Below are 42,027 nucleotides of genomic sequence, written 5' to 3' on the forward strand. Positions count from 1 at the left end.
GGCCTGAGCCCGCCGCCCGACGGACGACCAGCCGGTGTCATCGACGCCCCGTGTGATCCAGGCGCCCCAGGCGTCTCGCGTGACCCAGGCGTCCCGTATGCCGCCCCCGTCCCGGAGCCCCCGGGGGCGGGGAGCGTACAGGGCGCCCCTTCCCCTGCCCTGATGCCGCTGACCGCCGACGCGGAGACCTCATGAACGTACTGCTCGACAATTTTCCAGAGTTCCGCGACGGCTTCATAGGAACCGTGTCGATCACCGCCGTCAGCTCGGTTATCGCCCTGGTCCTCGGTGTGATCATCGCCGGATTCCGGGTCTCGCCGGTGCCGCCGCTGCGGTACTTCGGCACCGCCTGGGTGACGCTGATGCGCAACACCCCGCTGACGCTGCTCTTCCTGATCTTCTTCTTCGTCGTGCCCGAGATCCTCTTCCCGGGGATGAGCCCGTTCGTGCTCGGCTCGCTCGCGCTCGGCTTCTACACCTCTTCGTTCGTGTGCGAGGCAGTCCGCTCCGGCATCAACACCGTGCCGCTGGGACAGGCCGAGGCCGCGCGTTCCATCGGCATGACGTTCGCCCAGACGCTCCAGATCGTGGTGCTCCCCCAGGCGACCCGGACCGTGATCCCGCCGCTGAGCAGCATCTTCATCGCGCTGACCAAGAACTCCGCGATCGCCGGCGCCTTCAGCAACACCGAGCTGTTCGGCTGGCAGAAGCTGATGAGCGACAAGGGGTACGACATCATCCCCGTCTTCATCTGGGTGGCCCTCGGCTACCTGGTCGTCACGTTTACCATCAGCGGCCTCTTCCGGCTGCTGGAGCGTCGTATGGAGGTCGCCCGATGAGCGCCAGCGTTCTCTACGACGCCCCGGGCCCCAAGGCCATCGTCCGCAACCGGATCTACGCCGTCGTCGGCAGCCTCGCCATCGCGGCGCTGCTCGCCGTGAGCCTGATGCGGCTGGCCGACAAGGGTCACCTGGCGCCGGAGATGTGGGACATCTTCAACTACGCGGGTATCCGGCAGAACATCGCCGACGCCCTGGTCGCCACGCTCAAGGCCTTCGGGCTGGCCGCGATCGGCTCGCTGGTCCTCGGTGTGCTGCTCGCGGTGGGCAGGCTCTCCGACCACCAGCCGATCCGCTGGGCGGCGACCGCCTTCATCGAGCTGTTCCGCTCGCTCCCGCTCCTGATCACCATCTACGCCATCTGGGTCGGCTTCCTCACCGACTACTCGATGTGGGCGCTGGCGGCGGGCCTGTCCATCTACAACGGCTGTGTGCAGGCCGAGGTGCTGCGGGCCGGGGTCAACTCGGTCCCCAAGGGCCAGAGCGAGGCCGCGTACGCGCTCGGCATGAGCAAGACGCAGGTCATGACGACCGTCCTGATGCCGCAGGCCGTCCGGTCGATGCTGCCGACGATCATCAGCCAGCTCGTGGTGACGCTCAAGGACACCTCGCTCGGCTTCATCATCCTGTATCCGGAGCTGCTCCAGACCGCGCGTCTGATCGCCTCCAACACGCAGGTGAACGGCATCTATCCCTACGTCTCCACGACCATCGTGATCGGCACGATCTACATCGCGATGTGTCTGCTGCTCTCGGCGCTGGCGACCTGGATCGAGAAGCGCGGCCGCCGCGCCAAGACCGGCATCAAGGTGGCGCCCGGCGTCCAGACCGCCGACATCCCCGCGGTGGAGGCCGTTCCCGGCCCGAACGCGGGGGGCGCGGGGGGCGCAGGCCCGACGGCCGACGGTGCCGCTGGGACCGGTGTGACGAAGGACTGACCTCCCCGGGGGCTTGCCGGCCCCTCCCGGCAGGAGCATTCGAGGCAGCGGCGCACGCGTCGCTGCCTCGGTCACTTGACGCAAGCACCACCAGTGGGTTGCATACGTTCTGTGATCACGCACCCGGCTACCTCTGCCACGTCCCGCATGACCGTAAGGGCCGGAGGATACGCGCCGTGGACCCGGTGATCGTCGTCGGCGCCGGGCCCGTCGGCCTGACGCTGTCGCTGGCCCTCGCCGCCCAGGGCGTCCCCTCGATCGTCCTCGACGAGGGCCCCGGCACGGAGGAGCCCCGTCCCGCCCGCACGGTCGTGCTGCGCGAGGACACCGCCGACCTGGTGGGCCGCCTCGGCTGCCGGGAGCTGGACCGGGTCGGACTTCGCTGGGCCGGCTGGCGTTCGATGCGCCGGAAGCAGCTGGTCCGAAACGTGCCGCTGAGCGGGGGCCGGGCGGACGAGGACGGCGAGCCGCTCCCCGGGCTCCTGCCCGCGCCACTGCACCTGCCGCAGCACGAGCTGAGCGCCGCGCTGCGTGCGGCGGTGGACAAGGAACCGCTGGCCCGGCTGGTGCCGATGAGCCGGATCGACACGCTGGAGCAGGACCCCGACGGCATCACGGTGCACACCAGGGAGCCGGGATCGACCTGGTGGCGCGGGAGCTATCTGGTCGGCTGCGACGGCGCCCGGTCGACCGTGCGCAAGCTGCTGGACATCCGGTTCCCCGGTCGTACGTCCGTGGAACGGCATGCCGTCGCCGCGCTCCGGGCCGAACTGCCCTGGCCGGACGAGTCCGTTTCGCACCGGCAGCCTCCCTGGCGGACCGGAGGCGCCGAGATCTCCGCCCGACCGCTGCCGGACGGCGTCTGGCGGCTGGACTGGCTGCTGCCGCCACGCGGCGAACTGGTCACCCCCGAAGCGCTGATCACCCGGGTCAGGGACACCCTGGGCGGCTGGTGCGGCGAGACCCCGGCGTACGAACTGCTGGACACCGGCGTCCACACCCTCCACCACCGGCTCGCCCGGCGCTGGCGCAAGCAGCGCGCCTTCCTGGCGGGGGACGCGGCGCACCTGCTGGGCGCGCTGGGCACGCAGGGGCTGGACGAGGGGATCCGGGACGCCGAGAACCTGGCCTGGAAGCTGGCCCACGCCTGGCACCACGGCCCGGCGGAGCATCTGCTCGACAGCTACCAGGCGGAGCGCCGGGCCGCGGTGGCGGCCCGGCTGCGCGCCGCCGATCAGTCGCTGCCGATACTGCGCGGTGGAGGTGGTCTGCGGACCTTTGTCCCGGGCGCCGCACGCGGTCACGACACCCTGCTCGCCGACGGCCAACTGGGCCGCGGAGCACTGGGTGCGCCCCCTTCGTACTCGCACTCCCCCCTTTCGCCTCCGCACGCCGAGGCGCACACCGCTGTCGGTACGCCCCCCGGTGCGCCGGTCGCCGACGTACCGGTGACCGCGCCGGACGGTACGACGGCGCGGCTGCGGGAGCGGCTCGGACAGGGCCATCCGCTGGTGGTCCTGGTCGCGCCGGGAACCGGTGTCTGGGACCGGCGGCACTGGCAGACCGCGGGGGTCATGCCCCGCCTCACGGACGCCGTGGCGGCGCTCCCCGGCACGACGGAGCTGCTGGTCACCGAGAGCTATCCCGGAGCATCGGCCCATACCGTCCTGCTGGTCAGGCCGGACGGGCATCTGGTGGCGGCCTTCGGCGGCGTACGGCCCGCGGAACTGTTCGCCGCGGCGCAGGCCGCGCTGGGCGGCGCGCCCCGTGGTGCGCGGGAGCGCGCGGAGGCGGACGAGGAGAAGGGCGCGGGCGAGGAGCAGCACCGGGCACGGGTTCACGCCGAGCGGGCCGCCGGCCGCCACTGACCGATGGCCCGTCACGGACGCGTCGACCGTGACGGGCCCGCATCACATTGACCGCCATCGGCACGCGTGGTGTACTCCAGATCATGACCGACACCGATGTGCGCCTGTGGCGGAGGGTCCATATGGACCTCGTCCGTTACGCGGGCTGCGTGTGTCGTCCGTCCTGCTGAATCGCCTCCCTCCGCCGGTCCGTGCCGCTTTCCGCACGGACCGGATCCCCACGCGAACTCTCAGGACGGTCCTCGTGTCTTCCCCTCACTCCGCCGTACCCACGGCAGCCTCAGTACCCTCTCCTTCCGCCCCCGTCCCTTCCGTCCCGGTGTCCTCCCCCGCCGCGCCGACGGTCGCGGAGCTGCTGGACTTCGTCCGCCGCACCGCCCGGGACCAGGCGCTCGTCGCCTCGTTGCCCCTCGACCCGGAGGGCCGCACCTGGATCCGGCTCGACGGCCCCGGAGGCAGCGAGGCGTGGCTGATCGGCTGGCCGCCGGGCACCGGCACCGGCTGGCACGATCACGCCGACTCGATCGGCGCGTTCACCACGGCGGCCGGCGCCCTCAAGGAGCACTCGCTGGCCGTGCGGCTGCCCACCGACGGCTGGAAGACGCTGGAGCTGACGGAGGGGGTGGACCGGTCGAGGGAGTTGGCGACCGGTCAGGGCAGGGCCTTCGGCCAGAACCACGTCCACGAGGTCCTCAACGAGTCCGAGGACGTGCACGCGGTCTCCGTCCACGCCTACTACCCGCCGCTGCCGCGGATCCGCCGGTTCAGCCGCACCGGTGCGGTGCTCCGGCTGGAGCAGACCGAGAGCCCGGAGGACTGGCAGTGACCGAGAACCGGAGCACGAACGGGGCGGAGGCCGCCGTGTCGGAGGCCGTGCCGGAGGCCTCTGCGCCGGTGGGCATCGACGATCTGCTGGAGCGGGTCAGGGCCGGCTACGACCGGGTCGACCCGCGCGAGGCCGCTGCGGCGGCGGAGTCCGGGGCCCTGCTGGTGGACATCCGGTACGCCGCACTCCGCGACCGGGACGGACTGATCCCGGGCGCGCTGGTCGTCGAACGCAACGAGCTGGAATGGCGGCTCGACCCGCAGGGCAGCCACCGCGTGCCCGAAGCGGTCGACCACGACCTCCCGGTCGTCGTCATCTGCAACGAGGGATACGCCTCCAGCCTCGCGGTCGCCTCGCTGCGGCAGCTGGGACTGCACCGGGCCACCGACCTGATCGGCGGCTTCCAGGCGTGGCGCGCGACGGGACTCCCGGTCATCTCTCCGTCCGAGGCCTGAGCCGCGGGCCCCCGGCGCCTGCCAGGGGCCCGACAGTCTCCGTCTCCGTCTCCGTCTCCGGGCAGCCACACACCCGAACGCCACGTTCCACTAGAGCAATCGCCGTGCGTGACCGACATTCGCCTCACACAGAGGACCGAAATGTACGGAGATGACCACACATGGCGATCGCTGTCCTCACCCCCGAACAGCTCGACGGCCAGGCCTCCCGGCTGCACGACAGCCAGACGTGGCAGCAGATCGTCACGGGCTGGGACGACACCGCCCCCGAGCCCGGGCCCACCCCGGCGGACCCGACGTCCGCGCGGCCCGCAGACCCTGCGGAACTCTCACCCGCCCCCGCATCCGCACGGCCCTCCGACTGGCGGAGTCTGCTGTCCGTACCCGTGGACCGGCTGATCGACGACACCCTGCGGACGCTGCCGGCGTCGGCCCCGCACGAGCGTCCGCTCCCCGGGCGGCTGGGTGCGATGCTGCCCGACCGCGTCCACCTCTGGCGGCGGGTCGGTCAGGGTGACCTGCGCCCCTCGACCCATCTCGGCTACGCACGGCAGATCCTGGCCGAGTGGGGCTGGCAGAACACCCCGTACCGGCTGCGGAACGCCCGTGGCGCCCGCTGCGTCTGCGGTGCCCTGATCTCGGCGCACCGCCTCGGCTACGGCTCCCTCGACACCGTGGACCGGGCCGGCGCCTGGCTGATCACGGAGCTGCGCGCGCAAGGGTGGACGGGGCTGATCGGCCCCTGGAACCGCCATCCGGGCCGCACCGCCGCCGACGCGCTGGCCCTCGTCGACGCCACCATCCGCCGCGCGTCCCTGGCCGGACAGTGACCACCGCACGCCGACCCGCGGAGGCCACTGCTTGAGACGGGCTCGTACCGGCTCGTGTCAGAAGCCTCGTGTCGACTCATGCCAGAAGGGCTCGTGTTTACCGGCATCAGGAAGGCTCCTGTCGGCTGATGTCAAAAGGGCTCGTCCAGACCTTCCGTGTCCTCGCCCTCCTCCTCCAGCGCCTGACGCACCACCCGCAGGGCCATGCCCTCTCCGTATCCCTTGCGCGCGAGCATCCCCGCCAGACGACGCAGCCGCTTGTCCCGCTCCAGGCCTCGTGTCGAGCGGAGCTTGCGGGCCACGAGCTCGCGCGCCGTCTCCTCCTCCTGGTCCGAGTCGAGCTGCCCGACCGCCTCGTCGATCACGGCGGAGTCCACGCCCTTCGTCCGCAGCTCACGGACGAGGGCGCGGCGCGCGAGCCCCCGGCCGTGGTGCCGGGACTCCACCCATGCCCCGGCGAACGCCGCATCGTCGATCAGCCCGACGTCCTCGAAGCGCGCGAGCACTTCCTCGGCCGCCTCGTCCGGGATCTCCCGCTTGCGCAGGGCGTCCGCGAGCTGCTTGCGCGTTCGCGGCGTCCCGGTGAGCAGCCGCAGGCAGATGTTGCGCGCCTGCTCGACCGGATCACGCGGCTCCCCCTTCTCGGCCCTCGACGAGGAAGGGGAGCCGCTGCCTCTGGTGCCGGAGCGGGCACGGCGGCCCGCCCCCTCGCCGAATCCGCTCGCGCCGCCCGCTCCCCCGCGTGAGCGGCGCCCGGACCGCATCCCGGCATCGTCCGCCGCCGCCCCCCGCGCGGCGGCGGACGCGTCGGCGGCCCCGTAGCCGGATCCGGGGTCGCCGCCGGGCTCGGCAGGGCTGCCCGGCCACTCCGTACGTCGTGTCACGGCCTAGCTCTTGGCCGCCGCGGTCTTGGCCGGCTTGGCCTTGGCGGCCGCGGTGGTCGCCGGCTTCGCCGCCCCGTCGGCCGCAGGTGTCGCAGGTGCCGCAGCGGCATCCGCGGCAGGCTCGCCGGCAGCGTCGTCCGGACGGACGCCGACACCCAGCTTCTCCAGGATCTTCTTTTCGATCTCGTTGGCGAGGTCGGGGTTGTCCTTGAGGAAGTTGCGGGCGTTCTCCTTGCCCTGGCCGAGCTGATCGCCCTCGTACGTGTACCAGGCGCCGGCCTTGCGGACGAAGCCGTGCTCCACGCCCATGTCGATCAGTCCGCCCTCGCGGCTGATGCCCTGGCCGTAGAGGATGTCGAACTCCGCCTGCTTGAACGGCGGGGCGACCTTGTTCTTGACGACCTTGACGCGGGTGCGGTTGCCGACCGCGTCGGTGCCGTCCTTGAGCGTCTCGATACGGCGGATGTCGAGGCGCACCGAGGCGTAGAACTTCAGCGCCCGGCCACCGGTGGTGGTCTCCGGGGAGCCGAACATCACGCCGATCTTCTCGCGGAGCTGGTTGATGAAGATCGCGGTGGTCTTGGACTGGTTGAGCGCACTGGTGATCTTGCGGAGGGCCTGGCTCATCAGACGGGCCTGGAGACCCACGTGCGAGTCGCCCATCTCACCCTCGATCTCCGCACGGGGCACCAGGGCCGCCACGGAGTCGATGACGATCAGGTCCAGGGCGCCGGAGCGCACCAGCATGTCGACGATCTCCAGCGCCTGCTCGCCGTTGTCCGGCTGGGACAGGATGAGGTTGTCGATGTCGACGCCGAGCTTCTTCGCGTACTCGGGGTCGAGGGCGTGCTCGGCGTCGATGAACGCCACCGAGCCACCGAGCTTCTGCGCGTTCGCCACGGCGTGCAGCGTCAGCGTCGTCTTACCGGAGGACTCCGGTCCGTACACCTCCACCACGCGGCCGCGCGGCAGACCACCGACGCCGAGGGCGACGTCGAGGGCGGTCGATCCCGTGGGGATGACCTCGATGGGCTCGTTCGGCCGCTCGCCGAGGCGCATCACCGCGCCCTTGCCGAACTGTCGTTCAATCTGTGCGAGTGCGGCGTCCAGCGCCTTCTCGCGGTCGGTTCCTGCCATGGGTTCCACCCGATTTGCTTGAGTCGATCGCTTCACGTCACAGACGCTAACCCCTGCCACTGACAATGGGCCTCGACGTCCTCCCGACCTGTGGACAACTCCACGGGCAGGGCCCGGGAAAACCCGGCCGGAATCCCATCAGAATGGATGTTCGATTTTCGTGTCAAGCGCACCACGCGGACGGCCGGCCCTCACGACGCGAGCGTCGTGGCCCGCGCGTCGGCCGATTCCGCCGGGCGCCTCGTCCTGCCCGCACCCCTCAGCCACGCGAGGGAGAAGAGGCCTGCTGCGGCCATGACGACGGCCGCGCCGACGGCCGCGATGTTCATTCCGTGGGTGAAGGCGTCGCGCGCGGCCGCCAGCACGGCATCAGCGGTCTCGCCGGGCAGCTGGGCCGCGACGGCCGTCGCACCGCCCAGCGTTTCGCGCACGGCTTCGGCCTGCGGCACGCCGGAGGGCAGTGCGTCGGCCATGTCCCGGCTGTAGACCGCCGCGCCGACGGACCCGAGGATGGCCATCCCCAACGCTCCGCCGAACTCCTGGCCCGATTCGAGCACCGCTGCGGCCGATCCCGCACGCTCCGGAGGGGCCGCGCCGAGGGCGAGCTCGTTGGCGAGGGTCATCGCCGCGACCAGGCCGCCCGCGTAGAGGGCGGCGCCGGAGAGGGCGAACCAGAGTGCCGAGTCGGTCCGCACCTGGGTCATCCACAGGAATCCGGAGGCCGAGACGAGGAAGCCGCCGCCCATGACGTACGCGCGGTCGACACGCTGTGCGAGCGCGGATGCCGCCGGAGCCGCGACGGCCGCGCCGGCCGCCGGTACCAGGCTCCACAGGGCCGCGTTGAACGGGCTCAGGCCGTAGACGGACTGCAGATACTGCGTGAGGAAGACAGCCATCCCCACGGTGGCGAACATCGCGAGGAGGTTGGCGAACACCGGGCCGCCGAAGGTGCGCCGGCCGAGCAGGCCGAGGTCGATCATCGGGTGCGCGAGGCGCTTCTGGCGGCGCACGAAGACGAAGCCGACCACGAGCCCCACCCCGATCGTGAGGGCCGGCAGCGGCTCGTACCCGTGCCGGGCCCATTCCTTGATGCCGTAGACGACCAGGAGCACAGCACCGAGTGACAGCACCGAGCTCAGCAGGTCGAAGCGCTCACGCTTCGCGGACTTGAACTCCGGCACCAGGAAGGGCACCAGCACGAGCAGCAGCACCATCGCGGGCAGGTTGATCAGGAAGACCGAGCCCCACCAGAAGTGCTCGAGCAGCAGGCCGCTGACCACGGGCCCCAGCGAAATGCCCGTCGTCATGACGGCGGTCCACAGGGTCACCGCCTTGCCGCGCTGCTTCGCGTCGTGGAAGAGGTTGCGGATCAGGGCGAGGGTCGAGGGCATCAGGGCGGCGCCACCGAGACCCAGCAACGCGCGGGCCATGATGAGCAGTTCAGCCGTGTGCGCGTATGCGGCGACGACCGAGGCCGCACCGAACAGCACCGCTCCCGCGAGCACCGACGCGCGCCGGCCGATCCGGTCGCCGAGCGCACCCATCGTGATGAGCAGCCCGGCGAGGACGAAGCCGTACATGTCGAGGATCCACAGCTGCTGTGTGGCGCTGGGTTCCAGGTCCTGGCTGACGTAGGGAATCGCGAAGTACAGGACCGAGATGTCCATCGAGACCAGGAGCAGGGGCAGCATCAGGACGCCCAGGGCGGTCCATTCCTTGCGCCCCGCGACGGGGCCGGGTGTGTTCTCCATGCACGGCAGCGAACCGGGAGCATGGCGTACACGGCAAACAGATACCTAGTGCACCTGGCTATGACACCTCCTTCACCAGCCTCAACGGCCTGTGAGTGCACTAGTACAGTGCACTCATGGCCATGGAACCGCCCTACCTCCGGATCGTCGGCGACATCCGTCGGCGCATCGCTTCCGGCGAGCTCGCCCCCGGCGCCCGGGTCCCCTCCACCCGGCGCATCACCCAGGAGTGGGGCGTCGCCATGGCGACCGCGACGAAGGCGCTCGCCACCCTGCAGCAGGAAGGCCTGGTGCGGGCCGTGCCCGGTGTCGGCACCGTGGTCGCCGTGTCAGGACGGGAACGGGACGCGGCTCCCCAGCACGGGCTCACCCGGGACCGCATCATCCGCGCGGCGATCGCCCTCGTCGACTCCGAGGGGCTCGCCGCGCTCTCCATGCGCCGAGTCGCCACCGACTTCGGCGTCTCCACCATGGCGCTCTACCGCCACGTCCCGAGCAAGGGCGAGCTGCTCCGGCTGATGTCGGAGGCGGTGTTCGCCGGAGAACCGCGAGGGGCGCGGCCGCCGGGCTGGCGCGCGCAGCTGGAACGGGAGGCACGGTGGCTGTGGGGCCTGTACCGGCGCCACCCCTGGCTGGCACGAGCCATGGCCGCCCTCACCCGGCCGATGGCCTCGCCCCACGCGATGCGGTACGCCGAGCGGGTCCTCAGCGCCCTGAAGGGCCTGGGGCTGACACCGACCCAGATCATCCACGTCCACCTCGCTCTGCTCGGATACGCCCAGGGCGTCGCGGCGGCCGTCGAGCTGGAGTCGCAAGCGCGGCAGGACACCGGCATGACACCCGAGGAGTGGATGGCCTCCAACGAACCGCGCCTGGAGACGATCCAGACCGCCGGCTCCTATCCGGTCCTGTCCACTCTCTTCGACCAGGAGGAGTTCGACCTCGAACTCGACACCCTCTTCGAATTCGGGCTCGCACGCATGCTGGAGGGAGTCGCGTCACTCATCGAGCGATCCAAGGGCCAGGACTCCTGACAGCAGCACCGGCGTGCTGTTCCGTTCCTGCTCCGACCTCCCTCCCCCACCCGGACACGCATGCACACCCGCACGGATAACCACATAACTGCACATATGCACATCTGATTTTATGACTCTATATTCGTCCGATATGAGAACGACTGCGAAACCCGGAACGCCGGACGGAGGGCAGCCCCCCGGGCCCGACCTGGCCGGTCGTGTGGCGCTCGTCGCCGGAGGAACCCGCGGGGCCGGGAGAGGGACCGCCGTCCAGCTCGGCGCCGCCGGGGCGACCGTGTACGTGACCGGCCGTACCAGCGGCTCCGAGCGCTCGGAGATGGACCGGCCCGAAACGATCGAGGAGACCGCGGCCCTCGTCGACGCGGCGGGCGGGCGGGGGATCGCCGTGCAGGTCGACCATCTGGTTCCCGACCGGGTCAGGGCGCTCGTGGCCCGCATCGCGAACGAACAGGGCGCCCTGCACATCCTGGTGAACGACATCTGGGGCGCCGAGATCGAGTGGGACAAACCGGTGTGGGAGTCGTCGCTCGACATCGGGCTGCACACGCTGCGGCTGGCCGTCGACACCCACGCCATCACCAGCCACTTCGCGTTGCCGCTGCTGATCGAGACACCGGGCGGTCTGGTCGTCGAGATGACCGACGGGACGGACGAGTACAACGCCTCCCACTACCGTGTCTCGTTCTTCTACGACCTGGCCAAGGCCGCGGTGAACCGGATGGCCTTCGCGCTCGGCCATGAACTCGCGCCGCACCGCGCGACGGCCGTGTCGCTCACCCCGGGCTGGCTCCGGTCCGAGGCCATGCTGCAGGCCCACGGGGTGACCGAGGCCACCTGGCGCGACGCCGTCGCGCACACGCCCCACTTCGCGATCTCCGAGTCACCGGCGTACGTCGGCCGTTCCGTGGCCGCCCTCGCCGGCGATCCGGAGGTGGCCCGCTGGAACGGCAGGTCGCTCTCCAGTGGACAGCTCGCCCAGGTGTACGGCTTCACCGATGTGGACGGGAGCCGGCCCGATGCCTGGCGGTATCTGGCCGAGGTCCAGGACCCGGGCCTGCCGGCCGATGTGACGGGCTACCGCTGAAGCCGCAAGCTGTGGCCCGGCTACCGCTGAAGCCGAATGCTGTGGCCGGGCTACCGCTGAAGCCGAATGCTGTGGCCGGGCTACCGCTGAAGCCGCAAGCTGTGCCCGGCCGGCGCTGAGGCGCCCCCTGGACCGGACCGGCTACCGCTGGGGCGGCCCGTCCGACGTACCCTCCGCTCCCCCGCGGCCGGCGGCCCGGCGACCGTTCACCAGACGGCGCATCCGCGACGGCAACGGCCTCCCGGGCGCGCGGCTGCTTCCCCCGCGCACGCGTGGGTCGTCGGTGACGTCGTACCGCTTCACATAGGCGCCGAGGAACGCCTGGAGCGTGGCGATCGCGGGGATGGCGACCAGTGCGCCGACCGCGCCGAGCAGGGCCGTGCCGGCGATGACCGATCCGAAGGCGACCGCGGGGTGGATGTCCACGGTCTTCGCGGTCAGCTTGGGCTGGAGCACGTAATTCTCGAACTGTTGGTAGATCACGACGAACCCGAGCACCCACAGCGCGTACCAGGGGTCGACCGTGAAGGCGATCAGCATGGGCAGGGCGCCCGCGAGATACGTGCCGATGGTGGGGATGAACTGCGAGACGAGTCCGACCCAGACCGCGAGCGCCGGAGCGTAGGGCACCTCCAGGATCACCAGCAGGATGTAGTGGGCAACGCCGGAGATCAGCGCCATCAGACCGCGCGAGTAGATGTAGCCGCCGGTCTTGTCGACCGCGATCTCCCAGGCGCGCAGCACCTCGACCTGCCGGGCCGGCGGCAGGACGGAGCACAGGGTGCGCCGGAGCCGGGGGCCGTCGGCCGCGAAGTAGAAGGAGAACAGGAAGATCGTCAGCAGCCGGAACAACCCGCCGAGCACCGTGGTGGAGAGGTCGAGCACTCCGGCGGCACTGTTCTGAACGTACTTCTGCAGCCAGTCGGAGTGCAGCAGGCTGTCCTGGACCTCGACCCGCGAGAAATCGGTGCGGAAGGTCTGGTTGACCCAGTTGATCACCGAGTCGATGTACTTGGGGAACTCGTCGACCATGTCGACGATCTGGCCCGCGAGCATCGACCCCAGCAGCACCACGAATCCGACGCCGAAGATCGTCAGACCGAGGAAGACGAGGAACGTGGCGAGTCCGCGGCGCATCCCGCGATCCGCCATCCGGCTGACCGCGGGCTCGATGGCGAGCGCGAGGAAGAACGCGATCAGAACGTTCGTCAGCAACCCGATGAGCTGGTCGAACGCCCAACTGCCGAGCTGGAAGCACGCGTAGAGCGCCAGGGCCAGCACCATCGCACGCGGCAGCCAGCCGGGCATGCGGACCCCGCCGGCGCCGAACGGCGGCGCGGGTGGTGCGGCCGGCGGAGCGGGTGGGGAGGCGGACGGCTGGGCCGGGGCGCTCTCGTCTGTCGATGACACGGGACAAGTCTGGCCCATGCCGTCGGCCCGCAGTCCCTCGCCCCGCATGGTCCGCTCCGGTTCCGTGACCGCCGGAAACGGGGCCCCACGGCGTTCAGCGCTCGTTCACCGGACCGTGCGCGGGGTTCACCTCGCCGGCGGGGGCGCCATCGCGTTCAGCGCCGGTCCGCCGGGACGTCCATGGCCGTGCAGACCCCGCGCCAGACGTCCTTGGCGTCCCAGCCCGCGTCCAGCGCCTGGTGCACCGTACGGCCGCCGAGTTCGGCCATCACATGGTCACGGGCGAAGGAGTCCGCGTACGCCGCACCGAAGTGGTCGGCCATCCGCTCCCAGAAAATCGTCAACCGCATGCCACCAGTATCCCGCTCCTGAGAGTGCAGCAGGCCCACCTGGCATGTGCCCGGCCCCTTCGCCCTCTACGGTCGGTCCATGGCTGGAACCGGAGCAAACACCCTCGCCCGCGCCGAGCAGTTCATCTGGCTCACGGCCCGTGTCCTCGAACAGCGGAGGTTCGCCCATGGCTTCCTCGGCGGAGGCCCCGACGCCGTCGAGACGGCACTCTCCGCCTACGTGAACGAGGACGGCGGCTACGGTCACGCGCTGGAACCCGATCTCCGGGGCCCGGTCAGCCAACCGCTGCACACCGCCCACGCGCTGAGCGTTCTCGACTCGATCGACCGCTGCGACGGACAGCGCGTGGAACGGATCTGCCGCTATCTGACCCGTGTGTCAACCAAGGAAGGCGCGCTGCCCGCCCTGCTGCCCACGCAGCGCGGCTATCCCGCCGCACCGTTCATCCCGATCGTGGACGACCCGCCGGCGGAGCTGCTCGCGACCGGCCCGGTCGTCGGGCTGCTGCACGGCAATCAGGTGTGGCACGCCTGGCTGTTCCGGGCGACGGACTTCTGCTGGAGCGCCGTCGAAGCTCTGGAGCAGTCCCATCCTTACGAGGTCGAAGCCGCGGTCGCCTTCCTGGACGGCGCCCCGGACCGGGCCCGTGCGGAGGTTGCGGCCGACCGCCTCGGCCGCCTGGTACGGGCACAACGGCTCGCGGTGCTCGATCCCTCCCGGCGGGCGGAGTACCCGGTGGCGGCGGGCTACGCACCGGGCGAGCACCACTTCCCGCACGACTTCGCCCGTACACCCGGGTCCCTCGCTCGCCGCTGGTTCACGGACGAGGAGGTGGAGCGCTCGCTCGACCACCTGGCCGCCGAGCAGCAGGACGACGGCGGATGGCCCGTGACCTGGCGTCGGTGGGCGCCGGGAACCGCGCTGGAGGGGCGCCCGCTGGTCACGCTCAGGGCCTTGGAGACGCTCCGCTCGTACGGTCGCCCGCTCGGCTGACACAGCGGAAGGTACGCGGCCGCCCGCTCGGCCGACCGCGTACCTCCGCGCCGTCGCTCCCCGGGCGATCGGCCCGCTCAGGCCAGCGCTCGTACGCCCGCGGTGACGAGAACGCCCGCGCCGACGACGACCAGGAAGGGAGCGCGAAGGACCAGGGCGAGTGCCGCCGCGCCGAGACCTGCGGCACGGGCGTCGAGGACGAGCTGCTGGCCGTCGCCGAAGGTCTGCTGCGCGGTCAGTGCCGCCAGCAGCGCCACGGGCAGCAGGGCGGCCATCCGCTGGACGAGCGGCCGCTCCAGGACGCCGGCGGGCACCAGCAGGCCCAGGAGTTTGGCGAGGTAGCAGCCCGCCACGGTCAGTCCGATGGCAATCCAGACGTTCATGAGTGCCGCTCCCCCTTCTTCCGTCCCATCAGGAAGAGGACGACGGGCGCGGCGAGCGCCGACAGCAGGACGGGCAGGCCCGCCGGCAGCACGGGCAGCAGCGTCAGGGCCAGGAGGACGGCCAGCCCCGCCGTGACGCGTTCGATGGTGCTCTTGAGCATCGGCGCGAGCAGCGCGAGGAACACCGCGGGACTCGCCGCGTCGAGTCCCCACGCGTCGGTGTCGCCCAGCGCCTCGGCGCCCAGAGCGCCCACCAGGGTGGTGAGGTTCCACAGCACGTACAGGGTGAGTCCGGTGACCGTGAAACCGATGCGCGCCGCCCGCCGGGTGGGCTGGGGCAGGGTGACCGCGGTCGTCTCGTCGATGACCCAGTGGGCGGCGAAGGGCCGTACCGCTCGGGGAAGGGCGAGCAGTTGGGAGAGTCGCAGACCGTAGAACGCGTTCCGGACGCCCAGGAAGAACGCCCCGGCCGCCGCCGTGTAGGGGTTGCCGCCCGCGGCCAGCGCGCCGACCAGGGCGAACTGCGAGGCGCCGGTGAAGACGAGAAGACTCAGGACGCAGGTCTGGAGCAGGCTGAGGCCGGAGCCGGCGGAGGTGACGCCGAAGGCGAAGCCGGAGAGCCCGACGGCGATGCCGACGCCGAGCGCGTCCCGGACGACGGCCGCGTCCGGCTTGTCCGGTCGGGGCTCGGCCGCCGGTCCTGGCGGACCGCCGGATATGGCACCGGGCGCGCCGGTGCTCTCTGGGAGTGCTGTCTGTTCTGCCACGCCCGGAACGCTACGGGGATCACGCGGGCCCGGTCTTGTACGTTCTTGCACGCACAGCCGTACCTCGCGCACACAGCCGTACGTTCTTGCGCCCACGCGTCCTCTTGCCCCGGCACGCCCCTCACCGGCTCGGCCGCGACACTCCGCGCTCACGCTGGTAGGCGCCGGGCGGCACCCCCACGATCCGGGTGAAATGCCGATTGAGGTGCGGCTGATCCGTGAAGCCGACGGCGGTCGCGGCCTCGGCGGGGGCGACACCGGCGTCGAGCATGCGGCGGGCTCTGCGCACCCTGGCGTCGGTGAGCCAGGTGTGGGGCGGCATCCCGAACTCCTTCTTGAAGGCCCTCAGCAGCGCGAACGGGCCGGTGCCCAGCTCGGCGGCGAGCGTCTCCAGCGTGGGCGGGTCGGCCATGCGCTCCTCCAGCGCGGCGCGGGCGCGGGCCGCGTTCCGCGCACCCCCGGCGTGCGTGGTCAGTCCGGGCAGCGGACTGCCGTGCCGGCTCAGAAGCCGCGTGACCAGCACCCGCAGCAGGCTGTCCGCCGCCAGCGCGTTGCCCTCCTCCGCCGCCCGGTGCACCTCGGTGATCAGCCGGGAGGCGTGGGGGTCGGTCACCCGGGTCTCGGCGAAGCCGACCGTGCCGCGCAGGGACGTCACCTCGGCCGCGATGTCGTTGACGACCTGGGCCGACGGGTAGAGCGTGGAGTACGCCCAGCCCTCGGGCGCCCCGGAGCGTGCGGTGTGCGGCACCTCCGGGTTGATCATGACGACGGTTCCGGGGACCGCGTGGACCGTGCCGCCCGGCAGCCCCACGTCCTCGACCCCACCGGTGACCGCTCCGAAGACGTAGCCCTCGTGGCTGTGCCGGGGGAAGGTGTGGCGGACGTAGCGGGCGCGCAGCAGATCGAGGTCGGGCAGCGCGGCGTACTGCCAGTGCCGTGCCCACTCCGCCGTGCCGTCCGCTCCCGCCATGGGGCCATTCTCGCAGGTCCCGGTCGTGCGTGACCGGCCGAGCGGGCCACCGCGGGCGGTGTCACCGGCCCGTTGTCAGTGGCGGGGTGCACGATGGGGGACATGACCGGATCCGCGCTCGACGCGTTCTCGCCGGCGACCCGCAGTTGGTTCGCCGGAGCCTTCAGCGCGCCCACCGCCGCCCAGGAGGGCGCCTGGCGGGCCATCGGCGCGGGCAGTGACGTCCTGGTCGTCGCGCCGACCGGTTCCGGCAAGACGCTGGCCGCGTTCCTCGCCTCACTGGACCGGCTGGCCGCCGAGCCGCCGCCCGCCGACGCCAGGAAGCGCTGCCGCGTGCTGTACGTGTCCCCGCTCAAGGCCCTCGCGGTCGACGTCGAGCGCAACCTCCGCTCGCCGCTGACCGGCATCCGCCAGGAGTCGGTGCGCCTCGGTCTGCCGGAGCCCGAGGTGCGGGTCGGCATCCGGTCCGGGGACACCCCGCCGGCCGAGCGGCGCTCCATGGTGACCAGGCCTCCGGACATCCTGATCACCACGCCCGAGTCGCTGTTCCTGATGCTGACGTCCTCCGCCCGGGACGCGCTGGCCGGCGTGGAGACGGTGATCCTCGACGAGGTGCACGCGGTCGCCGGGACGAAGCGCGGCGCCCATCTCGCCCTGTCGCTGGAGCGTCTCGACGAAGTGCTGCCCCGCCCCGCCCGGCGCATCGGTCTGTCCGCGACGGTCCGGCCGGTCGACGAGGTGGCCCGCTTCCTGTCGCCGCAGCGCAAGGTGGAGATCGTCCAGCCCCGGTCCACGAAGGAGTTCGATCTCTCGGTCGTCGTCCCGGTCGAGGATCTGGGTGAGCTGGGCGGCTCCCCCGCGACCGACGGCGACTCCGGCCAGGCGGACAAGCCCTCGATCTGGCCGCATGTGGAGGAGCGGATCGCCGACCTCGTGCAGTCGCACCGCTCCACCATCGTCTTCGCCAACTCCCGGCGGTTGGCGGAGCGGCTGTGCAACCGGCTGAACGAGATCGCCTACGAGCGGGCGACCGGCACCGCTTTCGACCCGGACAACCCCGTCCCCGAGCTGCCGGAGGCGCCCGCCCCCGCCGAGATCATGGCCCAGTCGGGCGCGGGCAGGGGCGCCCCCGCCCTGCTGGCCCGCGCCCACCACGGCTCGGTCTCCAAGGAGCAGCGGGCCCAGGTCGAGGAGGACCTCAAGGCGGGCCGGCTGCCCGCCGTGGTCGCCACCTCCAGCCTGGAGCTCGGCATCGACATGGGCGCGGTCGACCTGGTGGTCCAGGTGGAGTCCCCGCCCTCCGTCGCCTCCGGCCTCCAGCGGGTGGGCCGGGCCGGACACCAGGTGGGCGCGGTCTCGACCGGGGTGGTCTTCCCGAAGTACCGCGGCGATCTGGTGCAGGCCGCCGTCGTCACCGAGCGGATGCGCGAAGGGGCCATCGAGGCACTGCGCATCCCGGCCAATCCGCTGGACGTCCTGGCGCAGCAGCTGGTCGCCATGGTGGCCCTGGACAGCTGGCAGGCCGACGACCTGCTGGCCCTGGTCCGGCGGGCCGCCCCCTTCGCCTCGCTCCCCGAGTCGGCGTTCACCGCCGTCCTCGACATGCTCGCCGGGCGCTATCCCTCCGACGCATTCGCGGAGCTGCGCCCCCGGGTGGTGTGGGACCGGGTGGGGGGCACGGTCACGGGCCGCCCCGGCGCGCAGCGGCTCGCCGTCACCTCGGGCGGCACGATTCCCGACCGGGGGCTCTTCGGGGTCTTCCTCGCCGGGGCCGACCCGAAGAAGGGCGGCGGCCGGGTCGGCGAGCTGGACGAGGAGATGGTCTACGAGTCCCGCGTCGGCGACGTCTTCACCCTGGGCACCACGTCCTGGCGGATCGAGGACATCACCCGGGACCGGGTCCTCGTCTCGCCCGCCCCGGGCGTCCCGGGCCGGCTGCCGTTCTGGAAGGGCGACCAGCTGGGCCGCCCGCTGGAGCTGGGCCGCGCCCTGGGGGCCTTCCTCCGTGAGGTCGGCGGCCTGTCCGAGGAGGATGCGCGGCTGCGGCTGCTGGCCGCCGGGCTCGACGCCTGGGCGGCGGACAACATCCTGGCCTACCTGGACGAACAGCGCCGGGCTTGCGGCCATGTGCCGGACGACCGGACCATCCTGGTCGAGCGGTTCCGGGACGAGCTGGGAGACTGGCGGGTCGTCGTGCACTCCCCCTTCGGAGCCCAGGTGCACGCCCCGTGGGCGCTCGCCCTCTCCGCCCGCCTCGGCGAGCGGTACGGCATGGACGCCCAGGTCATGCACGCCGACGACGGGATCGTGCTGCGGCTGCCCGACGCGGACATGATGGGCCTGGATCTGCTCGACTTCGACGCCCCGCCCGCCCCGGACACCGAGAACGGCGGACCGGCGCCGGGAGCCGTGGCCTACGACAGCGACCAGCCCCCGGTGGCGGCCGCCGACGTGGTCTTCGACCAGGGCGAGGTCCAGCAGATCGTCACGGACCAGGTGGGCGGCTCGGCCCTGTTCGCCGCCCGGTTCCGGGAGTGCGCCGCGCGCGCCCTGCTGCTGCCCCGGCGCTCCCCCGGCAAGCGCACCCCGCTCTGGCAGCAGCGCCAGCGGGCCTCACAGCTCCTCCAGGTCGCCTCGGAGTTCGGCTCGTTCCCCATCGTTCTGGAGGCCGTCCGCGAATGCCTCCAGGACGTGTTCGACGTCCCCGGGCTCACGGAACTGATGGGCGATCTGGAGGCGCGCCGGGTCCGGCTGGTCGAGGTGACCACGCAGGAGCCCTCGCCCTTCGCCCGCTCGCTCCTCTTCGGTTATGTGGCCCAGTTCCTGTACGAGGGCGACTCCCCGCTCGCCGAGCGGCGCGCCGCCGCCCTCTCCCTGGACTCCCATCTCCTGGCCGAACTGCTGGGCCAGGCGGAGCTGCGCGAGCTGCTCGATCCCGAGGTCCTCACCGAGCTGGAGCGGGAGCTGCAGTGGCTCACCGAGGACCGCCGGATCAAGGACGTCGAAGGGGTCGCCGACCTGCTGCGCGTGCTCGGTCCGCTCACCGGCGCCGAGCTGGCCGAGCGGGGCGCCGAGCCGTCCTGGGCGCCGGAGCTGGCGACGGCCCGCCGGGCGATCCAGGTCCGGATCGCCGGCGCCGACCACTGGGCGGCGATCGAGGACGCGGGCCGGCTGCGCGACGCCCTGGGCACCGCGCTCCCGGTCGGCGTCCCCGAGGCGTTCACCGAGCCGGTGAAGGACCCGCTCGGCGACCTCCTCGCCCGCTTCGCCCGAACGCACGGCCCGTTCACCGCCACCCGGGCCGCCGAGCGCTTCGGGCTCGGCACCGCCGTCACCGACGGCGCGCTGCAACGTCTCTCGGCATCCGGCAGGACCGTCCAGGGCGAGTTCCACCCGGCCGGCATCGGCCAGGAATGGTGCGACGCCACGGTGCTGCGCCGGCTCCGCCGCCGTTCGCTGGCGGCGCTCCGCCAGGAGCTGGAGCCGGTGCCGCCCGCGGCCCTGGCCTCCTTCCTCCCCCAGTGGCAGCACTTCGGGTCCAACCGGCTGCGGGGCATCGACGGGCTGGCCCGCGCCGTCGAGCAGCTCCAGGGCGCGCCCGTTCCCGCGTCGGCACTGGAGAAGCTGATCCTGCCGAGCCGGGTGATGGGCTACACCCCGGCGATGCTCGACGAGCTGACGACCACCGGCGAGGTCGTCTGGGCCGGTGCGGGCGCGCTGCCCGGCAAGGACGGCTGGGTCTCCCTCTACCTCGCCGACAGCGCCCCGCTGCTCCTGCCTCCCCCGCACCCGCTGGAGCTGTCGGCGCTCCACGAGTCCGCGCTCACCACGCTCTCCGGCGGATACGGCCTCTTCTTCCGCCAGATCGCCGACCAGGTCCGGGCCACCACCCACCCGGACTGCACGGACCAGCAGCTGGCCGACGCCCTGTGGGACCTGGCCTGGTCCGGGCGGCTCACCAACGACACACTGGCCCCGCTGCGTTCGCTCCTGGGCTCGGGACGGACGGCGGGCTCCACCGCCCACCGCTCCCGGCGCAGCGTCCCGCGCGGGCGCTACGGCTCGCTCACCGCAGCCGCCCGCCCCGCGTCCCGCACCGGCCCGCCCACCGTCTCCGGCCGCTGGTCCCTGCTGCCCCCGGTCGAACCGGAACGGACCCACCGCGCCCACGCCCTGGCCCGCACCCTGCTCGACCGGCACGGCGTGGTGACCCGTGGCGCGGTGCAGGCCGAGGGGGTGGAGGGCGGCTTCTCCGCGACGTACCGCGTCCTGGCCGCCTTCGAGGACAACGGGCAGGCGCGGCGGGGCTATGTGGTCGAGGGCCTGGGGGCCGCCCAGTTCGCGATGGACGGGGCCGTGGACCGGCTGCGGGCCGCCTCCACGGCGCGCGACCGCCGGGATCCGGACACCGCGCTCCAGGCTCTGGTGCTCGCCGCGGCCGATCCGGCCAACGCGTACGGCGCGGCGCTGCCGTGGCCGGAGTCCCCGGACGGCGCCGGGCACAAACCGGGCCGCAAGGCGGGGGCGCTGGTGGTCCTCGTCGACGGCGAGCTGACGCTCTACATGGAGCGCGGCGGCAAGACCCTCCTGGCCTGGCCGTCCGACCCCGAGGCCCCGGCCCTGCGAGCTGCCGCCGATGCCCTGGCCGAATCGGCCCGCGCCGGAGCCCTGGGCACGGTGACGGTGGAGCGGACGAACGGCGTCTCCTCCCTCACCTCGCCGCTGGGCCGGACGCTGGAGGCGGCCGGGTTCCTCGCCACCCCGAGAGGCCTGCGCCTGCGCGCCTGATCCGGGACCCGCGGCCGCCGGTCCCGGGACCGGCCGCCGGTCGCGAGCCGGCCGCCGGTCCCGGGCCGGCCGCCGGGCCCCGCGCCGCTCCGCCCCCACTCGCCTTGAACGACGGCCGTCCCACCGAGGGTGCGTCAGCGGACCCTGTCGGCGGGCGCCCCCGCCGCGGAGACCCCGCGGCGAGCCCGGATCGACGCAGAACCGCCCCGGCGCGCCCATCATGGAGGCATGCCCGAAGGAGACACCGTCCTGCAGACCGCCGCCCGGCTGCACGATGCCCTGGCGGGGCGGGTGCTGACCCGGTCGGACCTGCGCGTCCCCCGTTTCGCCACCGCCGACCTCACCGGCCGGACCGTCCTGGACGTCACCGCGCGCGGCAAGCACCTGCTGACCCGGATCGAGGGCGGCCTGACCCTGCACAGCCACCTGCGGATGGACGGGGCCTGGCGGGTGTTCGCCCCGGGCGAGCGCTGGCGGGGCGGCCCGGGCCACCAGATCCGCGCGATCCTCGGCAACGCGGAGCACACCGCCGTCGGCTACCGGCTCCCCGTGCTGGAACTGCTGCGCACCAGCGAGGAGGACCGGGCCGTGGGCCATCTGGGGCCTGACCTGCTCGGACCCGACTGGGATCCAGGCCTCGCCGTGGACCGGCTGCTCGCCGCACCGGAGCGCTCTCTCGGCGAGGCCCTCCTGGACCAGCGCAATCTGGCGGGCATCGGCAACGTCTACAAGTGCGAGCTGTGCTTCCTGGCCCGCGTCACGCCCTGGCTCCCCGTGGGCGCCCTCGCCGACGGCGTACTCCCCCGGCTCGTCACTCTCGCCGAGCGCCTGCTGCACGCCAACCGCGACCGCCCCACCCGCACCACGACGATCACCTCCGAACTCCGCACCCCACCGGGCCGGGGCCAAGGCTCCGGCCCGGCCCAGGGCACCAGCCGCCCCCGGACCAGCCCGCCCAACCGCGTACAGGAGCGGCTGTACGTCTACGGGCGAGCCCGTAGGCCCTGTCTGCGCTGCGGCACCCCGATCCGACTCGCCGACCAGGACGACCGGCCCACCTACTGGTGCCCCGGCTGCCAATCAGGACCGACTCCCTAGTTGACGCCCCGTCAGATCCGGTCGTACGGTCCCGTCATGTCTCTCTCCGCGTACGACCTCACGGGCCGCGCCGCGTTCGTCACGGGTGCGGCGAGCGGCATCGGGCGGGCGAGCGCCCTGCTGCTCGCGGAGGCCGGGGCCGTGGTGCACTGCGCGGACCGCGACGAGACGGGCCTGCGCCGGACGTACGACCTGATCGCCGACGCGGGCGGCGGCGCCCGGACCCATCCCCTCGACGTCACCGACCGCGGCCAGGTCCGTGCGGCCGTCGGTGCGGCGGGGCATCTCGACATCCTGGTCGCCGCGGCAGGGATCATGCACACCAGCAGCGTGCTGGAGACCGCGGACGAGGATCTGGACCGCGTACTGGCGGCCAATTTCACGGGAGTGCTGTACGCCTGCCAGGAGGTGGCCCGCTCCATGACCGCCCGCTCCGCCCCCGGCTCACTGATCACGATGGCCTCGGGCGCCGTGGACTCCGCGAGCGCGGGCCTGCTCTGCTACAGCGTCGCGAAGGCCGCCGTGGTGCAGCTCACCAAGACGCTGGCCACGGAGCTGGGGCCCCACGCCATACGGGTGAACGCCGTCGCGCCCGGCTGGATCCGTACGCCGATGACCGACCGGCACGATGCCGCGGGGCAGCATCGGGCGGAGGCGACGATGGCCCGGATCTCCCCGCTGGGCCGGGTCGGCGAACCCGAGGACGTCGCCCATACCGTGCTGCACCTGGCGTCGGACGCCTCGGCGTTCATGACCGGTCAGATCCTCCGGCCGAACGGCGGCGTCGCCATGCCCTGGTGAGCCACCCGCCGGAACCTGTCCACCGCCTCGACCAAGGGCCCGGCCCGCCCGGCGCCCCCAACGGCACGACCGACGCGACATGGACCGGCAGCAGGCTCAGCCCCCAGCCCCCCGCCGCCACCGCCCCCTCCACCAGCCCCGCCTGTTCCGGACGCAGCACGAGTCGGAGCACCGCCCACCACCACAACCCGCCGAGGACCAGCGCCGGCACCCATCGCCGTTTCATCGCTGCCTCCTGCGGCCGAGGTCCTTTCCGGCAGTTTCCCCTGGCAGCGGCAGTGGTGCATCCAGAACGTCCGGCCGAAGGGCCACCCACACAGGAGCGCCCCCGCCGAAACGGCGGGGGCGCCCAAACTCTCCGAGCGGTGGCTCCGAGAGCCGCGGGGACTACTTCTTGTCGTCCGGGGTGAGGGAGTCCTTGACGCCCTTGGCGCGCTCGCCGGCCCCGTCGGCCGCGTCCTTGGCTCCACCCTTGGCCTGATCGGCCTTGCCCTCGGCCTCCTTGCGGCGGTCGCCGGTCAGCTTGCCGACCGCTTCCTTGCCCTTGCCCTTCAGCTTGTCCATGGCTCCGTCGCTCATGATGGTGCTCCTTCGCTGTTCAGCCGTATCGCGGTCGCCGGTCGGTCGTGCGCCGGTCAGGCGCTTTCCGCCTGGAACATCCAGGCGTGCTTCTCGAGGTCTGCCGTCAGCGCGATCAGCAGGTCCTGGGTGACCGGGTCGGGATCGTCGGTCGCCTCGATGCGCTCCCGCATCCGTCCGACGACCACGCCCAGCGCGTCCACCAGGATCTTCACCGCGTCGGTGTCCTTGATCCAGCCCTCGGGCACGGAAGCGATGGCCGTTTCCTTGGCCACGGTGCCGGAGCGTCCGTCCGGATTGACCCCGACCGCCGAGGCACGCTCGGCCACCGTGTCGGAGTGCTGCCGGGCTGTGACGACGACGTCGTCGAGCTGAAGGTGCACGGAGCGGAAGCGCGGACCGACCACGTTCCAATGGACCTGCTTGGCCACCAGGGAGAGATCGACGAGGTCGACCAGAGCGCCTTGGAGCGCTGTTCCCACGACCTTGAGGTCGCCCTCGGACAACGTGCTCTTGACCACAGACATGTGCGCTACTCCCATCCGTCAACCGCTTCACTGACCGTCTCGGTGCATCACCCACGATGTCACATAATGAAGCAAAACGGTCATGTGGGCCTTGTTCTCCGTGTGCCCGATCGGCGACGGCCCACACCCGCACGGCTGACAGATCACACCCGAATCCGGGGCCCCACGCAGAAGTCCCGGCCGACCCCTGTGGGGCCGACCGGGACTCCGGTCGAGCAACTGTGCCGCGTGGATCAGGCGGCGACGACGTCCACCGCTTCCGCGGGCGCCTTGATGGTCACCCGTCCCGACGGCACACCTGCGACCGAAGAGACGGAGACGGAGTTGAGCATGGGACGAACCGGTACTGGGACCGGATCACTGGCAGCTGCCGACTCGGCCAGCTCCGCGAGCGAGAGCTCGTCGCTCACCTCTCGCATGAGCTCGGACATCCGTACGTCAAGCGCGTCGCAAATCGCGGAGAGCAGTTCGGAGGATGCCTCCTTCTGCCCCCGCTCCACCTCGGACAGATAACCGAGCGAGACCCGGGCGGACGAGGAGACTTCGCGCAGAGTACGGCCTTGGCGCTGGCGCTGCCGACGCAGCACGTCACCCAGCAGGCGACGGAGCAGAATCATCGGTGGCTCCCTCCTCGGACCGCGTAGCCGCATCCTTCACGCCCTACCGTACCGCCTTGTGCTGCGGCCGTGCGGGGAGCGATGTCGTGTTCACTCAGGGCTGCAAACATCCATTCCCCCCGTGTTGTTCCGTATCCTGTGCCCGCACATTCCCGCCGAGTTCGCTCGCGAGCAGTTCGAGGACGCTTCGCACACTCTCACTACGGATATCCGCCCTCTCACCATTCAACCGCAGAGCCGTCACTTTCTCGACGCCGGAGGGCCCGGCCACAGCCACGTAGACCGTGCCGACCGGCTGCCCGTCCTGCGGTTCCGGCCCCGCGACCCCCGTGGTGGAAACGCCCCAGTCCGCGTCGAGAACCCGCCGCACACCGGCCGCCATCCGCAGCGCGACCTCGGGGTCCACCGCGCCGCGCTCCACCAGAAGGGTCGCGTCGACGCCCAGGAGATCCCGCTTCAGGGACGTGGCGTATGCCGTCACCGATCCCCGGAAGGACTGGGAAGCACCGGGCACGGAGGTCAGGTCGGCGGCGACCAGGCCGCCCGTCAGCGATTCGGCGACGGCGAGCGTCTCGCCCCGCGCTCCGAGAAGCCGGAGCACCCGGGCAGCGGCTGTCACCGCTCGGCCTCCGCGGCGTCGCGCGCCTCGGCAGCGCCGCGTACGTCCGTCACGGCGGACCGTACGTCCATCACCGCGGACGGTCCGTCCGTCACGCCGGGCCGTACATCCGTACCACCGGGCGAAACGTCCGTCACACCGGCCACAGCGCCCACGGAAGACCCGGCACCGGCGGCCGGAGCACGGCCGGCGGCCGGTCCGGCACCGACCGCGGTAGCGCCCGCTGAGTCCTGAAGGGCCTCCGTTGCCTCCGCGGCCCGTTCGATCGCGGCGGCGCGCTCCGCGGCGAGACCCATGCGACGCAGGACGACGGCCTGGCGTACGTAATCGAGTCCGGTGACGACCGTCAGCACGACGGCGACCATCATCATCCAGAAGCGCAAGGTCGCCAGGGGCCCGGTGAGCACCAGGACGTACATCCCGGCCGCGGTCCCCTGCGCGAGCGTCTTCAGCTTGCCGCCCCGGCTGGCCGGGATCACCGCATGGCGGATCACCCAGAACCGCATCAGCGTGATACCCAGCTCGCGCGCGATGATCACGCCGGTGATCCACCACGGCAGATCACCCAGGATGGAGAGCGAGACCAGCGCCGCGCCCATGATCGCTTTGTCGGCGATCGGGTCCGCGATCTTCCCGAAGTCCGTGACCAGGTTGTAGGTCCGTGCGAGATGACCGTCGAACAGGTCGGTGATCATCGCGATGGCGAAGGCCGCCCAGGCGAAGGCGCGCCAGACCGGATCGTATCCGCCGTCGTGGAACAGCAGCAGGACGAAGCCGGGCACGAGCAGCAGTCGCACCATGGTCAGGATGTTGGCGATGTTCCACAGGCTGGCCTGGTTGACGGCCGCAGTGCCCAGCTTGCCGCCGCGGACCGGCTTCGCGCCGGAGCCGCCTGCCGCGGATGCCGGGACTCCCGTCATCTGGCTACCTCCGCAAGCTCGTGGTGTTCGGCCACCAGGTCGACGCCCTCGGTGCCCACTGCCTTTGCCTCGACCATACGGCCCGGCACGAGTCCCTCGCGTGTGGTGAAGACCACCTGGCCATCCGTTTCGGGAGCCTGGTGGGCCGCGCGCCCGGTCGCGACCTCGCCGTCGTCCTCCGACTCCACGGACTCCACGAGCACCTGGAGGGTCTCGCCGACGCGCTCCTCGGCCCGCTGCGAGGTCAGCTCCTCGGCCAGCTGGGAGATGTGGGCCAGGCGCTCCGCGATGACGTCGGCGTCCAGCTTGTTCTCGTAGCCGACCGCCTCGGTGCCCTCCTCGTCGGAGTAGCCGAAGACGCCGATCGCGTCGAGGCGGGCGCCGGTGAGGAAGCGTTCCAGCTCGGCGAGGTCCGCCTCGGTCTCGCCGGGGAAGCCGACGATGAAGTTGGATCGGGCGCCGGCCTCGGGGGCCTTGCTCCGGATGGTGTCCAGGAGCTCCAGGAAGCGGTCGGTGTCGCCGAAGCGGCGCATCGTGCGCAGCACGCTCGGGGAGGAGTGCTGGAAGGAGAGGTCGAAGTAGGGGGCGACCTTCGGCGTCGAGGTGAGGACGTCGATGAGGCCGGGGCGCATCTCGGCGGGCTGGAGGTAGCTGACCCGGATCCGCTCGATGCCGTCCACGTCGGCCAGCTCGGGCAGCAGGGTCTCCAGGAGGCGGATGTCGCCGAGGTCCTTGCCGTAGGAGGTGTTGTTCTCGGAGACGAGCATGACCTCCTTGACGCCCTGCTCGGCCAGCCAGCGGGTCTCCTGGAGCACGTCCGAGGGACGCCGCGAGATGAACGAGCCGCGGAAGGAGGGGATGGCGCAGAACGAGCAGCGGCGGTCGCAGCCGGAGGCGAGCTTCACCGAGGCGACGGGGCTGGTGCCGAGCCGGCGGCGCAGCGGTGCCCGCGGCCCGGAGACCGGAGCGACCCCTTCCGGAAGGTCCTCCGGTGCCGGAGCGGGCGTCTCCTGGGCGTGGCCGGGCAGCGCCACGGCGGCGTCCTGCCGCTCGGCGGGGCTGATCGGCAGCAGCTTGCGGCGGTCGCGCGGGGTGTGCGAGGCGTGGATGCCGCCGTTGAGGATGGTCTGGAGCCGGTCGGAGATGTCGGCGTAGTCGTCGAATCCGAGGACGCCGTCCGCCTCCGGCAGTGCCTCGGCGAGGTCCTTGCCGTAGCGCTCGGCCATGCAGCCGACGGCGACGACGGCCTGGGTGCGGCCGTGGTCCTTCAGATCGTTGGCTTCGAGCAGGGCGTCGACGGAGTCCTTCTTGGCGGCTTCGACGAACCCACAGGTGTTGACGACTGCGACATCCGCGTCGGAGGCATCCTCGACGAGGTCCCAGCCGTCCGCTGCCAAGCGGCCTGCAAGCTCCTCCGAGTCCACCTCGTTACGGGCGCAGCCAAGAGTGACAAGGGCGACGGTACGGCGTTCGGGCATGGACTCAAGACTACTTTGTCCCGGCGACCGCCCTGCCGTGCAGGGTTGCCTGCCCCCGCCGCTGTTACTCCCCGTAGCAGACGGACCGGGCGGGGGAACGCCGACGGGCGCCCGGCGCGAGGCCGGACGCCCGTCGGGACGCGGTACGGAGACCGAGGTGCGGCGGATCAGCCGGCCTCGGGGTCGCCCTTGGTGTAGGAGAGCCGTTCGACCTGGCCGGGACCGAAGCGGTCCTCGACCTGCTTGCCGTTGACGAAGAGGTCGATCGCCCCGGCGTCGCCGAGGACGAGGTCGATGCGCTCCTTGTCCTGGAAGGTCTTGGACTCGCCCTGGAGCAGCAGCCCGTCGAAGAGCAGCCGCCCGTTGTGGTCCTTGGCCGAGATCCAGCTCTTGCCGCGGTCCGCGCTGAGCTTGACCGTCACCTTGTCCCGGGGGGCGGCGGCGATGGCGCTCTCGGAGGGCACGGGCTTGAGGTCGGAGGGCTTGGTGGCGGTGGGCTTGGCCGCGGTCTTGTCGGGCTTGGAGCCCTCCGCGATCTGCGCGGTGCTGGAGGGTTCGTCCTCGCCGCTGAAGAGCGTGAAGCCGACGAAACCGATGACGGCGACGATGGCCGCGACCATGGCGGCGGTCCAGTTGGGCCGCCGGGGTTCGGAGCGGATGCGTTCCGCTTCGAACAGCGGCGCCGCGGGGGTCGGGGCGGGACGGCCGCCGTGATCGGCGTCGTACTCCTCGACCAACGGTTCCGGATCGATGCCGACGGCGCGGGCGAACGTGCGGATGTGGCCGCGGGCGTAGACGTCGCCGCCGCAGCGGGAGAAGTCGTCCTGCTCGATCGCGTGCACGATGGGGATGCGCACCCGGGTGGAGCTGCTGACTTCCTCGACCGTCAGACCTGCGGCGATACGAGCCTGCTGAAGGGCACGACCGATCGAAGGCCGGTCGTCTTCGGGGGAGTTGCCGATGGACACGGGGGCGCCTTTCGAGCGTGAGCCACCTGCTGGATGTTCAGTCTAGGGGGGGTACGAAAGGGTGGGGCAACCGGGAGGGACGACTTTGTACGCCATCGGGTTCGCCGGACGGCCCCGCCTCCGGCTCCGGGGTGGAGCGGGGGCGGAGCGCAGCCCCGATCGAGGACTGGGCAACCTGTAGTGGGCCGAACGGGGTGGGGGTAAGGGTGAGGTGGTGACGGAGCGAGCCGCGGGGAGGAGCACGGTTTCGCCCCTCCCTTCAACTGGACGTACGACCGTACGAAACGGTTGCCCACAAAACCTTTACGGAGCGATTTCCGTTACGGAGCGGATTCCCCGCGGATGACGGCCAACACCCCGTCGAGCTCGTCGGGTTTCACCATGACGTCGCGCGCCTTGGATCCCTCGCTGGGTCCGACGATGTTCCGGGACTCCATCAGGTCCATCAGACGGCCCGCCTTGGCGAAGCCGACCCGCAGCTTGCGCTGGAGCATCGAGGTCGACCCGAACTGGGTGGAGACGACCAGTTCGGCCGCCTGGCAGAGCAGGTCCAGGTCGTCGCCGATGTCCTCGTCGATCTCCTTCTTCTGCTTCGTGCCGACCACCACGTCGTCCCGGAAGACCGGGGCCATCTGGTCCTTGCAGTGCTGGACGACGGCCGCGACCTCGTCCTCGGTGACGAACGCGCCCTGCATACGGGTGGGCTTGTTGGCGCCCATCGGGAGGAAGAGCCCGTCGCCCTTGCCGATGAGCTTCTCGGCGCCCGGCTGGTCGAGGATGACGCGGCTGTCGGCGAGGGAAGAGGTGGCGAAGGCGAGCCGGGAGGGCACGTTCGCCTTGATCAGGCCGGTCACCACGTCGACCGAGGGGCGCTGGGTGGCGAGCACGAGGTGGATGCCCGCCGCACGGGCCAGCTGGGTGATGCGGACGATCGAGTCCTCGACGTCGCGCGGGGCCACCATCATCAGGTCGGCCAGCTCGTCGACGATCACCAGCAGGTACGGATACGGGGACAGCTCCCGCTCGCTGCCCTCGGGCGCCTTGCACTTGCCGTTGCGCACCGCGTGGTTGAAGTCGTCGATGTGCCGGTAGCCGAAGTTGGCGAGATCGTCGTAGCGCAGGTCCATCTCCCGCACGACCCACTGGAGCGCCTCGGCGGCCTTCTTGGGGTTGGTGATGATGGGGGTGATGAGGTGGGGGATGCCCTCGTACGCGGTCAGCTCGACGCGCTTGGGGTCGACGAGGACCATCCGCACGTCCTCCGGGGTGGCCCGCACCATGATCGAGGTGATCAGGCAGTTGATGCAGGAGGACTTGCCGGAGCCGGTGGCGCCGGCGACCAGGACGTGCGGCATCTTGGCGAGGTTGGCCATCTCGTAGCCGCCCTCGACGTTCTTGCCGAGCGCCACGAGCATCGGGTGGTCGTCCTCGGCGGCGTCCGCGAGGCGCAGCACATCGCCGAGGTTGACCATCTCGCGGTCGGAGTTGGGAATCTCGATGCCGACGGCGGACTTGCCCGGGATCGGCGAGATGATCCGCACGTCCGGGCTGGCCACGGCGTACGCGATGTTCTTGGCCAGCGCCGTGATCTTCTCGACCTTCACGGCGGGGCCGAGCTCGATCTCGTAGCGGGTGACCGTCGGCCCCCGGGTGAAGCCGGTGACCGCGGCGTCGACCTTGAACTCGGTGAAGACGTTGGTCAGCGAGGCGACGACCGCGTCGTTGGCGGCGCTGCGGGTCTTGCCCGGTCCGCCGCGCTCCAGCAGGTCGAGCGAGGGCAGTGAGTACGTGATGTCGCCGGACAGCTGGAGCTGCTCGGCACGGGCGGGCAGGCCCTCGGAACGCTCCGGTGCGGGCTTGGTCAGATCGGGAACGCCACCGGACCGGCCGGAGGCGTCACCGGAGGGGCCACCGCCGCTCACGTCGTCGGCGTCACCGGAGCGGTCCGACCGGCGACCGGCGACCGCCCCGGCCTTCCCCTCGCCCTTCCGCTCGGCCTCCCGGGCCCCGGGCACCGGCGTCCCGGTGCGTTCCCGGTCCACCGAGACGCCCTGGGTCAGGTCGGCGACGATCGGCGAGGGCGGCATGCCGTTGAGTACGGCCCCGTCGAGCGCGGCGGCAGCGGCGGCAGCGACGTCCACCGCGTCCAGCGGCCGGTCCATCGCGGGCTGCGCGGAAGGCCTGCGGGGCCTCCGGCGCTTGGTGAGCGCCTCCGCCTCGGCCTGGTCGTGGTCGTAGACCGGGTCCGCGTCCGCGCTCCGTGCGCCGCGCCGACGGGTCCGCTCGGGCAGCGCCTCACGCCACTGTTCGTCGTAGCGCTCGTCGTCGTCCTCGTACCGCTCCGCCTCCTCGGGGGTGGGCTCGACGATGCCGAGGCGGATGCCGAGCTGACGCAGCCGCCGCGGAATGGCGTTGACCGGGGTGGCGGTGACGACGAGGAGTCCGAACACGGTCAGCAGCACCAGCAGCGGTACGGCGAGCACCTCGCCCATCATGAAGATCAGCGGCTTGGAGGTCGCCCAGCCGACCAGCCCGCCCGCGTCCTGCATCGCCGCGGTGCCCGCCTCCCGCCCCGGCGAACCGCAGGCGATGTGGACCTGGCCGAGGACCCCGATGACCAGGGCGGACAGCCCGATGACGATACGGCCGTTGGCCTCGGGCCGCTCCGGGTACAGGATCAGTCGGACCGCCATCGCGCCCAGCAGTATCGGCGCGAGCAGATCGAGCCGGCCGAAGGCGCCGGTCACCAGCATCTCGACCAGGTCGCCGACCGGTCCCTGGAGGTTCGACCAGGTGCCCGCGGCGACGACCAGCGCCAGGCCGAGCAGCAGCAGTGCGAGCCCGTCCTTGCGGTGGGCGGGGTCAAGTCCCTTGGCGCCACGCCCTATCGAGCGGAACACCGCGCCGACGCCGTGCGCGGCCCCGAGCCAGACCGCCCGCACCAGCCGGTAGAGGCCTCCGGTGGGCGACGGCGCGGGTTTGGGCGCGGGCTTCTTGGCCACCGCCTTCTTCGCGGGCGCCTTCCTGGCGGGAGCAGCCGACTTCTTCGGTGCGGTCTTCTTCGCGGGCGCGGCTTTCTTCGCCGGGCCCGAGGTACGGCCGACGCGCTTCGCGGTGCCCGCCGTGCCCTGGGAACCCTTGCCGGACGTACGTGAGGCCATGGTGCCGAGGTTACCGCTGTCGTCGCCCGTGAACACGTTCGCCTACTGGTTCACCCGTCCGTGTCGCCTCCGGACGGCCGGGAACTGACGCCGCCTCACGGCGGGGAGTCCGAGATGTCAGCTCTGTGCGGGCAGGACGCCCGCGCTTCCGCCCGTACCCGGCTCCAACGCGTCGAGCGCGCGGCGCAGACCGGTCAGCTTGCGCTCCAGGTGGGCGGCCGTGGCGACCGCCGCGGCGTCCGCGGATTCGTCGTCGAGCTGCTTGGAGAGGGCTTCCGCCTGCTCCTCGACCGCCGCGAGCCGTGCCGAGAGTTCGGCCAGCAGACCGGCCGGCTCCTTCTCCTGCTCGCCGCCCGCGTGGCCGTCGCCCTCCAACTGGAGTCGCAGCAGCGCGGCCTGCTCACGGAGCTTGCAGTTCTTCATGTACAGCTCGACGAAGACCGAGACCTTGGCCCGGAGCACCCACGGGTCGAACGGCTTGGAGATGTAGTCCACCGCACCGGCCGCGTAGCCGCGGAAGGTGTGATGCGGACCGTGGTTGATCGCGGTGAGGAAGATGATCGGGATGTCCCGGGTCCGCTCCCGCCGCTTGATGTGGGCGGCGGTCTCGAAACCGTCCATGCCCGGCATCTGGACGTCCAGCAGAATGACCGCGAAGTCGTCCGTGAGCAGCGCTTTGAGCGCCTCCTCCCCTGACGATGCCCGAACCAGTGTCTGATCGAGCGCCGAGAGGATGGCCTCCAGCGCCAGCAGATTCTCCGGCCGGTCATCGACCAGGAGGATCTTGGCCTTCTGCACCATGGCCCGCCCTCCTCGCCCCGGAAATGCACCGGGTGCCGCCCCAGGGGACGACTCCCTTGCGCCGTCCGTCCTTGTGCCGGTCATGGTAGCCGCACCCCGCCCGTCACCACACCCTGTCACCGCGATGTCACTGTGCACATACCGCAAACGCGGTGGGAGACCAGAAGGTTCCCCGAATGCAGCGCGTTCACACCCGTTCGAGCACAGTCGGTCAACAACTTACGTCAATTCGTTCAATCCTCGATCACTCTCCGTGCATCCACTGCTCCATCACCGCGAGCAGGTGATCAGGATCGACCGGCTTCGTCACATAGTCGGAAGCCCCGCAATCGATGGCCTTCTCCCGGTCGCCCTTCATCGCCTTCGCGGTGAGCGCGACGATCGGCAGTCCGGCGAACTGCGGCATCCGCCGGATCGCGGTCGTCGTCGCGTAACCGTCCATCTCGGGCATCATGATGTCCATCAGTACGACCGTCACATCGTCGTGCTGCTCCAGGACTTCGATGCCCTCGCGGCCGTTCTCCGCGTACAGCACCGACAGCCCGTGCTGCTCCAGCACGCTGGTGAGCGCGAAGACGTTACGGATGTCGTCGTCGACGATGAGCACCTTCTCACCGCGGAAACGGAATGTCCGCCGGGGCGCCGGCTCCTCCGCCGCCGCCTGCCCCTGAGCCTGGCTCTCGCCCTGGTTCCCCTGCACCCACTCCTCCTGCTGCGGGGCGCTCTCGGGCGTGGTCCGGCCGGCCGGCAGCGCGGCCCTGCGGGCCGCGTCCCCCAGGGCCTTGCGCCGCCGGAACATCCCGGCGGAGTTGGCCGGGTCGCCGTACGGAGCCGACTGGCCCTGCGGCGACTGCGCCTGGCCCATCTCGCCCGCACCGCCCAGCACCTCGGCGGAACCGGAACCCACCGGGGGGTAGCCCTGGGGCGGCAGTTCGGCGCGGTGCAGCGGCAGGTACAGGGTGAAGGTGGAGCCGCGTCCGGGCTCGCTCGCCGCGTGGATCTCGCCGCCCAGCAGCCGTGCGATCTCCCGGCTGATGGAGAGGCCGAGGCCGGTGCCGCCGTACTTCCGGCTCGTCGTGCCGTCCGCCTGCTTGAACGCCTCGAAGATCACCAGCATCTTGCTGGACGCGATCCCGATCCCGGTGTCGGTGACCGAGAACGCGATCAGATCGGCGTCCGCGTCCCGCAGCGAACCCGCCTCCAGCAGGTGTTCCCGGATCGCGTTCGGCACATCGGCGCCGGCCGGCCGGATCACCAGCTCCACCGCACCGCCGTCGGTGAACTTCACCGCGTTGGACAGCAGGTTGCGCAGCACCTGGAGCAGCCGCTGCTCGTCGGTGTGCAGCGTCGCGGGAAGCTCCGGCGACACCCGCACGGAGAAGTCGAGACCCTTCTCCGCGGTGAGCGGGCGGAAGGTCGCCTCCACGTAGTCGACCAGCTGCACCAGCGCGATCCGGGTCGGGCTGACGTCCATCTTGCCCGCCTCGACCTTCGACAGGTCCAGGATGTCGTTGATCAGCTGGAGCAGGTCGGAACCGGCCCCGTGGATGGTCTCGGCGAATTCCACCTGCTTCGGCGAGAGATTGCCCTCGGCGTTGTCCGCCAGCAACTTGGCCAGGATCAGCAGCGAGTTGAGCGGGGTGCGCAACTCGTGCGACATGTTCGCCAGGAACTCGGACTTGTAGCGCATCGAGACCGCGAGCTGCTCGGCGCGCTCCTCCAGCACCTGCCGCGCCTCCTCGATCTCGGTGTTCTTCACCTCGATGTCGCGGTTCTGCTGGGCCAGCAGCTCGGCCTTCTCCTCCAGTTCGGCGTTGGACGCCTGGAGGGCCTTCTGCCGGTTCTCCAACTCCTGTGATCGGTCGCGCAGTTGTTCGGTCAGCTCCTGCGACTGCTCCAGCAGCTTCTCGGTCTTGGTGTTGACGCTGATGGTGTTGACGCTCGTCGCGATCATCTCGGCGAGCTGGTTGAGGAAGTCCCGCTGAATGTGTGTGAACGGCTGGAACGAGGCCAGTTCGATCACACCGAGGACCTTGCCCTCGAAGAGCACCGGCAGCACGATCACATGCGCCGGAGGGGCCTCCCCGAGACCGGAGGAGATCTTCAGATACCCCGGCGGCACGTTGTCCACCTGGATCGTCCGCTTCTCCTCGGCCGCCGTCCCGATGAGCGTCTCACCGGGCCGGAAGGAGGTCGGCATCGAACCCGCCGAGTAGCCGTAACTCCCCCGCATCCGCAGCTCGTACGAACCGGCCGCCCCGTTGTCCGGACCCACCTCGTCCGAGTCGCCGGCCGCCATCGCCAGGAAGAACGCGCCGTGCTGAGCCGAGACCACCGGCGTCAGCTCGCTCATGATCAGCGAGGCCACGTCGTCCAGATCGCGGCGGCCCTGCATCAGACCGGAGATCCGGGCGAGGTTGCCCTTCAGCCAGTCCTGCTCCTTGTTGGCGAGCGTGGTGTCGCGCAGGTTCGCGATCATCGTGTTGATGTTGTCCTGGAGGACCTGGATCTCCCCGGCCGCGTCCACGTCGATCTTGAGGTTCAGATCGCCCCGCGTCACCGCGGTGGCGACGGCCGCGATGGCACGGACCTGACGGGTCAGGTTCCCGGCCATCTCGTTCACCGACTCGGTGAGGTCGCGCCAGGTGCCGTCCACGTCCCGCACCCGCGCCTGACCGCCCAACTGCCCCTCGGTGCCCACCTCGCGGGCGACCCGGGTCACCTGCTCCGCGAACGAGGACAGCTGGTCGACCATCGTGTTGATGGTGTTCTTCAGCTCCTGGATCTCACCGCGCGCGTCGATGTCGATCTTCTTGGTCAGGTCGCCCTTGGCGATGGCGGTGGTGACCGTGGCGATCTGCCGCACCTGACCGGTCAGGTTGGAGGCCATCGAGTTCACGGACTCGGTGAGGTCCTTCCACGTACCGGCGACTCCCGGCACCCGGGCCTGGCCGCCCAGCTCCCCTTCCGTACCCACCTCACGGGCCACCCGCGTGACCTCGTCGGCGAACGAGGACAGCGTCGTCACCATCGTGTTGACGGTGTCGGCCAGCTCCGCGACCTCGCCGCGTGCCTCCACGGTGACCTTCTTCGTCAGATCGCCGTTGGCGACCGCGGAGGAGACCCGGGAGATGTTGCGCACCTGGCTGGTCAGGTTGTTGGCCATCAGGTTGACGTTCTCGCTGAGGTCCTTCCAGATGCCGGTCGCCCCGCGCACCCGCGCCTGACCGCCGAGGATCCCCTCGGTGCCCACCTCACGTGCCACCCGGGACACCTCGTCGGCGAAGTTCAGCAGCTGGTCGACCATCGTGTTGACGGTCGTGACCAGTTCGAGGATCTCGCCCTTGGCGTCGACGGTGATCTTCTTGGAGAGATCGCCCTTGGCGACCGCGGTGGTGACCTCGGCGATGTTGCGGACCTGGAGGGTCAGGTTGTTCGCCATGCCGTTGACGGACTGGGTGAGGTCCTTCCACGTACCGGACACGCCCTGCACCTCGGCCTGACCGCCGAGGATGCCCTCCGTACCCACCTCGCGGGCGACCCGCGTCACCTGCTCCGCGAAGTTGGACAGCTGGTCCACCATCGTGTTGAGGGTGTTCTTCAGCTCCAGGATCTCGCCCCGGGCGTCCACGTCGATCTTCTGCGACAGGTCACCGCGCGCCACCGCCGTGGCGACCTGCGCGATGTTACGGACCTGAGCGGTGAGGTTCCCCGCCATGCCGTTCACCGAGTCGGTGAGATCGCGCCACACTCCGGCGACGCCGGGCACCTGCGCCTGACCGCCCAGCCGCCCGTCCGTACCCACCTCACGGGCCACCCTGGTGACCTGGTCGGCGAAGGCGGACAGCTGGTCGACCATCGTGTTGATGGTGTTCTTCAGCTCCAGGATCTCGCCCCGGGCGTCCACGTCGATCTTCTGCGACAGGTCGCCCCGCGCCACCGCCGTCGTCACCTGCGCGATCTGCCTCACCTGGGAGGTGAGGTTCCCGGCCATGAAGTTGACGGAGTCCGTCAGCTCCTTCCACGTACCCGAGACGCCGTCCACCCGCGCCTGACCGCCGAGGCGGCCCTCGGTGCCCACGTCCCGGGCCATCCGCGTCACCTGGTCGGCGAAGCTGGACAGCTGCGCCACCATCGTGTTGACGGTGTTCTTCAGCTCCAGCATCTCGCCGGCCACGTCCACGGTGACCTTCTGCGACAGGTCACCGTTGGCGACCGCCGTGGTGACCTGCGCGATGTCCCGGACCTGACCGGTCAGGTTGCGGAACGCGGTGTTCACCGAGTCGGTGAGGTCCTTCCACGTCCCGGCCGCGCCCGGCACCTCGGCCTGGCCGCCGAGCCGGCCCTCGACGCCGACCTCCCGGGCCACCCGGGTCACCTCGGAACCGAAGGACTGGAGCTGGTCCACCATCGTGTTGACGGTGTTCTTCAGCTCCAGCATCTCCCCGGCCACGTCGACCGTGACCTTCTGGGACATGTCGCCGCTGGCCACCGCGGTCGTCACCTGCGCGATGTCGCGCACCTGTGTCGTCAGGTTCCGGAAGACCGTGTTCACCGAGTCGGTGAGGTCCTTCCACGTCCCCGCAGCGCCCGGCACCTGCGCCTGACCGCCGAGGAGCCCCTCGCCACCGACCTCGCTCGCCACGCGTGTCACTTCGTCCGCGAAGGTGCGCAGCGTCTCGGTCATCTGGTTGATCGTCTCGGCGAGCTGCGCGACCTCGCCACGCGCGCTCACCGTGACCTTCTGCGTCAGGTCACCGCTGGCGACCGCCGTCGTCACCTCCGCGATACCGCGTACCTGAGAGGTGAGGTTGCCCGCCATCGTGTTGACGGAGTCGGTGAGGTCCTTCCACACACCGGCCACACCCGGCACGGTCGCCTGACCGCCCAGCTCGCCCTCGGTGCCCACCTCACGGGCGACCCGCGTCACCTCGGAGGAGAACGAGGAGAGCTGGTCGACCATCGTGTTGACGGTGTTCTTCAGCTGGAGCATCTCACCGGCCACATGGACGGTGACCTTCCGCGACAGATCACCCTTGGCGACCGCCGTCGTCACCAGCGCGATGTCCCGCACCTGGGCGGTCAGCCGGTACGCCATCGTGTTGACGGAGTCCGTGAGGTCCTTCCAGGACCCGGACATGCCGCGCACCTGCGCCTGGCCGCCGAGCTTGCCCTCGGTCCCCACCTCGACGGCGACCCTGGTCACCTGCTCGGTGAAGACCGACAGCTGGTCGACCAGGTTGTTGACCGTACGGGCGACCTTCAGGAACTCACCGCGCAGCGGCCGGACCGTCTCGTCCTGCGTGTGCGACCGCAGCTCCATCCGCTGCTCCAGGTCACCGTCGGCGACCGCCGACAGGACCCGGCCCACCTCGGAGACCGGTCGCGAGAGATCGTCGACGAGCTCGTTGGAGGCGTCGATCGCGGCGGCCCAGGAACCCTCGCAGGCGCCCGTCTCCAGCCGCTCCGTGAGTTTCCCCTCCCGCCCGACCACACGCCGTACGCGCGCCAGCTCACCGGTGAGATGAAGGTTCCGGTCGGCGACCTCGTTGAAGACCGCCGCGATCTCCGTCATCACGCCGTCGCCGGAGACGGTGAGCCGCCGGCGGAAATTGCCGTCGCGCATCGCCACGAGGCCCGCCAGCAACCTGTTCAGAGCTGCCGCGTCCACTTCGACGGTGCCATTGCGCTGCTTTTTCACGGACTGTCCGCCTTTTGTACGCGCCTTCGAACCCTGCGCCGCCACGCCAGACTCCACCGTGTCCCTCCCGCAGGGGTTGACCGTTTCACTCGGGCCTATCCGGAAGCTTGCCCAGTTCCACTTTGGCTCACCGCCACAGCACACCGTCAACGGGCGACCGGGCGGACGTCAAATCGTTGCAACGTACCAGGCCGGAACAGGTTCGCGGGCAACCTGTGCCGGTTGCCCCCCATCCCTTGCACCGGGAGTCCATACTTGTGCGCCCGCGCACCACCACCGGGCGGCTTGTCCCGAACTCGGCCCTCGTGTACCCGGCACCCTTGAGATACGTCTAGCCTGGCAAGCGAATCGAAGCGGCGATAAACGGGCACAGGACTCGGGGAAGCGACGAGACACCAATATGGGGAGTGCTGTGATCACCGCGCGGGCGGCCGCCACCTTCGAACCGGTCGGGCGCTCGGTCGCGACCGCCCGCGCCTTCGTCCGGGACACGCTCCAGGGGTGGGGCTACAACGATGTCGTCGACGACGCCGTCGTCCTCACCAGCGAGCTCGTGACCAACGCCGTCGTGCACGCGGGGACGGCGGCCGACGTGCTGTGCCTGCGCACCGGCGACGGCGTCCGCGTCGAGGTCTCCGACCACTACCCGGAGCGCGAGGTCCCGCTCCAGAGCAACGGACTCGACTTCGGCAGCCCCGACCGCGAGAACGGCCGCGGCCTGCTGCTCTGCGCCGCCCTTGCCTCCCGCTGGGGCGTCGAGTACTCCCCCACGCGCAAGCACGTCTGGTTCCAGCTGGACCTGCCCGACCGGCCGGTGGGCATCCGCTCCGCGGGCCCGGTCCTGCCGACCTCCCTCCTCCCCGTCACCGACCAGCGGATCCGGGTCGCCGTCGTCCAGATCGACAGCACCGGCGCGATCAGCGCGTGGAACGACGACGCCGCGTACGTCTTCGGGCACACCGCGGAACAGGTCAGCGGGAAGCAGTTCACCGACTTCGTGGCCTGGCCGCACACCCCGGGGACCAACACCGGCATCGCCGACGCCCTCCAGCTCTCCCGCTGGGAGGGCAGCTACGGCCTCCGCGGCGCCGACGGCCGGACCATCGCCGTCTACTCCTCGCACCTGCGGGTCCGCGACACCGACGGCGAACCCTCCACGGTCTGCCTCCTCGTGCGCGACGACGAGCGCGCGGTCCTGCAGTCCCCGGTCCGAGCCCCGGTCTCCGACACCTCGTCCGACAACCGCACAGCGGACCCGTTCGAGGTCTTCATCGGATCCCCCGCCCCCGACGACCTCGACGGCCTCCTCCAGCGGACGGTCGAGCGGGCCCGCGACATGCTCGACGCCGACGCGGCGTTCCTCCTGCTCGCCACGGACGACGAGACGGAGCTGGAGGTCCGCGCCACGACGGGACTCCCCTCGGCCCGCCAGCGCTTCGCCCGGGTCCCCGTCGAAGCCGGCACGGGACGTTACGGCTCCGCCCGGATGCCGGCCGTCCACGACGACCTGACCGCCGTCCCCGGCGCCGTGCCGCTGCTCACCGACACCGGGATGCGCTCGGTCGTCACGGTCCCGCTGAAGGTCGAGGGCCGTCTCACCGGCTCCCTCGGCGTCGCGGCGGAGGGCGCGGGCCGCTACTCGAACGAGGAGGCCCTGCGCCTCCAGTTCGCGGCGGACCGCATCGCGCTCGCCGTGGAGTCCGCCCGCCTCGGCGAGCTGGAACGGCTGCGCCGCGGCTCCCTGTCCTTCCTCGTCGAGGCCTCCGACCTGCTGGCCGGCACGCTCGACCGGGACCAGACCCTGGCGCTCATGGCCCAGATGACGGTCCCGACCCTGGCCACCTGGTGCGCCGTCTACACGATCGCGGACCAGTCCTCCGAGCCGTACCTCTCGTACGTGCTCCACGAGGACGAGGACCTCATCGACGGCCTCAAGGCCCTGCTCTCCACGATCGCACCGCCGGATCCGGTACCGACCCCGGGCGCCCGGGTCTGGGCCGCCCCCTCGGAGGCCGGTCACAAGGCCGCGCTCAGCACCTCGACGCGCAGCCTGCAGCACGACGCCCCGCTGAGCATGAGCACGGCCACCCGCACCACGCTGGCCACGGCCCAGGCGGTCGGCGGCGAGACGGTGGTCCTCCCGCTGGTGGCCCGCAACCGCGTGATCGGCATGCTGACGCTCGGGAAGCCCTCGGACGACCACTTCCGCCAGGAGATCCTGGAACTGGCGGAGGACCTGTCCCGCAGAGCCGCCCTGGCCCTGGACAACGCCCGCCTGTACTCGGAGCGCATGGCGATCAGCCAGTCCCTCCAGCGCAGCCTGCTCCCCCCGGGCCTCCCCGACGTGCCGAACGTCGAGATCGAGGTGATCTACCGCGCCGCGGGCGAGGGCAACGAGGTCGGCGGCGACTTCTACGACGTCTTCCCGATCAGCGACGGCGCGTACGGCTTCGCCATCGGCGACGTCTGCGGTACGGGCCCGGAGGCGGCCGCCGTCACGGGCCTGGCCCGCCACGCGCTGCGCCTGCTCGCCCGCGAGGGCTTCGGCGGCCCCGCGGTCCTGGAGCGCCTCAACGCGGCCATCCTCGACGAGGGCGCCCGCAGCCGCTTCCTCACCCTCCTGTACGGCGAGCTGTGGCCCCAGGAGGACGGCAGCGCCCTCCTGAAGGTCGTCTGCGCCGGCCACCCACTGCCGCTGCGCCTGCGCCAGGACGGCTCCGTCGAGTCGGCCGCGGAACCGCAGCCCCTGCTCGGCGTGATCGACGATCTCGACCTGTACGAGCAGGAGGTCGTCCTCAACCCGGGCGACGTCCTCCTGTGCGTCACGGACGGCGTCACCGAACGCCGCGAGGGAACCCGCATGCTGGGCGACGACGGCCTCGCGGACGTCCTGTCGACCTGTACGGGCCTGACGGCCGGGGCGGTCGCCTCACGCATCCTGCGGGCCGTGGAACGCTTCGCCGCCGAGCCGGCCTCGGACGACATGGCGATCCTGGCCATGCGTGTCCCGGAGCCTCCCCTCGTCTGATCCGACTCCACCAACGCGAAAGGCCCCCGCCATGAGGCGGGGGCCTTTCGTTGTGTTCTGAGCCCCAATGCGGAATCGAACCGCAGACCTTCTCCTTACCATGGAGACGCTCTACCGACTGAGCTATTGGGGCCTCGTTGCGCTGTGGCAACGAGGTAAACCATACACGGGATCCGGCGATGCTCATAATCGCGGCCGGCCCGGATCACGGCCCTCGACCAGCCCTTCCAAGGGACGCCGGAGCGCGGGTTACCGCCGATCGTGCCTGGCCCGGAACGCAGGAAAGCCCCGCACCATACGGTGCGGGGCTTTCCCAGAAAAAATGTTCGGCGGCGTCCTACTCTCCCACAGGGTCCCCCCTGCAGTACCATCGGCGCTGAAAGGCTTAGCTTCCGGGTTCGGAATGTAACCGGGCGTT

33 protein-coding genes, 1 tRNA gene and 1 rRNA gene are annotated in these 42,027 nt (G+C 71.2%); 14 read left to right on the plus strand and 21 right to left on the minus strand.

What is annotated here, in order from left to right; translation table 11 throughout:
* The first annotated feature begins 191 nt into the window (after positions 1–191).
* The 7 genes from ACFWRV_RS30530 to ACFWRV_RS30560 all read left to right on the plus strand — a co-directional run bounded on the left by ACFWRV_RS30530 (position 192) and on the right by ACFWRV_RS30560 (position 5,756).
* Positions 192–839: an amino acid ABC transporter permease gene (locus tag ACFWRV_RS30530; protein ID WP_384339133.1), complete on the plus strand. Its 648-nt coding sequence runs from the start codon at positions 192–194 to the stop codon at positions 837–839.
* Complete coding sequence (locus ACFWRV_RS30535) at positions 836–1,777, plus strand: amino acid ABC transporter permease (RefSeq protein ID WP_384339135.1); 942 nt, start codon at positions 836–838, stop codon at positions 1,775–1,777. The genes ACFWRV_RS30530 and ACFWRV_RS30535 overlap by 4 nt, the downstream gene beginning before the upstream one ends.
* Before the next feature lie 176 nt (positions 1,778–1,953).
* Positions 1,954–3,645, plus strand: a complete 1,692-nt coding sequence (locus ACFWRV_RS30540; protein ID WP_384339137.1) for an FAD-dependent monooxygenase — start codon at positions 1,954–1,956, stop codon at positions 3,643–3,645.
* An 83-nt stretch (positions 3,646–3,728) separates the two neighbouring features.
* Positions 3,729–3,815 carry a putative leader peptide gene (locus ACFWRV_RS30545; protein ID WP_311605579.1) on the plus strand — a complete coding sequence of 29 codons (87 nt, stop codon included), beginning with the start codon at positions 3,729–3,731 and terminating at the stop codon, positions 3,813–3,815.
* 74 nt (positions 3,816–3,889) lie between these two features.
* Positions 3,890–4,471, plus strand: coding sequence for a cysteine dioxygenase (locus ACFWRV_RS30550; protein WP_384339139.1), 582 nt, complete (start codon positions 3,890–3,892; stop codon positions 4,469–4,471).
* Positions 4,468–4,926, plus strand: a complete 459-nt coding sequence (locus ACFWRV_RS30555) for a rhodanese-like domain-containing protein (protein WP_384339140.1) — start codon at positions 4,468–4,470, stop codon at positions 4,924–4,926. The genes ACFWRV_RS30550 and ACFWRV_RS30555 overlap by 4 nt, the downstream gene beginning before the upstream one ends.
* Before the next feature lie 161 nt (positions 4,927–5,087).
* Positions 5,088–5,756, plus strand: a complete 669-nt coding sequence (locus tag ACFWRV_RS30560; RefSeq protein WP_384339142.1) for a hypothetical protein — start codon at positions 5,088–5,090, stop codon at positions 5,754–5,756.
* Between the two features lie 131 nt (positions 5,757–5,887).
* On the opposite strand, the gene recX is transcribed toward ACFWRV_RS30560, so the two are convergent.
* From recX to ACFWRV_RS30575, 3 genes are all read right to left on the minus strand, one after another.
* Positions 5,888–6,640: a recombination regulator RecX gene (gene recX, locus ACFWRV_RS30565; RefSeq protein WP_384339144.1), complete on the minus strand. Its 753-nt coding sequence runs from the start codon at positions 6,638–6,640 to the stop codon at positions 5,888–5,890.
* Positions 6,641–6,643: 3 nt separating this feature from the next.
* Positions 6,644–7,777, minus strand: coding sequence for a recombinase RecA (gene recA, locus ACFWRV_RS30570; RefSeq protein ID WP_384339145.1), 1,134 nt, complete (start codon positions 7,775–7,777; stop codon positions 6,644–6,646).
* Positions 7,778–7,968: 191 nt separating this feature from the next.
* A complete protein-coding gene (locus ACFWRV_RS30575; RefSeq protein WP_384339147.1) occupies positions 7,969–9,528 on the minus strand; it encodes an MFS transporter in 1,560 nt (519 codons plus the stop codon).
* Positions 9,529–9,644: 116 nt separating this feature from the next.
* Between ACFWRV_RS30575 and ACFWRV_RS30580 the strand changes: the two genes are divergently transcribed.
* On the plus strand, positions 9,645–10,562 hold the full coding sequence (locus tag ACFWRV_RS30580) for a TetR/AcrR family transcriptional regulator C-terminal domain-containing protein (RefSeq protein ID WP_384339148.1): 918 nt from the start codon (positions 9,645–9,647) through the stop codon (positions 10,560–10,562).
* 133 nt (positions 10,563–10,695) lie between these two features.
* Positions 10,696–11,649 (plus strand): SDR family oxidoreductase, encoded by a 954-nt coding sequence (locus tag ACFWRV_RS30585; protein ID WP_384339150.1) that lies wholly within the window; start codon positions 10,696–10,698, stop codon positions 11,647–11,649.
* Between the two features lie 141 nt (positions 11,650–11,790).
* On the opposite strand, the gene ACFWRV_RS30590 is transcribed toward ACFWRV_RS30585, so the two are convergent.
* Together ACFWRV_RS30590 and ACFWRV_RS30595 are read right to left on the minus strand one after the other, a co-directional pair.
* Entirely contained in the window at positions 11,791–12,957 is a 1,167-nt protein-coding gene (locus ACFWRV_RS30590) for an AI-2E family transporter (RefSeq protein WP_384339176.1), read from the minus strand.
* Positions 12,958–13,214: 257 nt separating this feature from the next.
* Complete coding sequence (locus tag ACFWRV_RS30595; RefSeq protein ID WP_003965827.1) at positions 13,215–13,409, minus strand: DUF3046 domain-containing protein; 195 nt, start codon at positions 13,407–13,409, stop codon at positions 13,215–13,217.
* Between the two features lie 79 nt (positions 13,410–13,488).
* Between ACFWRV_RS30595 and ACFWRV_RS30600 the strand changes: the two genes are divergently transcribed.
* Entirely contained in the window at positions 13,489–14,403 is a 915-nt protein-coding gene (locus ACFWRV_RS30600) for a hypothetical protein (protein ID WP_384339152.1), read from the plus strand.
* Positions 14,404–14,480: 77 nt separating this feature from the next.
* On the opposite strand, the gene ACFWRV_RS30605 is transcribed toward ACFWRV_RS30600, so the two are convergent.
* The 3 genes from ACFWRV_RS30605 to ACFWRV_RS30615 form a co-directional block, all read right to left on the minus strand.
* Positions 14,481–14,786: an AzlD domain-containing protein gene (locus tag ACFWRV_RS30605; protein WP_003965829.1), complete on the minus strand. Its 306-nt coding sequence runs from the start codon at positions 14,784–14,786 to the stop codon at positions 14,481–14,483.
* Entirely contained in the window at positions 14,783–15,553 is a 771-nt protein-coding gene (locus ACFWRV_RS30610; RefSeq protein ID WP_384339154.1) for an AzlC family ABC transporter permease, read from the minus strand. The genes ACFWRV_RS30605 and ACFWRV_RS30610 overlap by 4 nt, the downstream gene beginning before the upstream one ends.
* A 121-nt stretch (positions 15,554–15,674) precedes the next feature.
* On the minus strand, positions 15,675–16,523 hold the full coding sequence (locus tag ACFWRV_RS30615; RefSeq protein WP_384339156.1) for an AraC family transcriptional regulator: 849 nt from the start codon (positions 16,521–16,523) through the stop codon (positions 15,675–15,677).
* A 102-nt stretch (positions 16,524–16,625) separates the two neighbouring features.
* On the opposite strand from ACFWRV_RS30615, the gene ACFWRV_RS30620 reads away from it, so the two are divergent.
* The 3 genes from ACFWRV_RS30620 to ACFWRV_RS30630 all read left to right on the plus strand — a co-directional run bounded on the left by ACFWRV_RS30620 (position 16,626) and on the right by ACFWRV_RS30630 (position 23,210).
* Positions 16,626–21,311 (plus strand): DEAD/DEAH box helicase, encoded by a 4,686-nt coding sequence (locus tag ACFWRV_RS30620; protein WP_384339157.1) that lies wholly within the window; start codon positions 16,626–16,628, stop codon positions 21,309–21,311.
* A gap of 228 nt (positions 21,312–21,539) precedes the next feature.
* Positions 21,540–22,409, plus strand: coding sequence for an Fpg/Nei family DNA glycosylase (locus ACFWRV_RS30625; protein ID WP_384339159.1), 870 nt, complete (start codon positions 21,540–21,542; stop codon positions 22,407–22,409).
* Between the two features lie 36 nt (positions 22,410–22,445).
* The gene (locus ACFWRV_RS30630; RefSeq protein ID WP_384339160.1) at positions 22,446–23,210 is read left to right on the plus strand and encodes an SDR family NAD(P)-dependent oxidoreductase; all 765 of its coding nucleotides are present in this window, start codon (positions 22,446–22,448) and stop codon (positions 23,208–23,210) included.
* Here the strand turns inward: ACFWRV_RS30630 and ACFWRV_RS30635 are convergent.
* The 11 genes from ACFWRV_RS30635 to ACFWRV_RS30685 all read right to left on the minus strand — a co-directional run bounded on the left by ACFWRV_RS30635 (position 23,158) and on the right by ACFWRV_RS30685 (position 38,581).
* Entirely contained in the window at positions 23,158–23,436 is a 279-nt protein-coding gene (locus ACFWRV_RS30635; protein WP_384339162.1) for a hypothetical protein, read from the minus strand. The two genes, ACFWRV_RS30630 and ACFWRV_RS30635, sit on opposite strands and share 53 nt — an antisense overlap.
* A gap of 161 nt (positions 23,437–23,597) precedes the next feature.
* Positions 23,598–23,789, minus strand: a complete 192-nt coding sequence (locus ACFWRV_RS30640; protein WP_384339164.1) for a CsbD family protein — start codon at positions 23,787–23,789, stop codon at positions 23,598–23,600.
* Between the two features lie 56 nt (positions 23,790–23,845).
* The gene (locus ACFWRV_RS30645; protein WP_384339165.1) at positions 23,846–24,316 is read right to left on the minus strand and encodes a Dps family protein; all 471 of its coding nucleotides are present in this window, start codon (positions 24,314–24,316) and stop codon (positions 23,846–23,848) included.
* Positions 24,317–24,549: 233 nt separating this feature from the next.
* Positions 24,550–24,933, minus strand: a complete 384-nt coding sequence (locus ACFWRV_RS30650) for a helix-turn-helix domain-containing protein (RefSeq protein ID WP_003965837.1) — start codon at positions 24,931–24,933, stop codon at positions 24,550–24,552.
* 94 nt (positions 24,934–25,027) lie between these two features.
* Complete coding sequence (locus tag ACFWRV_RS30655; protein WP_384339167.1) at positions 25,028–25,552, minus strand: CinA family protein; 525 nt, start codon at positions 25,550–25,552, stop codon at positions 25,028–25,030.
* Entirely contained in the window at positions 25,549–26,472 is a 924-nt protein-coding gene (gene pgsA / locus ACFWRV_RS30660) for a CDP-diacylglycerol--glycerol-3-phosphate 3-phosphatidyltransferase (protein WP_384339169.1), read from the minus strand. The genes ACFWRV_RS30655 and pgsA overlap by 4 nt, the downstream gene beginning before the upstream one ends.
* Positions 26,469–27,950 (minus strand): 30S ribosomal protein S12 methylthiotransferase RimO, encoded by a 1,482-nt coding sequence (gene rimO, locus ACFWRV_RS30665; protein ID WP_384339170.1) that lies wholly within the window; start codon positions 27,948–27,950, stop codon positions 26,469–26,471. Before rimO ends, pgsA begins: the two co-directional genes overlap by 4 nt.
* A gap of 167 nt (positions 27,951–28,117) precedes the next feature.
* Positions 28,118–28,918 carry a RodZ domain-containing protein gene (locus ACFWRV_RS30670; protein ID WP_384339171.1) on the minus strand — a complete coding sequence of 267 codons (801 nt, stop codon included), beginning with the start codon at positions 28,916–28,918 and terminating at the stop codon, positions 28,118–28,120.
* Positions 28,919–29,238: 320 nt separating this feature from the next.
* Positions 29,239–32,079, minus strand: a complete 2,841-nt coding sequence (locus ACFWRV_RS30675) for a DNA translocase FtsK (RefSeq protein WP_384339172.1) — start codon at positions 32,077–32,079, stop codon at positions 29,239–29,241.
* A gap of 117 nt (positions 32,080–32,196) precedes the next feature.
* Positions 32,197–32,880, minus strand: a complete 684-nt coding sequence (locus ACFWRV_RS30680) for a two-component system response regulator (RefSeq protein ID WP_384339173.1) — start codon at positions 32,878–32,880, stop codon at positions 32,197–32,199.
* 244 nt (positions 32,881–33,124) lie between these two features.
* On the minus strand, positions 33,125–38,581 hold the full coding sequence (locus ACFWRV_RS30685; RefSeq protein ID WP_384339174.1) for a HAMP domain-containing protein: 5,457 nt from the start codon (positions 38,579–38,581) through the stop codon (positions 33,125–33,127).
* A 400-nt stretch (positions 38,582–38,981) separates the two neighbouring features.
* Here ACFWRV_RS30685 and ACFWRV_RS30690 point away from each other — a divergent pair, with 400 nt between their 5' ends.
* The gene (locus ACFWRV_RS30690; protein ID WP_384339175.1) at positions 38,982–41,609 is read left to right on the plus strand and encodes a SpoIIE family protein phosphatase; all 2,628 of its coding nucleotides are present in this window, start codon (positions 38,982–38,984) and stop codon (positions 41,607–41,609) included.
* Positions 41,610–41,669: 60 nt separating this feature from the next.
* On the opposite strand, the gene ACFWRV_RS30695 is transcribed toward ACFWRV_RS30690, so the two are convergent.
* Positions 41,670–41,742 (minus strand) — tRNA-Thr (locus ACFWRV_RS30695).
* Between the two features lie 191 nt (positions 41,743–41,933).
* Positions 41,934–42,027, minus strand: a 5S ribosomal RNA gene (rrf, locus tag ACFWRV_RS30700); the annotation flags it as partial.

It is taken from the genome of Streptomyces sp. NPDC058576, assembly GCF_042718715.1.
Classification (GTDB): domain Bacteria; phylum Actinomycetota; class Actinomycetes; order Streptomycetales; family Streptomycetaceae; genus Streptomyces.

Coding starts and splice junctions, on each gene's coding strand:
- ACFWRV_RS30605 (WP_003965829.1), bottom strand. CDS start 14,786: ATGAACGTCTGGATTGCCATCGGACTGACCGTGGCGGGCTGCTACCTC.
- ACFWRV_RS30675 (WP_384339172.1), bottom strand. CDS start 32,079: ATGGCCTCACGTACGTCCGGCAAGGGTTCCCAGGGCACGGCGGGCACC.
- ACFWRV_RS30585 (WP_384339150.1), top strand. CDS start 10,696: ATGAGAACGACTGCGAAACCCGGAACGCCGGACGGAGGGCAGCCCCCC.
- ACFWRV_RS30530 (WP_384339133.1), top strand. CDS start 192: ATGAACGTACTGCTCGACAATTTTCCAGAGTTCCGCGACGGCTTCATA.
- pgsA (WP_384339169.1), bottom strand. CDS start 26,472: ATGACGGGAGTCCCGGCATCCGCGGCAGGCGGCTCCGGCGCGAAGCCG.
- ACFWRV_RS30650 (WP_003965837.1), bottom strand. CDS start 24,933: ATGATTCTGCTCCGTCGCCTGCTGGGTGACGTGCTGCGTCGGCAGCGC.
- ACFWRV_RS30625 (WP_384339159.1), top strand. CDS start 21,540: ATGCCCGAAGGAGACACCGTCCTGCAGACCGCCGCCCGGCTGCACGAT.
- ACFWRV_RS30690 (WP_384339175.1), top strand. CDS start 38,982: ATGGGGAGTGCTGTGATCACCGCGCGGGCGGCCGCCACCTTCGAACCG.
- ACFWRV_RS30595 (WP_003965827.1), bottom strand. CDS start 13,409: ATGCGGTTGACGATTTTCTGGGAGCGGATGGCCGACCACTTCGGTGCG.
- ACFWRV_RS30600 (WP_384339152.1), top strand. CDS start 13,489: ATGGCTGGAACCGGAGCAAACACCCTCGCCCGCGCCGAGCAGTTCATC.
- ACFWRV_RS30615 (WP_384339156.1), bottom strand. CDS start 16,523: ATGGCGGGAGCGGACGGCACGGCGGAGTGGGCACGGCACTGGCAGTAC.
- ACFWRV_RS30545 (WP_311605579.1), top strand. CDS start 3,729: ATGACCGACACCGATGTGCGCCTGTGGCGGAGGGTCCATATGGACCTC.
- rimO (WP_384339170.1), bottom strand. CDS start 27,950: ATGCCCGAACGCCGTACCGTCGCCCTTGTCACTCTTGGCTGCGCCCGT.
- recA (WP_384339145.1), bottom strand. CDS start 7,777: ATGGCAGGAACCGACCGCGAGAAGGCGCTGGACGCCGCACTCGCACAG.
- ACFWRV_RS30640 (WP_384339164.1), bottom strand. CDS start 23,789: ATGAGCGACGGAGCCATGGACAAGCTGAAGGGCAAGGGCAAGGAAGCG.
- ACFWRV_RS30630 (WP_384339160.1), top strand. CDS start 22,446: ATGTCTCTCTCCGCGTACGACCTCACGGGCCGCGCCGCGTTCGTCACG.
- ACFWRV_RS30590 (WP_384339176.1), bottom strand. CDS start 12,957: ATGCCCGGCTGGCTGCCGCGTGCGATGGTGCTGGCCCTGGCGCTCTAC.
- ACFWRV_RS30560 (WP_384339142.1), top strand. CDS start 5,088: ATGGCGATCGCTGTCCTCACCCCCGAACAGCTCGACGGCCAGGCCTCC.
- ACFWRV_RS30680 (WP_384339173.1), bottom strand. CDS start 32,880: ATGGTGCAGAAGGCCAAGATCCTCCTGGTCGATGACCGGCCGGAGAAT.
- ACFWRV_RS30635 (WP_384339162.1), bottom strand. CDS start 23,436: ATGAAACGGCGATGGGTGCCGGCGCTGGTCCTCGGCGGGTTGTGGTGG.
- ACFWRV_RS30535 (WP_384339135.1), top strand. CDS start 836: ATGAGCGCCAGCGTTCTCTACGACGCCCCGGGCCCCAAGGCCATCGTC.
- ACFWRV_RS30580 (WP_384339148.1), top strand. CDS start 9,645: ATGGCCATGGAACCGCCCTACCTCCGGATCGTCGGCGACATCCGTCGG.
- ACFWRV_RS30620 (WP_384339157.1), top strand. CDS start 16,626: ATGACCGGATCCGCGCTCGACGCGTTCTCGCCGGCGACCCGCAGTTGG.
- ACFWRV_RS30645 (WP_384339165.1), bottom strand. CDS start 24,316: ATGTCTGTGGTCAAGAGCACGTTGTCCGAGGGCGACCTCAAGGTCGTG.
- ACFWRV_RS30575 (WP_384339147.1), bottom strand. CDS start 9,528: ATGGAGAACACACCCGGCCCCGTCGCGGGGCGCAAGGAATGGACCGCC.